Origin of the sequence: Paracoccus sp. 08, assembly GCF_024105395.1 — a bacterium.
Taxonomy (GTDB): Bacteria; Pseudomonadota; Alphaproteobacteria; order Rhodobacterales; family Rhodobacteraceae; genus Paracoccus; species Paracoccus marcusii.
In genome coordinates, this window is the sequence record NZ_WEKR01000025.1 from 1 (window position 1) to 40409 (window position 40409).

38 protein-coding genes and 1 pseudogene are annotated in these 40409 nt (G+C 69.2%); 24 read left to right on the plus strand and 15 right to left on the minus strand.

The features are described 5' to 3' along the window. Positions 1-211, plus strand: a pseudogene (locus GBO37_RS10140) (hypothetical protein); the annotation flags it as partial. Here the strand turns inward: GBO37_RS10140 and GBO37_RS10145 are convergent. The 5 genes from GBO37_RS10145 to GBO37_RS10165 form a co-directional block, all read right to left on the minus strand. Continuing rightward, positions 193-1329, minus strand: a complete 1137-nt coding sequence (locus GBO37_RS10145) for a glycosyltransferase (RefSeq protein WP_252928771.1) — start codon at positions 1327-1329, stop codon at positions 193-195. The pseudogene GBO37_RS10140 and the gene GBO37_RS10145 sit on opposite strands and share 19 nt — an antisense overlap. Positions 1330-1355: 26 nt before the next feature. After that, on the minus strand, positions 1356-2324 hold the full coding sequence (locus GBO37_RS10150; RefSeq protein WP_252928773.1) for a glycosyltransferase family 2 protein: 969 nt from the start codon (positions 2322-2324) through the stop codon (positions 1356-1358). Then, on the minus strand, positions 2236-3369 hold the full coding sequence (locus GBO37_RS10155; protein ID WP_252928775.1) for a glycosyltransferase: 1134 nt from the start codon (positions 3367-3369) through the stop codon (positions 2236-2238). Before GBO37_RS10155 ends, GBO37_RS10150 begins: the two co-directional genes overlap by 89 nt. Further along, a complete protein-coding gene (locus tag GBO37_RS10160) occupies positions 3362-5380 on the minus strand; it encodes an HAD-IIB family hydrolase (RefSeq protein ID WP_252928777.1) in 2019 nt (672 codons plus the stop codon). Before GBO37_RS10160 ends, GBO37_RS10155 begins: the two co-directional genes overlap by 8 nt. 79 nt (positions 5381-5459) lie before the next feature. Further along, complete coding sequence (locus GBO37_RS10165; RefSeq protein ID WP_252928779.1) at positions 5460-5642, minus strand: hypothetical protein; 183 nt, start codon at positions 5640-5642, stop codon at positions 5460-5462. A gap of 58 nt (positions 5643-5700) precedes the next feature. Here GBO37_RS10165 and GBO37_RS10170 point away from each other — a divergent pair, with 58 nt between their 5' ends. The 13 genes from GBO37_RS10170 to GBO37_RS10230 all read left to right on the plus strand — a co-directional run bounded on the left by GBO37_RS10170 (position 5701) and on the right by GBO37_RS10230 (position 18008). Next, positions 5701-5946, plus strand: a complete 246-nt coding sequence (locus GBO37_RS10170; protein WP_369799420.1) for a DUF2282 domain-containing protein — start codon at positions 5701-5703, stop codon at positions 5944-5946. Positions 5947-6002: 56 nt separating this feature from the next. After that, positions 6003-6848, plus strand: a complete 846-nt coding sequence (locus tag GBO37_RS10175) for a DUF692 domain-containing protein (RefSeq protein ID WP_252928781.1) — start codon at positions 6003-6005, stop codon at positions 6846-6848. Further along, positions 6838-7584 (plus strand): DUF2063 domain-containing protein, encoded by a 747-nt coding sequence (locus GBO37_RS10180; protein WP_252928783.1) that lies wholly within the window; start codon positions 6838-6840, stop codon positions 7582-7584. Before GBO37_RS10175 ends, GBO37_RS10180 begins: the two co-directional genes overlap by 11 nt. Next, a complete protein-coding gene (locus tag GBO37_RS10185) occupies positions 7581-7985 on the plus strand; it encodes a DoxX family protein (protein ID WP_127899528.1) in 405 nt (134 codons plus the stop codon). The genes GBO37_RS10180 and GBO37_RS10185 overlap by 4 nt, the downstream gene beginning before the upstream one ends. A 77-nt stretch (positions 7986-8062) precedes the next feature. Beyond that, a complete protein-coding gene (locus GBO37_RS10190) occupies positions 8063-8203 on the plus strand; it encodes a hypothetical protein (protein ID WP_164871485.1) in 141 nt (46 codons plus the stop codon). Between the two features lie 25 nt (positions 8204-8228). Continuing rightward, the gene (locus tag GBO37_RS10195; protein WP_164871486.1) at positions 8229-8606 is read left to right on the plus strand and encodes a sigma factor-like helix-turn-helix DNA-binding protein; all 378 of its coding nucleotides are present in this window, start codon (positions 8229-8231) and stop codon (positions 8604-8606) included. Then, a complete protein-coding gene (locus GBO37_RS10200; protein WP_252928785.1) occupies positions 8603-9247 on the plus strand; it encodes an NrsF family protein in 645 nt (214 codons plus the stop codon). The genes GBO37_RS10195 and GBO37_RS10200 overlap by 4 nt, the downstream gene beginning before the upstream one ends. A 1066-nt stretch (positions 9248-10313) precedes the next feature. Beyond that, a complete protein-coding gene (locus tag GBO37_RS10205) occupies positions 10314-11015 on the plus strand; it encodes a FadR/GntR family transcriptional regulator (protein ID WP_198143093.1) in 702 nt (233 codons plus the stop codon). 22 nt (positions 11016-11037) lie between these two features. After that, a complete protein-coding gene (locus GBO37_RS10210) occupies positions 11038-12546 on the plus strand; it encodes an ABC transporter substrate-binding protein (RefSeq protein ID WP_045999736.1) in 1509 nt (502 codons plus the stop codon). A gap of 54 nt (positions 12547-12600) precedes the next feature. Beyond that, positions 12601-13548: an ABC transporter permease gene (locus GBO37_RS10215; RefSeq protein WP_252928787.1), complete on the plus strand. Its 948-nt coding sequence runs from the start codon at positions 12601-12603 to the stop codon at positions 13546-13548. Next, positions 13545-14405 (plus strand): ABC transporter permease, encoded by an 861-nt coding sequence (locus GBO37_RS10220; protein WP_045999734.1) that lies wholly within the window; start codon positions 13545-13547, stop codon positions 14403-14405. The genes GBO37_RS10215 and GBO37_RS10220 overlap by 4 nt, the downstream gene beginning before the upstream one ends. 17 nt (positions 14406-14422) lie before the next feature. After that, positions 14423-16204 carry a gamma-glutamyltransferase family protein gene (locus GBO37_RS10225; RefSeq protein WP_252928789.1) on the plus strand — a complete coding sequence of 594 codons (1782 nt, stop codon included), beginning with the start codon at positions 14423-14425 and terminating at the stop codon, positions 16202-16204. Position 16205: 1 nt separating this feature from the next. Beyond that, complete coding sequence (locus tag GBO37_RS10230; protein WP_208863732.1) at positions 16206-18008, plus strand: ABC transporter ATP-binding protein; 1803 nt, start codon at positions 16206-16208, stop codon at positions 18006-18008. Here the strand turns inward: GBO37_RS10230 and GBO37_RS10235 are convergent. Together GBO37_RS10235 and GBO37_RS10240 are read right to left on the minus strand one after the other, a co-directional pair. Next, positions 18005-18571 (minus strand): pyridoxamine 5'-phosphate oxidase family protein, encoded by a 567-nt coding sequence (locus GBO37_RS10235; RefSeq protein WP_127899534.1) that lies wholly within the window; start codon positions 18569-18571, stop codon positions 18005-18007. The two genes, GBO37_RS10230 and GBO37_RS10235, sit on opposite strands and share 4 nt — an antisense overlap. Beyond that, the gene (locus GBO37_RS10240) at positions 18568-19527 is read right to left on the minus strand and encodes an acetamidase/formamidase family protein (RefSeq protein WP_252928790.1); all 960 of its coding nucleotides are present in this window, start codon (positions 19525-19527) and stop codon (positions 18568-18570) included. Before GBO37_RS10240 ends, GBO37_RS10235 begins: the two co-directional genes overlap by 4 nt. Positions 19528-19659: 132 nt before the next feature. Between GBO37_RS10240 and GBO37_RS10245 the strand changes: the two genes are divergently transcribed. Then, complete coding sequence (locus GBO37_RS10245) at positions 19660-21474, plus strand: methyl-accepting chemotaxis protein (protein ID WP_252928791.1); 1815 nt, start codon at positions 19660-19662, stop codon at positions 21472-21474. An 89-nt stretch (positions 21475-21563) separates the two neighbouring features. Next, positions 21564-22853, plus strand: a complete 1290-nt coding sequence (locus GBO37_RS10250) for a sorbosone dehydrogenase family protein (RefSeq protein ID WP_252928824.1) — start codon at positions 21564-21566, stop codon at positions 22851-22853. Between the two features lie 87 nt (positions 22854-22940). On the opposite strand, the gene GBO37_RS10255 is transcribed toward GBO37_RS10250, so the two are convergent. Beyond that, on the minus strand, positions 22941-24332 hold the full coding sequence (locus tag GBO37_RS10255; RefSeq protein WP_252928792.1) for a ferric reductase-like transmembrane domain-containing protein: 1392 nt from the start codon (positions 24330-24332) through the stop codon (positions 22941-22943). 121 nt (positions 24333-24453) lie between these two features. Between GBO37_RS10255 and GBO37_RS10260 the strand changes: the two genes are divergently transcribed. After that, positions 24454-25182 carry a cytochrome c oxidase assembly protein gene (locus GBO37_RS10260; protein ID WP_252928793.1) on the plus strand — a complete coding sequence of 243 codons (729 nt, stop codon included), beginning with the start codon at positions 24454-24456 and terminating at the stop codon, positions 25180-25182. Continuing rightward, positions 25179-25691 carry a CopD family protein gene (locus tag GBO37_RS10265; RefSeq protein WP_252928794.1) on the plus strand — a complete coding sequence of 171 codons (513 nt, stop codon included), beginning with the start codon at positions 25179-25181 and terminating at the stop codon, positions 25689-25691. The genes GBO37_RS10260 and GBO37_RS10265 overlap by 4 nt, the downstream gene beginning before the upstream one ends. A gap of 8 nt (positions 25692-25699) precedes the next feature. Here the strand turns inward: GBO37_RS10265 and GBO37_RS10270 are convergent, their stop codons facing one another. Then, positions 25700-26224, minus strand: a complete 525-nt coding sequence (locus tag GBO37_RS10270; RefSeq protein ID WP_045983237.1) for a DUF2231 domain-containing protein — start codon at positions 26222-26224, stop codon at positions 25700-25702. Between the two features lie 51 nt (positions 26225-26275). Between GBO37_RS10270 and coxB the strand changes: the two genes are divergently transcribed. From coxB to GBO37_RS10285, 3 genes are read left to right on the plus strand one after another with little or no spacing between them, the layout of a single operon-like run. Continuing rightward, positions 26276-26932: a cytochrome c oxidase subunit II gene (gene coxB / locus GBO37_RS10275; RefSeq protein WP_252928795.1), complete on the plus strand. Its 657-nt coding sequence runs from the start codon at positions 26276-26278 to the stop codon at positions 26930-26932. A gap of 47 nt (positions 26933-26979) precedes the next feature. Then, positions 26980-29493, plus strand: coding sequence for a cbb3-type cytochrome c oxidase subunit I (locus GBO37_RS10280; protein ID WP_371927550.1), 2514 nt, complete (start codon positions 26980-26982; stop codon positions 29491-29493). Beyond that, positions 29490-29798 (plus strand): hypothetical protein, encoded by a 309-nt coding sequence (locus GBO37_RS10285; RefSeq protein WP_045983238.1) that lies wholly within the window; start codon positions 29490-29492, stop codon positions 29796-29798. Before GBO37_RS10280 ends, GBO37_RS10285 begins: the two co-directional genes overlap by 4 nt. On the opposite strand, the gene GBO37_RS10290 is transcribed toward GBO37_RS10285, so the two are convergent. The 6 genes from GBO37_RS10290 to GBO37_RS10315 form a co-directional block, all read right to left on the minus strand. After that, entirely contained in the window at positions 29795-30919 is a 1125-nt protein-coding gene (locus GBO37_RS10290) for a zinc-binding dehydrogenase (RefSeq protein ID WP_252928797.1), read from the minus strand. The genes GBO37_RS10285 and GBO37_RS10290 overlap by 4 nt on opposite strands. A 66-nt stretch (positions 30920-30985) precedes the next feature. Then, positions 30986-31792, minus strand: a complete 807-nt coding sequence (cysW, locus tag GBO37_RS10295) for a sulfate ABC transporter permease subunit CysW (protein ID WP_252928798.1) — start codon at positions 31790-31792, stop codon at positions 30986-30988. Then, entirely contained in the window at positions 31789-32643 is an 855-nt protein-coding gene (gene cysT, locus GBO37_RS10300) for a sulfate ABC transporter permease subunit CysT (RefSeq protein ID WP_252928800.1), read from the minus strand. Before cysT ends, cysW begins: the two co-directional genes overlap by 4 nt. Then, entirely contained in the window at positions 32640-33632 is a 993-nt protein-coding gene (locus GBO37_RS10305) for a sulfate ABC transporter substrate-binding protein (RefSeq protein ID WP_252928802.1), read from the minus strand. Before GBO37_RS10305 ends, cysT begins: the two co-directional genes overlap by 4 nt. Further along, positions 33632-34693, minus strand: a complete 1062-nt coding sequence (locus GBO37_RS10310; protein WP_252928805.1) for a sulfate/molybdate ABC transporter ATP-binding protein — start codon at positions 34691-34693, stop codon at positions 33632-33634. Before GBO37_RS10310 ends, GBO37_RS10305 begins: the two co-directional genes overlap by 1 nt. 198 nt (positions 34694-34891) lie before the next feature. Then, positions 34892-35665, minus strand: coding sequence for an SIP domain-containing protein (locus GBO37_RS10315; RefSeq protein ID WP_252928807.1), 774 nt, complete (start codon positions 35663-35665; stop codon positions 34892-34894). A 124-nt stretch (positions 35666-35789) separates the two neighbouring features. Here GBO37_RS10315 and GBO37_RS10320 point away from each other — a divergent pair, with 124 nt between their 5' ends. The 3 genes from GBO37_RS10320 to GBO37_RS10330 all read left to right on the plus strand — a co-directional run. After that, positions 35790-37880 carry a TonB-dependent siderophore receptor gene (locus GBO37_RS10320; RefSeq protein ID WP_252928809.1) on the plus strand — a complete coding sequence of 697 codons (2091 nt, stop codon included), beginning with the start codon at positions 35790-35792 and terminating at the stop codon, positions 37878-37880. Beyond that, entirely contained in the window at positions 37874-38761 is an 888-nt protein-coding gene (locus tag GBO37_RS10325) for an ABC transporter substrate-binding protein (protein WP_252928811.1), read from the plus strand. The genes GBO37_RS10320 and GBO37_RS10325 overlap by 7 nt, the downstream gene beginning before the upstream one ends. Before the next feature lie 4 nt (positions 38762-38765). Continuing rightward, positions 38766-40409, plus strand: a 1644-nt coding sequence (locus tag GBO37_RS10330; protein ID WP_371927546.1) for an iron ABC transporter permease, incomplete at its 3' end; no start/stop codon positions are given.

Here is a 40409-nt window from a genome sequence, read left to right on the forward strand (position 1 = left end):
GCTGCGCACGGCTGACGGCCATGTGCTGGGCGCCCTGTGCCTGATGGACCGCGAACCGCGCCAGATCGAGGATGCGGAACTGGACCTGCTGGACAAGATCGCCGCCGATGTCGTGGCGGTGATGACCGACCAGGATGCCGTTCCGACTGAACCGCGGCGCGAGGAACCGCCCGCCCCCCGCGGCGTCCTGGGTCAGCGCATCCCGGACTGAAGCGCCGGTTCGGCCCCGCGCCCCGCCAGCGACAGCGGCAGTTCGATGGGCAGAAAATCGACCGGTGGCGCGGGATCGTGCCGCCGGTCGATCGCCTCGACATACAGCGCCTGCAGCGTGTCGATCATGCGGTCCAACCCAAAGTGGCCGGCCACATGCCGACGCGGCACGTCACGAGGGATCTGCATCGCCTCGATCAGCGCGCGGTCCAGCCCGGCTCCATCGGGGGCGGCGAACCGCCCGGCCGGGCCCAGCACCTCATGGACCGCGCCCATCGCGACGGCGGCCACGGGCGTTCCGCAGGCCATTGCCTCGATCGCGGTCAGGCCGAAGGGCTCGTCCCATTGCGGCGTGAACAGCAGTGCCGATGCACGACCGTATTCCGCGGCCAGATCCGGTCCAGCCAGGTGCCCGCCAAAGCGGATGTTCCCCGACAGTTGCGGCCGGACCTGCGCGTCAAAGTAATCGCCATCCTCAATGCTGCCAAAGATCGTCAGGGCGACGCCCGCGCGGCGCGCGGCGGTGATCGCCAGATGGGGTGCCTTGTTCGGCGTGACGCGTCCCGCCCAGACCGCCTGCCCATTACCCTGCGGCGAATAGGGCCATTGCGCCAGATCGATGCCGTTCGGCACCACCCGCGCCGATGCGGGCGGGCCTTCGGGGAAATAGGCCGCCAGATGCCTGCGCGAACATCCTGTCGTCACATGCCACGGGGCCACGCTGTCGCGCACGGCCCGGCGCAGCGCGTCAAAGGGCGGCACGTGCAGCGAGGTGACCATCGGCACACGCGTCGCCCGCGCAAAGCGCGGCGGAAACCGATGAAGCGTGTTATTGTGGATGACGTCGAAATCCATGTCCGCCAGCGTGGCCAGGCTGGCGGCATGGTGACTGTCCAGATGGGCGTTCAGCGGTTCGGTGCCGTGATATTGGTGCCACGGATAATCACGGTCGTAATGCTGCGCCATCAGGGGCAGCAACGGCACGTCCACCCGGCTGTCGCCCGCCGCGACCAGGGTCGCCTCATGCCCCCGCGCCCGCAGAGCGTGGACAAGGTGGTGGGCATGACCCTCCATGCCGCCCATGAACGGGGCCGCGATGGGGTGACGGCAATGTGCCATCACCGCGATCCGCAACGGGCGGCCGGTCATTCGGCGGCGGGCATCAACAGGGCGCTTTGTTCGCGGGCGACCCGTTCGGTCGTCATGCGGTCGTCTTCGGCCAGCCGGTGCAGGTGGTCGATGACACGACGGGAATTGGCATAGGGCATGTGCCCCTGCTGTTCGCACAGGGCGAATTCCGTCGGGCCGGGTTCGCGCAGCAGCTGCAACCCCTCGGGCGCGTTGCGGATCAGGCCTATCAGCTGGAACGCATACAGCCAATGCTCCATCGTGCGGTGACCCCATTTGCGGGCAAAGACCTCGGTGTTGCGCAGGACAGAGTGCAGGTGATGAACCGGGGGCATGCAATGCGGATGGTACTGATGATAGACGCGGCCCCCCGCGATCCACCAGATCGGAGCGCCGCCGTCCGACCAGGCGCGGCCGAAATCGGTATCCTCGCCGCCATATCCGGTAAAGCTCTCGTCGAAACGCGGGCCGTCCAGCCAATCCTGGCGCCACATCGCAAAGTTCAGCGACCAGAAGCATCGGTAGTCGGCACAGGCCGCCACCCCGGAGGCCGGGGGGCCCTGGCGGTCGGAATGCTTGACGGCCATGTCGGCGAAGCGGTCGAAATCCAGCCCCCCGTCGGTGCCGCCCTGGGGCAGGTACATCACCTCGCCCATGAACAGGCCGCGACGGTCCGCCATGCGGTCTAGATAGCCGCTGATGAAATCGGGCGCCGGGATGCAGTCGACATCGACAAAGACCAGCATGTCGCCCGTCGCCGCGTCGGCCACCGCATTGCGGGCCGCCGACAGCGGCAGTTCGGGCGCCGTCACGCGGATCTGGCGGATGGGAAAGTCGGTCCGGGGCAGGTCGGTATAGTCGGCGTCCTGCATCACGCCGATGATCAGTTCCGACGGCTTATGCTGCTGGGCCTGAAAGCCTGCGACGACATTGCGCAAATGGGCCTCCCGGCCCGCAGCGATGGTCAGGGCGGAAACGTGGATCATGCAGGGGCTCCTTCGGGGATGCGTGTCGGGGGGGCGGCGGACCACAGGTCGCGCGCCAGGGTTTCCAGCCATCGGGCCGTGTCGGCCGCGGGATCGGCGGGCGGGCCAGGGCTTCGGCCTTCAGGCGCTGTTCGTCGAAATAGCGCCATTCCGGCACCACGATCCACGGCCGCGCGGCGGCCAGAACCTGCGCGCAGGTGGTGTTGCCCGTCGACGAGATCACCAGATCCGCCGCCGCCACATGGGTCGCCGGGTCGTCGACCCAGCCCCGGTGGGACAGGTTGCCGCCCTGCGTCGCATGCCAGTCGGGCTGGGTTGCGCCGATGGTCATCCAGTGCCAATCGGGAAAGGCCCGTGCGGCCACACCCATCGGCGCCTGCGCGAATCCGGTGCCGCCGGCACCGGACACCAACAGCGCCACGGGGCGGTCGGGGTCCAGCCCCAAAGCCCGCCGGGCCGCCGCCCGGTCGGGGGGCGTGATCGCGGCAATGCCCAGGCCGGGGGCATAATGGATGCGGTCCGAAAAGGGCTGCCAATCCGGCTGTGCCAGGGCAGCAGAGAACGGCGCCAGAAGGCCCACGGCCCCTGAATAGGCGGCTTGGTGTCCCTGATCGCCGCGGTCGCCATGCTGCAGGATCTTGACATGGGGGACCGAACAGATGCGCGACAGCTGTGCGATCTCGGCGCTGACATCGCAGATCATAAGCGCGGGATCATCGCTGGTGAACCAGCCCGCGATCCGGCCCATCGCCTGACGGATGCCCGGCCAGCCCAGGGGCGCGCAGTGCAGCGTGTCGGGCGTGGGCACGTGGTCCATGTCGCATTCGGCGCCGGTCCGTTCGAACAGCGACGGGATGGTGACGATGCGCGCCTGTGCCGTCAGCGGCGGAAAGATGTCGTCCCGGGCGCAGAAGATCGTGACCGGCCGATCGGTGGGAAGCGCATTGACGATGGCCGCGCAGCGTTCCGCGTGACCCCGCCCCTGGTGGTGGACGAAATAGCCGAAGGGCCGCTTTGCCGTGTCGTCGGGGACCAGGTCACGCATGCTGCGCCTGCCGTGCCAACCCAAGCTGCGCCAGACCGTCGATGACCCCGGCGGCGTGGTGATAGCGGCTTTGATAGATGCCCCGACCGCGCAGATGGGCCAGTTCGGCATAGGCGTTCGACGGCAGGATCGACGCCCCGCTGGCCGCCAGCATGTCGGCGTCGTTGCCGCTGTCGCCCGCGGCGATGCAGTGGCGCAAGTCAAGGCCGCGGCGCGTGGCCTCGAACCGCAGGGCGGCGGCCTTGCCGGCCGCCTGCGGCAGCACGTCGATGAACTCTCCGTGCGAGGCGATGACGCGTGCCGCCAACCCGGCGCGCGCCAGATCGCGTTCGATCCCCGCGGCCTGCGCGGCGGTACCCAGCAGCGACAGCTTCCACCGCCGCTGCTCATAGCCTGCCTGCCAGACGGGGGCGCGGGCCTGCAGCACGGCCTGCACCGCATCGCGGTCCCAGTCCGCATCCAGCAGCGCGGCATAGTCGGCGCAGGGGTGCAGCCGGTCGCCCGCGCCCCACCGCCAGATCTCGGACCCGACCGAGGTGATGAACAGGTCGGGCCGCGGCAGGGCCCAATCGGCCAGCACCCGACGCGCCTGCGACACAGACCGCCCGGTGGCGACGGCGAACAGCAACCCGTCGTCGCGCTGCGCGTGCCAATCGACGAACCGTGCGGCGGCCACCGGGCAGCCGGTCAGCGTGCCGTCGATGTCACTGGCCAGGATGCGGCGCACCGCGCGACGCGGCAGGGGGGCGGCGCGCTGCAGGTTCCGGCAGATCGCCACCGACCGTCGCGCCCAGTCCCGCCAGTCAAAGGCCTCCAGCGCGCGGGCCTGCGCGCGGATCGCGCCCTGCGGGTCGTCCATCATGCGCAGGCAGGCCGCGGCGACCTGCCCCGCGTCGCCGGGATCGACCAGCGCGCCGTGACCCAGCTGTGCCACGATGTCCACGGGGCCGCCGTTCCGGGTCGCAACCACGGGGACGCCGGCCTGCGCCGCCTCGACCAGGGTCAATCCGAAGGGTTCGTGCAGCGCCGGGTTCACGAAGACGCCTCCCTGCGCTGCCCGCGCGTACAGCGCCCGCAGCTGACCCGCATCATGGCGCGGCGGCAGGGCGACCTTGCCCCATAGGCCATGGCGGTCGATCCGGTCGAACAGTCCGCGCAGCACCTGCGCCTGTTCGGCGGGCCCGCCATCGATGCCATCGCGCAGCCCGGCCAGGATCACCAGGTTGGCGCGGTCCTGCAGCTCGGGCGATGCGGCGTAGGCATCGACCAGCCCGGCCAGGTTCTTCTTGGCCACAGGACGGGCCACCGCCAGAACGATGGGACGATCCGGCCTGCGCAGGAACGGCGCCAGCAGCGCATCGGCCGCCGCGGTGCCCGCATCGGGCAGCAGCGTCACGCCGGGGGACACGCAATGGCTGCGCCCCTCGGCCGCCTTGCCATAGGGGCGCAGCTGGCGCTCGGCCTCGTCGCGCGAGGACACGATGATCGCGGCGGCGCCCTCGACGGCCGACCGCTCGGCCGCGATCCGGTCGCGCAGATCGGGACGGCTGGCGGCGGCAGGGTCCTTCTGCAGGGCCAGGGAATGGGGGGTATAGATCCAGGGAATGCCGAACCGTTTCTGCGCCGTCCGGGCCAGGCGCGCGGCGTCGGCGAAATGCGCGTGGATCACGTCGGGCTTCTGCGACATCCCGCCAAGCATCCCGCAGAATGCCTCAGCCAGGGCGGGCAGCTCCGCCTCCAGGGCCTCCTTGGCCAGATAGGCGCGATTGGCGGTCGACAGGCGCAGGATTCGGCAGCCGGGCGCGACCTCCTCCACCGCCTGCGCGTGGATGGGATCCATGCCGTCGAACGTACGGGTGACGATGTCGACCGACGCCACCTGCGGCAGCGCCGCCTGTGCCATGGCAGCACCCAGGACATAGGCGATGTGGCCGCCGGTATCCTCGGTCACGCCATAGCGCACGGGGGCAGCCTTCAGGCAGCCGCCCAAGGCAAGGTGAAGAATGTGCATGATTGCACCTTTCGGCAAACTGACTGCAGACCGTGCAATGCGGCCATTGCACAGCGAACAACGTCACGCCGCCGCGGGTTCACCGGAAAGCGACCAAGTAAAGAAAGATGAACTCTTCCCTCCCCGGCGGTGCCTTGCCTATGGGCAGCATGTCGGTGCGAAAAAAAGCACCGTGGCGCTGTAACGCGCGCCCCACCCGCCGCGATCTGATCTGCATGAAGGCGGGCTGACGCGCCTTCGACATCAGAACGGAGATGATCATGACCGCATTCACGACCCGCCTTTCGCTTGGCGCCTCGCTGGCCTGTGCGCTTGGTGCGATGGCCGCCACCCCCGTCATGGCGCAGGAGATGGAGAAATGCTTCGGCGTCGCCTTGGCCGGGCAGAACGACTGCGCCGCGGGGCCGGGCACGACCTGCGCCGGCACCTCGACCGTCGACTATCAGGGGAACGCCTGGACGCTGGTCCCTGCCGGCACCTGCACCACGATGGAGCTGCCCGCGCAGGCCGACGGCACCGCCCGCATGGGCATGCTGGAGGAACAGATGCGCGACCTGCCCGCCTGATCCGACACGGACCGCGCGGGGATCGTCCCGCGCGGCCATTCCCAAAGGGTGATGCCATGTCCCGCCTTCCCGCCACCCCCGGCGTCGGTTTCAAGCCCCAGCATTTCGCGGAGATCCGCCAGGACGCCCGCCCGGTCGGCTTCTTCGAGGTCCATGCCGAGAACTATCTGGGCGCGGGCGGCCTGCCCCACGCGCAGCTGACCGCGCTGCGTGCCGATTTCCCGCTGTCGCTGCACGGTGTGGGCCTGTCGATCGGCAGCCCGCATGGGCTGGACCGGGATCACCTGGCGCGGCTGCGCGCGCTGTGCGACCGGTATCAGCCGGACAGCTTTTCCGAACACCTGGCATGGTCCAGCCACGGGGCCGAATACCTGAACGACCTGCTGCCCCTGCCCTACACGCCCCAGACCCTGGCGCTGATCATCGATCATGTCGACCAGGTCCAGACCGCGCTGGCGCGTCCCATCCTGCTGGAGAACCCCGCCACCTACCTGCTGTTCCAGCAGTCCGAGATCCCCGAAACCCAGTTCCTGCAGGCCATCGCCCAGGCCACCGGCTGCGGGCTGCTGCTGGACGTCAACAACCTCTATGTCTCGGCGGTGAACCATCGGCGCGATCCCTGGGTATGGCTGGACGCCTTTCCTCTGGACCTGGTGCAGGAGATCCACCTGGGCGGCCATGCGACCGAGGACCTGCCCTCGGGCCCGCTGCTGATCGACGATCACGGCAGTGCCGTCGCCGACCCGGTCTGGGCGCTTTATGCAGAGGCCATCGCGCGCCATGGCCCGCTGCCGACGCTGGTCGAATGGGACAACGACCTGCCCGACTGGCCGATCCTCGCGGCCGAGGCCGCGCGGGCCGACGCCATCCTGCGCCATGCGGGGCTGGCCCATGCCGTCTGAGCACGCCCATTTCACCACCGCCTTCGACGTCGCGCTGCGCGGCGGGCCGCTGCCCCCCGGCGTGACCGGCCCCGAGGCCGAGCGCCGTTTCGCCGTCTATCGCAACAATGTGGCGGTAGGCCTGTCCGCCGCGCTGGCACAGCGTTTTCCCGTCATCCGCCGGCTGGTCGGGGCCGACTATTTCGCCGCGCTGGCCGCAAGCTTCGTCGCGACCGACCGCCCCCGGTCGCCGGTGATGGCCGAATGGGGCGCGGGGTTCGCGGCCTTTCTGGCCGAGTTCCCGCCGCTGGCCGCTTGGCCCTGGATGGCCGACGTCGCGCGGATCGAACATGCCCGTGGGCTGGCCTTTCACGCGGCCGACGCCGTCCCGGTCCGCCCCGACCGCCTGACCCGCGCGGACCCGGACTTGCTGAGGCTGGGCCTGCACCCGTCGGTCATCGTGCTGCCGCTGCACCATGCGGGCGTCGCGGTCTGGGCGATGAACCAGCCCGGCGCCACCCCCGGCCCTGTCCCCGCGGGACCCCAGATCGCGCTGATCCTGCGCGATCCGTCCTGGGGCGTTCCGGTCACCGCGATCAGCCCCGCCGACGCCGCGATGATCGCGGCCCTGACTGCGGGAACGCTGACGCAGGCCGCCCGGGCCGCCCGGGCGGTGCAGGCTGACCACGACCCTCAACCGCTGCTGCTGCACCTGATGCGGGCCGGCAGCCTGACCGACCAGGAGACCGTGCCATGACTCCCATCCTGACCGACCTTGCCGGGCTGGCCCTGCGCGTGTTTCCGGCGGCGGTCTTCTGGCAGTCGGGCCGCACCAAGGTCGACGGCCTGTCCATCAAGGACGGCACCTGGTTCCTGTTCGAACACGAATACGCCCTGCCCGTGATCCCGTCGGACTGGGCAGCGGTGGCCGCGACCCTGGCCGAACACCTGCTGCCGGTGCTGCTGATCCTGGGGCTGATGACGCGGCTGTCGGCGCTGGCGCTTCTGGCGATGACGGCGACGATCCAGATCTTCGTCTATCCCTCGGCCTGGATGACGCACGGGCTGTGGGCCGCCGCCTTCCTGGCGCTGATCGCGCATGGACCGGGGCGGTGGTCGCTGGACCACGTCCTGCAGACCCGCCGGGTGCCGGCATGATCGCCGTTCCCGCCATCGTGCCTTGCGGGGTGGGCATCCCTGCGGCTAGCCTGAGGACAGGCGCGCGGAGGCGGGGCATGCAGCAGGACGGCACCGAATGGGCGGCACTTCTGGCGGCGGCGCAGGCCGGCGACAGCCGCGCCATGGCCCGGTTCCTGACCCAGGTCACGCCGCTGATCCGCGCCGTGGTGCGAGCCCGCGGGCAGCCTGCCCCGTGACCTGCACGAGGATGTCGTCCAGGAGGTGCTGCTGGCCATTCACCTGAAACGCGACAGCTGGCAGCCGGACACGCCCCTGCGTCCCTGGCTGTACGCGGTCACCCGCTACAAGGTGATCGACGCGTTCCGCAGGCGGGGCAGCCGCGTCCACCTGCCCATCCACGACTTTGCCGAGATCATGGCCGACAGCCGCACCGACGACCCCACCGCCGCCCGCGACCTGGGGGTGCTGCTGGCGCGCATCGACGCGCGGTCCGCAGGCATCGTCCGCGCCATAGGCATCGAGGGGGACAGTGCCGACGACGTCGCTGCCCGCCTTGGCATGACCGACAGCGCGGTCCGGGTCGCCCTGCACCGCGCCATGAAGAAGCTGTCCGCCATCGGACTGGGAACACGCGAATGACACAACCCTCCTCGACCGAGGCGCTGATTGCGCGACTGGCGGCCGAACCCCTGCCCTCGACCCGGTTCTCTCCGGCGCGGATGATCGCCACGATGGCCGGGACGGCGCTGCTGGGCCTTGCGCTGCAGATGGCGCTGTCCGGGCCGCGCCCCGATCTGGCCGCATCGCTGGCCGCGCCGGTAACCCTGGCCAAGCCGCTGCTGCCGCTGATGGTGCTGATGCTGGCCTGGCCCATGGCGGTGCGGCTGGCACGGCCCGGCGCGCGTATCGGGCTGTGGCCCCTGGCGGTCCCCGCCGCCTTGGCGCTGGCCCTGGCGGTCTGGGCCCTAGTCGCGACGCCCGTCGACCGAATGGCCCATGACTGGCTGGGCCATTCGGCCGATACCTGCGTGCCCGCGGTGCTGGCCCTGTCGGCGGCGCCCCTGTTTGCAGGCGTGCGGCTGATGCGTCGCGGCGCCAGCACGCATCCCGTCCTGGCCGGCGCGCTGATCGGACTTGCGGCAGGCGCCGGTGCGGCGACCGGCTATGCCCTGTCCTGCACCGAGGATTCGCCCCTGTTCTATGTCTTCTGGTACGGCGCGGCGATCGTGCTGGCATCCGTGGCCGGGGCCGTGGCGGGTCACAAGCTGCTGCGCTGGTGATCCAGGTTATCCACAATTTCCGGGGACAGTTCCGGGGGTAACCGTAAAAAATCGCTTCGTTGCAGGACCTTGACCGCTGCACCTGTCACGCCACCAAGTAGCGGCACAGTGGTACCAACCTATGCAAGTGCCCTGAGGAATCTCCGTTCGCACCCAACGCTACGTGCCGACGTTGCCCACCAATCGCCGCGTTCATGGTCGCAAGTCCGAAGGTGAGAGTGCCGCAGCAGGATGGCCAATAACGGTTGCGCCGCGGGTTTGCATAACAATGGTCTTTGAGGGGGTGAGATTGGTGACACCCGGCATCCGATGGTTGCCTAGTGGACTGCACGGGTTCGTCGCGGGCCGCGGGCCGTCGAGATGCATGTTTGAACCGTTTGGCGAACCGACTGCGGCGGCCACGCACCGTCCCCGCCCTTCTGATGACGTTACACTGCGTTCCTCCGTAATTCGCATTGCGCTGCGATTGTCACTCGGCAGGCAGGCGCTTTTCGTATGCGTCCTGCGCGACCTCTGACGCAAATAAATCGCTTGGCCGCCGGAGATCGACGCCAGGGTTGGTCGGACGATGCCAGCAGGGCATTTGCATCCGCGCGGACGTGCGAGATCATCCAGCACATGACGCCTGCATGCCGAACATTCAGGGTCAACGTCTTGGTTAACGTGATGGCGCGGGGACAAGTCACAACGACGCCACGCTCTATCCTTGGGGAGAAGCCCATCGCACCTGATTCCCGGACGTCAGGACGTCCAGACAGGCAGGTCGGCGGATTCGTCTCATCATAAGGTTGCATTTTAACGGAACGCTTAAACTTCGGGCAGTCGACGTCATTGATGGGGCACGGGCAAACCATTGCACTGTAATGGTTCGCATTTCTGACCCATCAAACAAAGGCGCGGGGACAGGTATCCGCTGAGCAGCCCCTGAATCACAGTCGATCACGCGTCATCGCGCTTGCGTGACGGCAGATTTGTGACAGCATGAACCAATAACGGATTGGTTCGCTTCATGGACATGCCTGATCTTCCCTTTGCCGATGACGGTCCCGCCAGGGGTCAGGGAAACATGACCTCTGCCTATGCGCTGGAACAGCTGCGCGCTTGGGTGGACGATCCGGGTCATCCGAACGGCACCCGCCTGCCGACCGAACGGCAGCTGTCCGAGCAGATGGGCATCGGCCGCCGCGCGATCCGCCGCGCGTTGGAGGTGCTGGAGGCCGAGGGCCGCATCACCCGCCGCCAGGGCGCAGGAACCTTCGTCGGTGGTCAGATCGACAGCGCCGCCCCCGCGACCGATTTTTTCGAGATCATGGAGGTGCGCCTGCGCCTGGAGCCGCAGCTGGCGGCCCTTGCCGCGCTGCGCGCAAAGCCGGTCCAGATCGCCCGCATGCACGAATTGTCGGACCGCATCGCGCAATGCGTCGACGCCGACGAGGGAGAGCTGTGGGACGGCACCCTGCACCGCCAGATCGCCGAGGCCGCCGGCAATGCGCTGTTCCTGTCGCTGTTCGACGTGGTCAACCGAATCCGCCAGGACCCCGCCTGGCAGGCGGTGCGCGAACGCGCGCGGGGCGGCCTGGCCGGTCACGCGCTGCCCGTGGCCCAGCACCGCGCCATCGTCGACGCCATCGCCGCCCGCGACCCGCAGGCGGCCGCCGAACAGATGCGCCTGCATCTGTTGATGCTTCAGGAAAAGCTGATCCGCCTTGGATCGGCCGACCTGCCCGCAACCGATACCGGAAGGCCGGACCAACCGGCCCATGCTTGACCCCCATCAGGAAGGACACCCCATGACCCGCCATCTGCTGACCGCCACCGCGCTTGCCGCGCTGCTGACCGCCCTGCCCGCCGCCGCACAGGAGATGCGCATCGGCCTGGGCGACGACGCGGACATCCTGGACCCCGACCAGTCGCGCACCTTCGTGGGCCGCATCGTCTATGCGGGCCTGTGCGACAAGCTGGTCGACCTGGACGCCGACGCGCAGATCATCCCGATGCTGGCGACGGACTGGACCTATTCCGACGACGGACTGCAGCTGGTCATGAACCTGCGCGACGACGTGGTGTTCCACGACGGCACCGCCTTCGATGCCGATGCGGTGGTGGCCAACATCACCCGGTCGATGACCCTGCCGGAATCGCGGCGCAAGTCCGAGCTGTCCTCGGTCGCCTCGGTCGAGGCGACGGGACCGCTGCAGGTGACCTTCACGCTGACCGCGCCGGACGCGTCGCTGATCGCGCAGCTGTCGGACCGGGCGGGAATGATGATCTCTCCGACCGCGGCCGAGGCGGCAGGCGCCGATTTCGGCCAGAACCCGGTCTGTTCGGGTCCGTTCAAGTTCGTCGAACGCATCCAGCAGGACCGTATCGTGCTGGAGAAGTTCGCGGATTACTATGACGCGGACCGCATCAAGATCGAACGCGTCACCTATCGCCCAATTCCCGACACCACCGTGCGCCTGGCCAACCTGCAGTCCGGAGAGCTGGACATGGTCGAACGGATCGCCGCCACCGACGTGGGCACCGTCAACCAGACCGACGGGCTGAGCCTGCAGGAGGTCGTGGGCCTGGGCTACATGGCGATCTATGCCAACATCGGCAACGGCGACCGCGCCCTGACCCCGATGGGAGAGGACGCGCGCGTCCGCCAGGCCTTCTCGCTGGCCATCGACCGCGAGGCGCTGAACCAGGTCGTGTTCGACGGCACGGCGCGCGCGGGCAACCAGCCCTTCCCGCCGACCTCGCAATGGTACAACCAGGATCTGCCCGTTCCCGCCCGCGACGTCGAGGCCGCCAAGGCCCTGCTGGCCGAGGCCGGACAGGAGCGCGTCGCGGTCGAGATCCAGCATGCCAACAACCCCGTCGTCACCCAGATGATGCAGGTCGTCCAGGCGATGGTGGCCGAGGCGGGCTTTGACGTCACCCTGCGTGCGACCGAATTCGCGACGCTTCTGTCGGAGCAGACGGCGGGCAACTTTCAGCTGTCGCGGTCGGACTGGTCGGGGCGTCCCGACCCGGACGGCAACCTGCACCAGTTCGTCACCTGCGAGGGCGGGATCAACGACCCGAAATACTGCAACCCCGAGGTCGACCGCCTGCTGAACGAGGCGCGCGCCGTCACCGACCCCGCCGCCCGCAAGGCGCTGTACGACGAGGCCGGCGTGATCCTGAACCAGGACCTGCCTGTGATCTATCTGGGCCACCAGACCTACATCTTTGCGCTGGACGACAAGGTCCAAGGCTTCAAGGCGCTGCCCGACGGCATGATCCGCCTGCAGGACGTCACCCTGGCCGAGTGACCATGACCGGGGGCGCGCCCGACGCGCCCCCGCACCGATGGTGAAAGGACCCCCATGCTGATCTATATCGCCAAGCGGCTGATGGTCGCCCTGCCGACGCTGCTGATCGTGTCGATGCTGGTCTTCGGGCTGCAGATGCTGCTGCCCGGCGATCCCGTCCTGGCCATGGCCGGAGAGGAGCGCGACCCCGAGACCCTGGCCCGCATCCGCGAACAGCTGCACCTGGACGACCCCGTGCCGGTCCAGTACCTGCGCTGGCTAGGGGGCGTGGTGACGGGCGATCTGGGCACCTCGCTGCGGACCGGGGAACCCGTGTCGCAGCTGATCATGCAGAAGCTGCCGGTGACCATCCAGCTGGCGGTCATGTCGATGATCTTCGCGATGCTGATCGGCATTCCCGCAGGCATCATCGCGGCGGTGCGCAAGGGCAGCGTGACCGACTGGCTGGCCAATTTCGTGGCGTTGTCGGGTCTGTCCATCCCGAACTTCTGGCTGGGGATCATGCTGATCCTGCTGGTATCGGTGAACCTGGGCTGGCTGCCGGCATCGGGATATGAATCGATCTTCGTCGATCCGGTCCGCTCGCTGCAGACGATGATCATGCCGGCCTTCGTGCTGGGTACGGGGCTGGCCGCGACGCTGATGCGCCACACCCGGTCATCCATGCTGGGCGTGCTGTCGGCGGACTATATCCGCACGGCGCGGGCCAAGGGCCTGACCGGCCGCCAGGTGGTGCTGAAGCACAGCTTCAGGAACGCGCTTTTGCCGGTCATCACGCTGACCGCGCTGCTGTTCGGCGAATTGCTGGCGGGCGCGGTGCTGACCGAACAGATCTTCACCATTCCGGGTTTCGGCAAGCTGATCGTCGATGCGGTGTTCAACCGCGACTATGCCGTGGTGCAGGGGGTCGTGCTGTGCACCGCCGTCGGTTTCCTGCTGATGAACCTGGTCGCGGACGTGCTGTCCGTGATGCTGAACCCCCGGATGAGGGCCGCTCTATGACCGCCATCGACATGCCCGCCCCCCGCGCCAAAAGCCGCTTCTGGCGCAAGTTCCGGCGCAACCGCGCGGCCCTGGTCGGCGGCATCATCGTGGCCTTCTTCGTCCTTCTGGCCTTGGCCGCGCCGATCCTGCCCATCGCCGACCCGCTGGCCACCAGCTGGACCGCGATCCGGCTGCCGCCGTCCGCCGAATACTGGCTGGGCTCGGACGAGATCGGCCGCGACATCCTGTCCCGGATGATCTGGGGCGCGCAGGCGTCGCTGATGGCGGGGGTGATCTCTGTGGCGATCGCCGTCGTCACCGGCGTGCCTATCGGGCTGATCGCGGGCTATTTCGGCGGCTGGACCGACACGATCATCTCTCGCTTCACCGATGCGCTGTTGGCGATGCCCTTCCTGATCATGGCGATCGCCCTGGCCGCCTTCCTGGGGCCCAGCCTGACCAATGCGATGATCGCCATCGGCCTGTCGGCCATGCCGATCTTCATTCGCCTGACGCGCGCGCAGGTCATGTCCGTCAAGACCGAGGATTACGTCGAGGGCGCCCGTGCCATCGGCCTGGGTCACATGGCGATCATGGGCCGCTACATCCTGCCGAACATCGTGCCGCCGATCATCGTGCAGGCCACGCTGACCATCGCCACCGCCATCATCGCCGAGGCCTCGCTGTCCTTCCTGGGCCTTGGCCAGCAGGCCCCCGCGCCCAGCTGGGGGTCGATGCTGAACGTGGCCAAGAACTTCCTGACGCAGGCGCCCTGGATGGCCTGGTGGCCGGGGGCCGCGATCTTTCTGGTCGTCATCGGCTTCAACCTGATCGGCGACGGCCTGCGCGATGCGCTGGACCCGCGCGAACACTGACATTGCAAGGAGTCGTCATGACCCAATTCACCACCCGCCCCGAGATCACCGGCACCTTCGGCGTCGTCACCTCGACCCATTGGATCGCGACCGCCGTGGGCATGGCGATCCTGGAAAAGGGCGGCAATGCGTTCGACGCCGCCGTCGCGACGGGCTTTGTCCTTCAGATCGTCGAGCCGCATCTGAACGGCCCGGCGGGTGATCTGCCCGCGATCATCCATTCCGCCAAGACCGGCAAGACCCAAGTGATCTGCGCCCAAGGCCCCGCCCCCGCCCGCGCCACCATCGAGCATTACCGGTCCGAGGGGATCGACCTGATCCCCGGCAACGGCCTTCTGGCAACGGTCATCCCCGGCGCCTTCGACGGCTGGATGCTGATGCTGCAGGAGCATGGCACGATGAGCGTGGCCGAGGTTCTGGCCCCCGCCATCCACTATGCCAGCCACGGCCATCCGATGCTGCCGCGCGTGGCCGACAGCATCGCGGGCTTGGCCGAATTCTTCGCAGCCGAATGGCCCACCTCGCACGCGACCTGGCTGCCCGGCGGGCAGGCCCCGCAGGCGGGCGCGCTGTTCAAGAACGAGGCGCTGGCAGACACTTACAGTCGAATCGTCGAAGCCTCCGAGGGCGCGCCCACGCGCGAGGCGGGGGTGCAGGCCGCCCGCGACGCCTTCTATCGCGGCTTCGTGGCCGAGGCGATCGACCGGTTCTGCAAGGAAACCGAGGTGATGGACGGCAGCGGTGCCAAGCATCGCGGCGTGCTCAGCGCCGACGACATGGCGGGCTATGCCGCCACGACCGAGGAGCCGGCCTGGGCCGACTATCACGGCTGGTCCATCGCCAAGACCGGTCCCTGGGGCCAGGGGCCGGTGCTGCTGCAGGGACTGAAAATCCTGGAGGGCATCGACATCGCCGCGATGGACCCGAACGGACCCGATTTCGTCCATACCGTCATCGAGACGATGAAGCTCTCCTATGCCGACCGCGAGGTCTATTACGGCGACCCCCTGATGCACGACGTGCCGATGGAGGCGCTGCTGTCGGACGCCTATGCCGCGGACCGTCGCGCGCTGATCGGGGACCGCGCGTCGCTGGACCTGCGCCCCGGCACCGTGCCGGGGTTCGAGGATCAACGCGCCCGCACCCTGTCGCTGCTGGACGGCCTGGGCAAGGGCGCGGTCTATGAGCCGACCATGGCGCATCTGTCGGAAAAGCGCGGCGATACCGTGCATATCGACGTGATCGACCGGTGGGGCAACATGGTGTCCACCACGCCCTCGGGCGGCTGGCTGCAATCCTCGCCGATCATCCCGGAGCTGGGCTTCTGCCTGAACAGCCGGGCGCAGATGTTCTGGCTGCAGCCCGGCCTGCCCACGTCCCTGGCGCCGGGACGGCGGCCGCGCACCACGCTGACGCCATCGCTGGCCTTGCGCGACGGGGTGCCGCATCTGTCCTTCGGCACGCCCGGCGGCGACCAGCAGGACCAGTGGCAGCTGGTCTTCTTCGTGCGCCATGTCCATTTCGAGCCGAACCTGCAGGCGGCCATCGACGCGCCGCTGTTCCATTCGACGCATTTCCCGGCCTCGTTCCACCCGCGCACCGCGGCACCGGGCGGCATGCTGATCGAGGATCGCGTGGGCCAGGCCACCATCGACGAGCTGCGCCGGCGCGGCCATGACGTGACCGTCACCGGCCCTTGGGACATCGGCCGCCTGACCGCGGCCAGCCGCGATGCGCAGGGCCTTCTGCGCGCGGCCGCGACGCCGCGGCTGATGCAGGCCTATGCGGCGGGGCGGTAGGATGACGGATCCCATCCTCAGCCTGCGCGGCCTGTCGGTCTCCTTCCCCACCGACGACGGGATGAAGGAGGTCGTGCGCAACATCAGCTTCGACGTGGCACCCGGAGAGACCGTGGCCATCGTCGGCGAAAGCGGATCGGGCAAAAGCGTCACGTCGCTGGCGATCATGGGCCTGCTGGACAAGCGCGCGCGCGTCACCGGACAGGTCCTCTTGGGCGGGCGCGACCTGACGCGCCTCTCCGAACAGGAGATGCGCCGGGTCCGCGGCAACGACATCGCGATGATCTTTCAGGAACCGATGTCCTCGCTGAACCCGGTCTTTCCGGTGGGCGACCAGATCGCGGAGTTGCTGATCCGCCATGGCCAGGTGCCCCGCGACCAGGTCGGGGCCGAGGTGCTGCGCCTGATGGACCGCGTGCGCATCCCCAATGCGGCGGCGCGCATCAGGGACTATCCGCATCAGTTTTCCGGCGGCATGCGCCAGCGGGTGATGATCGCGATGGCCCTGGCCGCGCGCCCGCGCCTGCTGATCGCCGATGAGCCGACGACGGCGCTGGACGTGACCATCCAGGGCCAGATCCTGGACCTGATCAAGGAGATCCAGGAGGAGCAGGGCATGGCCGTCCTGTTCATCACCCATGACATGGGCGTGGTCGCCGAGATCGCCGACCGCACCGTGGTCATGTTCCGCGGCGATCACGTCGAGACCGGCACTACCGCGGGCCTGTTCCAGGATGCGGGCCACCCCTATACCCGCGCGCTGCTGGCCGCGGTGCCGCGGCTTGGGCAGATGGCGGGCCAGCGCTGGCCGCTGCGCTTTCCCAAGGTCGACATGGCCAGCGGCGCGATCGCGGCCCAGCCCGCGGTGGTCGACACCGTGGACCGCAGCGCGACACCGGTCCTGTCGGTCCGGAACCTGGTGACGCGCTTTGCCGCGGGGTCGGACCTTCTTGGCCGCCCGACGGGCAAGGTCCACGCGGTCGAGGATCTGAGCTTCGATCTATGGCAGGGAGAGACGCTGTCGCTGGTGGGCGAATCCGGCTGCGGGAAATCGACCACGGGTCGGTCGATCCTGCGGCTGGTGCAACCGGAATCGGGGCAGGTGACGCTGGACGGGTTCGATGTGCTCAAGGCCGGCCCGGCCGATCTGCGCCGAATGCGTCGGTCGGGGCAGATGATCTTTCAGGACCCGTTCTCCAGCCTGAACCCGCGCATGACGGTGGGCCAGACCGTGGCAGAGCCGATCCTGGCGCACAAGCTGGCCGGCCGGGCCGAGGCGCGCGACCGCGCCGCCGAACTGCTGGCCCAGGTCGGCCTGGACGGGTCCATGCTGGACCGCTATCCGCACGAATTCAGCGGCGGGCAGCGCCAGCGCGTGGCGATCGCGCGCGTTCTAGGCCTGAACCCCAAGGTGATCGTGGCCGATGAGAGCGTGTCCGCGCTGGACGTGTCGATCAAGGCGCAGGTCTGCAACCTGCTGATGGACCTGCAGGAGCGTCTGAGCATCGCCTATCTGTTCATCAGCCACGACATGGCGGTGGTCGAACGCGTCAGCCACCGCGTCGCGGTGATGTATCTGGGCGAGATCGTCGAGATCGGCCCGCGCGAGGCGATCTTTGCCGACCCGCAGCATCCCTACACGAAGAAGCTGATCGCCGCCGTGCCGGTCCCGGACCCCGCGCGCCGGGGCCTGCGCCGCGCTATGCAGGTCGATGAGCTGAAAAGCCCCGTCCGCCCGATGGGGTTCGAACCGCCCAAGCGCGACTGGCGCCAGGTGTCGGATCGCCATTTCGTGATGGTCTAGGGCGCCAGCCACTGTCCGCGCCAGCTCGTCTCGCGCGTGTATCGCGCGCGGCGGTGCTGCGGGCCCAGATGCACCGCGTCGATGGCCAGCACCGTCAGGCGCACCAACGCGAAACAGGCGGCGTCTGGACGTTTCGCATAGGCCAGCGCATCGTCGATGGGCGTGCCGGGCGGCGGCTGAGAGCCATAGCTCTGTCGCGACGGGTCGGGCACGCGCGCCCAGTCCTGCGCGACCGCCGCGCCCGTCAGGATGGCGGCACGCGCCTCGATCCGGGTCTGCAGATGCGCGCCAGCGTCCCAGACATGCAGTGCCGCCATCGGGTTGACGCGCAGATCACCCACCTTCGCGGACAGAAGGTCGGTGTGAACCTCCAGCACGGCTTCGTCGGGGTCGGCCCCGCGCAGCACGACCGTGCGCGCCTGCGGCATGCCGCCCGGCGTGACGGTGGCCAGCACCGGGTGGCGGGCGGGCGCATGGCGGTCGGCCACGCCGCGGTGCAACCGCAGCCAGACCTGGTCGTGCAGGCTGTCCAGCCCCGCGGCCCAGGGATGCAGGTCGGTCATTCGAAGACCGAGCGCGGGAAATAGAACGACACGACCCAGTTCGGCATGTCGACGATCTCCGAGATCCGCAGATCGCCGCAGGTGGACACCAGCATGTAGGCCTCGACCGCGGGCATGCCGTGGCGCGCGCACAGCAGATCGACCATCTGTTCGACCGCCTGCCGCGCGCCGGTCATCAGGTCGGGGCCGATGCCGGTCGTGACCTCGTACCCCTTGGCGTCCAGGTGCGGCGTGACCGGTCCTGGCGTGGTGAACCGCGGCATCGCCAAGTTCGTGCCCTTGACCAGGTCCAGCGTCAGCGTGACGTCCATCGGGCTTTCGATGGCGGTGCCGCAGACCTCTCCGTCGCCCTGCGCGGCATGGGTGTCGCCCACCGAGAACAGCGCGCCCGCCACCTCGACCGGCAGATACAGTTCGGCCCCGCGCGACAGGTCGCGGATGTCCAGATTGCCGCCCGTGCGCCGCGGCGGGACGATGGAATGGGCACCCGGCTCTGCCAAGGCCACGCCGATTGTCCCGGCAAAGGGCTTCAGCCCGACCCGGCCGTGACTGCCCCAAAGCGCCGGCGCCAGCGTCGCCGCATCATAGCGCCACAGCGTCAGGGCGGGGTCGGGGAACTGGTCCGCCAGCAGACCGAACCCCGGAATGTTCGCGGTCCAGCCCCAACCCTGCCCGTCCTGCGCCTGCGGGGCGAAATCGACCAGCGTGATCTTCAGCGCGTCGCCGGGTTCGGCCCCGTCGACATGGATCGGCCCGTTGACCGGGTTGATGCGCCCGAAATCCAGCGTGGCGATGTCGTCCGCGGTGCTGGACAGGTTCAGCTGCCCGCCCGACGCCTCCATGCAGGCAAAGCGGATCGTCGATCCCGGCGCCACGGTCTGGACCGGGGCGATCGCGTTGTCCCAGCCCAGGTGATGCTGCGCCGCATGGATGGTATAGTTGCACTGTCTGCACATCGTCTGGTCCCCCGTGTCGGTCTACCGCCACTGTCGGCGTAATTCGCACGACGTGCAATTCCCTGCCGGCGTCAACGATCCGTTCATGTGTCGCCGCTATGTCTTGTCGGATCATACCGGGAAGGCCGCTGCATGACCTTTGGAATCTCACGTAAACTGACCCTGCTGACCGGGGTTGCCGTCGCGCTCAGCATCCTTGCGATGTCGCTGCAGCTGTCCTCGCTGCATCACCTTCTGTGGAAGGACCGCAAGGAGCTGATCGCGACCCAGGTCGAAAGCACGGTCAGCATACTGACCCATTTCGCAGCCCAGGCCCAGTCCGGCGCGATGACCCTGGACGAGGCCCAGCACCGCGCCAAGGAGGCCGCCCGCGCCATCCGCTATGGCGACGACGACTATGTCTTCATCTACGACCCACAGGGTCTGCGGGTCATGCACCCCGATACCGAACGCGAGGGCACGAATGCGTGGGAGGCCACCGATGCCAACGGCAAGCTGCACATCCGCGAGATGATCGTGACCGCGCGCGAGGGGGGCGGCTTTACCGAGTATTTCGTCGCGCGCCTGTCGGGGGGCGATCCGCTGCCCAAGCTGTCCTATTCCACGCTGTTCGCGCCTTGGGGCTGGACGGTCGGCGCGGGTCTTTACGTGGACGACATCACCGCCGACTTCATGGCCGAGATGCGGCGCAGCGGGCTGTGGTCGGGGCTGCTGCTTCTGGCGCTGATCGCCTGCGCCATCCCGCTGTCGCGCAGCATCAGCAAGCCCATCAAGGCGCTGACCGCGATGATGGGGCGCCTGGCCCAGGGCCAGACCGACGACACCGTCCCCGGCGCCGCCCGCAGGGACGAGATCGGCGCCATGGCCCGCGCGGTCGAGACGTTCCGCGCCGCCACCATCGACCGCGACCGCCTGGCGCGCGACGCCGATGCCGTGAACGCGCGGCAGGCCGAAATGGTCGAACAGACCAACCTGCGCGCCGCCCAGCTGCAGCATTTCGTGGGGGCGATCAGCACCGGCTTCGACCGGCTAAGCCGAGGCGATCTGACGGTGCGCATCACCGACCCGGTCGCGCCCGAGTTCGATGCAGTCAAGGATCAGTTCAACACCTCACTCGGTCAGCTGGACGAGGCCCTGGGGCTGGTGGTCGACGGTGTGGCCGTCATCCGCGGCGGCCTGGCCGAGATCAGCGCCGCCGCCCATGACCTGGCGCACCGCACCGAACAGCAGGCCGCCAACCTTGAGGAGACCGTGGCCGCCCTGAACGAGGTGTCGCGCGGCGTCGATCAGGCGGCCGAGGGCGTGTCCACCGCCCAGACCAGCGCCGAGACCGCGCAGCGCAACGCGCAAGGCGGCGGAGAGATCGTCCAGAAGGCCGTGGGTGCCGTGGGCGAGATCGAGGAATCGACCCGCCAGATCGGCACCATCATCACCGTCATCGACGAGATCGCGTTCCAGACCAACCTGCTGGCGTTGAACGCGGGTATCGAGGCCGCGCGCGCCGGAGAGGCCGGGCGTGGTTTTGCCGTCGTCGCCCACGAGGTCCGCGCCCTGGCCCACAAGACCGCCGAGGCCGCGCATCAGATCAAGGACCTGATCGGCGCCTCGACCGTCCATGTCCGCGAGGGGGCGGGCCTGGTGCGCAGCTCGGGCGCATCGCTGGTCACGATCGTCGAGGAGGTGTCGGCGGTGCGCACGATCATCACCATGATCGCCTCCAGCGCGCGCGAACAGTCGCAAAGCCTGCGCGCGCTGTCGGCGGGGGCCGACCAGATGGACAAGGTCACCCAGCAGAACGCCGCCATGGTCGAGGAGACGACCGCCGCCGCCCGCGCGCTTGAGGAGCAGACCGATCAGCTGGCAAGCAAGGCGCGCCAGTTCCGCACCACGCCTCAGCAGGCCCTGCGTCCCGCAGCCGTCGAACCCCGACGTACCGCGGGCTGGTAGGGCATCGCCGCCGGGGTTGCGACACCATCAGCGTTTGACGCCCCGGCAGGGGTCGCTAAGGTGCGGCTTCGACAGCAAGGGGGCGGATGATGGATTTTCTGGCACGGGCGACGGCGGTCGTGGGCGGCACGATGGTGGCAATCAGGCGGTTCGGCGCGCCCAAGGTTCAGGCGGTCGGCACCGCACCGACCATTCCTGACGCCAAGCGGCAGGGGATCATGACGCTGAAGATGCCCACCGCCAAGGGCTGGGCGCCGGGCCATGTCCCCGACACGGCACCGGGTCTGGAGGTCAACGCCTTCGCCTCGGGGTTGGACCATCCCCGCTGGATCGAGGTGCTGCCGAACGGCGACGTGCTGGTGGCCGAATCCAAGGAGCAGCCCAATCCGCCCAAGACGCTGATGGACCACGCGGCCCAGGCCACCATGCGCCGCGCCCGCGCCATCGGCACCAGCGCGAACCGCATCACGCTGTGGCGCGATACCGACGGCGACGGCGTGGCCGAGACACGCGAGGTTTTCCTGGAGCGGCAGAACCAGCCCTTCGGCATGGCACTGGTGGGTGACACCTTCTATGTCGGCAACACGGACGGAATCGTGGCCTTCCCCTATCAGGAGGGCCAGACGACGATCACCGCGGCGGGACGCAGGCTGGTCACGTTCAAGCCGAACGGCCACTGGACGCGCAGCCTGATCGTGTCGCCCGACGGAACCAGTCTTTATGCCGGCGTCGGATCGCTGAGCAACATCGGCGATCAGGGCATGGAAGCCGAGGAGGGCCGCGCCGCCATCTGGCGTCTGGACCTGGAGACCGAACAGGCCGGCATCTTCGCCTCGGGGCTGCGCAACGCGGTCGGCATGGCGTGGGAGCCGTCGACAGGCACCCTGTGGACGGTGGTCAACGAACGCGACGGCCTGGGCGACGAGACGCCGCCCGATTACCTGACATCCGTGCGCGAGGGCGGGTTCTATGGCTGGCCCTACTGCTATTGGGGCCAGACCGTCGACGACCGCGTGCCGCAGGATCCGGCGCTGGTCGCCCGCGCCATCACGCCGGACTATGCCCTGGGCGGGCATACCGCCTCCCTGGGTCTGTGCTGGATGCCCGCGGGCACCCTGCCCGGCTTTCCCGACGGAATGGTCATCGGCCAGCACGGGTCGTGGAACCGCTCGACCCTCAGCGGGTACCGGGTGATCTTCGTGCCGTTCGCAGGCGGCAAGCCGTCGGGCCCGCCGCGCGACATCCTGTCAGGCTTCCTGTCGGATGACGAAAAGACCGCCTATGGCCGTCCCGTGGGCGTCGCCATCGGCGCTGACGGAAAGTCGCTTCTGGTGGCCGACGACGTGGGCGACATCATCTGGCGCGTCACCGCCGCCTGACGTCAGGCTGGCCATGACGATGGCGCTAGCCACCGTCACGGCGATCAGCAGGATGGCCAACGCCAAGGCAAGACGCGGGCGCATCGGTCACACCATCTCGAAGATTTCGGCGTGGATCGCGGACAGGGGCGTGCCTCTGCCCGCCAGCCCCGCACGAATTGCCGAAAGCATCGGCGCAGGCCCGCACATCATGTGCGGCCAGTGACGCGTCCGGTCGGGCAGCACCTGGTCCAGCATCGCGGCGTCGATCCGCCCCTTGACCGCCGCGTGGCCGCCCGTGTCCCAGGGTTCGGGCGGCTCCTCGATCACATGGGTCACGCGCAGGTCGATGTCCTGGGCGATGCGGGCCAGCTGATCGCGGAACGGCACGTCGTCCCAGTCCTTGTTCGCATAAAGCAGGTGGATGGTGCGCGGATCGCGGCGGGCTTGCAGCGCGTGAAGGTTGGCCAGGATGGGCGTGATGCCCACGCCCCCCGCGATCATCACGAACCCTTCGGCATCGGACTCGCGGTCGATGGTGAAGACGCCATAGGGCCCGTCGATCCAGGCCACACTGCCCACCGGCGTCTGCGACAGGCGGCGGCTGTCGTCCCCCAGGGGCTTGATCGAGAAGCTGATGTCCGGCCCCTTGTCCGGCGCTGTCGAGATCGAGAACGGATGTTCGCGCAGCGAATAGGGCGTGCCGCCGACGGCCAGCCATGCGAACTGTCCCGGCCGCCAGTTGCGCAACGCACGCCCCTCGGGGCGCAGGACCAGGGTGCGGATGCCGTCGCCCTCGTCGCGGTTCTCGATCACGCGCCACGGGTTGCGCGACTGTCGCCAGGGGCGCAGCACGCGCGTGTAGGCGATCAACCCGACCCAAGCCAGCGTGATTGCCAGCCACAGCCCCCGCGTCCCGTCGGCCCCGGTGAAATGCCCCGCCCCCAGCACATGCCAGATCGCCGCCGCAAAGCCGGTCAGCGCCAGACCGACATGCAGGTACCGCCACCACAGATAGTCCAGCCGCAGCCACTTGCGGAATTCCGACGTGATCACCATCGCCCCGAAGCAGACCAGCGCAACCCGACCCGCCGTCATGTAGGGATCGGCCTTCAGCGGGTTCAGGACGCCCATGTCGTCCTTGTGCCAGATGTACATCATCGCGAAATGCCCCAGCATCAGCGCCACCGCCCCCCAGCTGAGGAACCGGTGAAAGACCGGGATGATGTCGGCACCGAACGGACGCAGCAACGGCTTCAGCCGTCCGGTCAACGCAAATTGCAGCCCGACCAGCGCCAGCGCCCCGAAGCCAAGCCCAAAGGCCATCGTCTGCGTGAAGGCCGCATCCCGTGGTGGATCGCCGGCCAGGATCACCGCAAAGGGCAGGATCAGGGCCGCCAGCGCCAGCATGATCCAGACCGCGGCCTGCAACCGCACAGCCCCTGTGCGGTCGCCGGGGCGGATATGCGCGTCGGGATTCTGGCTTGGGGCGACGGTCATGGGGGGCCAACGCGACCGCTTGCACGCAGTTCCGAATGCTTGCATGGAACCCGGGGCGCAGGCCATTGTTGGGGAACGACATTGCGCGCGCCCGCCCGCGATCCGCAACCAAGGAGAGACGATGACACAGGCGCTGATGCCCTATTGTGGCCCGGCACCGGCGCCGGACCAGCTGTGGTCCAGCTGGAACCTCGACCCTTGGGTGCTGATCGGCATCGCGGCACTGGCGCTGGTCCTGGCGCGCAAGGTGGTGCCTGACCGTCGCGGCCCCGCGGCCCTGGCGGTGGGGGCGCTGGTCGTGGCGTTCGTGTCGCCCCTTTGTGCGCTGACGGTGGCGCTGTTCTCGGCGCGAGCGGCGCATCATCTGGTGCTGATCACGCTGGCCGCGCCGGCGCTGGCCGTGGCGCTGCCGCTGGTGCCGCGACTGCCGGCCGGGCTGTCGCTGGCCGCGGTCAGCGCGGCGATGATCGCGTGGCACCTGCCCGGGGTCTATGACGCCATCTGGGCGTCGGACACGCTGTATTGGGTGATGCAGGCGGCAATGCTGCTTCCGGCCTGGGCGTTCTGGTCGGCGGTCCTGGCCCCCGGTTTCGGAGCCGAGGAAGCGATGCGCCGCGCCGTGCTGATCGGCGGGCTGGCCGGCATCATGGGCTTTCTGGGCGCGATCCTGACCTTTGCCCCCGACATCCTGTATTTCCCGCATGTGGGCGGCGCGATGGCCTGGGGCATGTCGCCCCTGGCGGACCAGCAGTTGGCGGGCCTGATCATGTGGGTGCCGGGCTTTGTCCCCGTGGCGGCCATCGCGGGTCGCATGGTCTGGCATGCCTGGCGGCGGGGGTTCGCCGCATGATGGTCGCGGGGCTGAAGTACCTGCACCTGGCGGCCATGCTGTGCTGGTGCGCATCGCTGGTGGCGCTGCCGCTGCTTCTGCATTTCTATGGCCAGATCTGGCGCGGCAAGGCCGACAGCAGCCAGACCCAGGCCCGCTATGCCGAATTCCGGCTGATCACGCATTTCGGCTATGTCGGCTTTGGGACGCCGGCGGCGGTCATCGCCATCGCGGCCGGGACCGGCCTGATCTTTGCCGATCAGGTGTTCGACCTGTGGTTCGTGGCCAAGCTGACGCTGGTCGCGGGCATGGCGCTGGTCCATGCCTGGATCGGTCACCTGATCCTGACATCGGGGGAACATCGCGGGCTGCAGAACATGCCGTCGGCCCTGTGGGCGCTGGTGTTGGGGCTGCCCCTGATAATGGGCGTGCTGTGGCTGGTGCTGGCCAAGCCGGACTTGGCCTGGGTCGCGGACTGGATGCCCGATTTCATGCTGGCCCCCCGCGGTCAGTCGGTGGCCCGACCATGACGGCCCGCCTAGCCGCCCGCCCCGTCGCTTTTCGTGCCGATCTGATAATCGAAGACCAGCTTGCCTCCATGCCAGCCGGTGATCCCGGTCATGGCCGCCGTCAGCGCCGACAGCAGGATGCCCCAGGGCAGCACCACGTCCTGCGGATCGGGCAGGCGGAACCCCCAGTTCAGTCCCAGCAGGGACAACAGCATCACCGCGAGGATGAAATGCGTCCAGCTTGCCGCCCGGATGCGGATGCCGGGCACCATCAGCAACTCGATCGTGCCGGTGATCCCGGCCAGGACCCCCAGGCCGAAGGCTGCCCCGGTCGCCCAAAGCGCGACCCGCGGCCAGAATTCGTCGGCGGTCAGCCAGTACATCGCGTCGGCCCCGAAGGTGGAGAAGGCCAGTGCAATGGGAAAGGCCACCATCATCGCGTGCAGCGGGTGGCCGGAAAGGGCGATCTTGGTCTCGGTGTCGTTGAAGGCGACATGTTCCTCGATCGGGTCGGCAAGGCGGCGTCGCTGTTTCCAGGTGCGTCTCTGGCGCATGGGCACTCTCGTTGGGTCAGGGGCTTCTGGCACAAGGCATTGGCTGGGGCCGTGGTTCCGCTGCTGGCCGCATGCGGCGGCGGGCACAGCACGCTGAGTCCCGCGGGCCCCGCGGCGCGCGACATCGCGCTGTTGTGGTGGATCATGCTGGTGGGCTCGGCGCTGATCTGCGTCCTGGTCTTCGGTCTGCTGGTCCTGGCGGTGCGCAACAACGGCGCGCGGCGGTCGGAACGGACGTGGATCTGGGGCTGGGGCCTCGGGTTCTCGATGTCGGTTCTGGTCGTCCTCCTGGGGTTTTCGCTGTGGCTGGGAGAGGGGATGCTGGCGCGCGCCGACGACGTCCCCCGCGTCCAAGCCCATGCCGCGCAATGGGAATGGCGGTTCGACCAGCCCGGCCCCGACGGCGCCATCGTGCAGACCCGCGATACGCTCTATGTGCCGGCGGGACAGGATTTCGACGTGGTCATCACCGCCCAGGACGTCATCCACAGCTTCTGGGTGCCGCAACTGGGCGGCAAGATGGACGCCATCCCGGGCCACCAGAACATCCACCGCCTGCGCGCCGACCAGCCCGGCACCTACGAGGGCCTGTGCGCCGAATTCTGCGGCACCGGGCACAGCTTCATGCGTTTCACCGTCGTGGCCTATGACCCGAACGGCCCGATGCCCGACATGTCGGGCGCCCTGATCCCGGAGACCCGCCCATGACCGATCCGCAGCCGCAGGGCGGCCGGACCATCGCCCCGATGGACCCGATGTTCGACCCCGCCAGCGACGTGGCCCCCAACGCGCCGCAGCGCGCGCTGGCCCTGCACCGTCAGCTGGACCGCACCTGGTCGGACGAGCCGGGATGGCGGGGGTTCTTCACCTCGGTCAACCACGGCACGATCGGCCTGCGCTTCATGGCGACGTCCTTCGTGTTCTTCGCCATCGGCGGCGTTCTGGCGATGCTGATCCGCGCGCAGCTGGCGACCCGCGACGGCGCCTTCCTGGATGTCGAGCTGTACAACCAGATCTTCACGATGCACGGCAGCATCATGATGTTCCTGTTCGCCATCCCCATGCTGGAGGGGCTGGCCCTGTGGCTGCTGCCCAAGATCCTGGGCGCACGCGACATGGCGTTCCCCCGGCTGTCGGCCCTGGGCTACTGGTGCTATCTGTTCGGGGGCACGGTGATCGTGCTGTCGCTGGTGGCGGGCGTGGCCCCCGATGGCGGGTGGTTCATGTACGTGCCGCTTGCCGACAGCACCCACACCCCGGGCATCAACGCCGATGTCTGGCTGTTGGGCGTCACCTTCGTCGAGATCAGCGCCATGGCCGCCGCGGTCGAGATCACCGTGACCATCCTGCGCTGCCGCGCGGCGCATATGCCGCTGACCCGGATGCCGCTGATGGGCTGGTACCTCCTGGGCACGGCGGTGATGATGCTGGTGGGCTTTCCGCCGCTGATCCTGGGGTCGATCCTGCTGGAGGTGCAGCGCGCCTTCGACTGGCCGTTCTTCGACATCGCGCGGGGCGGCGACCCTCTGCTGTGGCAGCACCTGTTCTGGCTGTTCGGCCACCCCGAGGTCTATATCATCTTCCTGCCCGCCGCGGGCGCGCTGTCCACGATCATCCCGATCATGTCGCGCACCACGATCCTGGGATACGGTGCGATCGTCGCGGCCATCGCGGGGCTGGTGTTCCTGTCCTTCGGCCTGTGGGTCCACCACATGTTCACGGTGGGCATCCCGCACATGGCGCTGGCCTTCTTCAGCGCGGCATCGGCGCTGGTGGCGGTTCCCACGGCGATCCAGGTTTTTGCCTGGATCGGCACTCTGTGGGACGGCAAGGTTAGCTTCCGCCTGCCCATGCTGTACGTCATGGGGTTCTTTTTGACCTTCGTCTTGGGCGGGCTGACCGGCGTGATGCTGGCCATGGTGCCGTTCAACTGGCAAGCGCATGACACCGCCTTCGTCACCGCGCACCTTCATTACGTGCTGGTCGGCGGCTTCGTCTTTCCGATGCTGGCCGCGGTCAGCTACTGGATGCCGCTGATCTGCGGGCGCTGGCGGGTGCGGGGCCTGGGAGAATCGGCGTTCTGGCTGATCCTGATCGGATTTCACGGCACGTTCTTCCTGATGCACCTGACAGGCCTTCTGGGCATGCCGCGCCGCGTCGCGGTCTATCCCAACAACCCCGAATGGGAATGGCTGAACCTGATCTCGTCGATCTTCGGCATGATCATGTCGGCGGGCTTTGCGCTGTTCGCCTTCGACGTGGTGATGCAGTGGCTGTTCGGGCGGCGCAGCTGGCGCAACCCCTGGGGCGCGCCCACGCTGGACTGGGCGATGCCCGTGCCCGCCCCGTCCTACAACTTCGCCTCGCTGCCCGGCCCGCGCCAGCCCGATTCCTCGGCCCTGCTGCCCCTGGCGCGGGGCGAGGGGTTGCTGCCCGGCGCGCCGCGCGACCTGCGAGAGACACTGGCCCTGGACGCCGGCAGCGGTCGGCCCGACCACGTCGCCGTCCTGGCCAAAAGCACCATGCTGCCGCTGTTCACCTCTGCCGCCATCGGCAGCTTCTTCGGGGCGGTGCTGGCCGGGCTCTACTGGCTGGCGCCCGTGGGCATCGTGCTGACCCTGATCGCGGCATGGAAATGGGGCGACATCATGGGATCTACGACCGATCATCCCGACGTTCGGGTGGCACCGGGCCTGACCCTGCCGCTGCATTGGCAGACGCGCAACACGCTGGCCCGAACGGGGACGGTGGCGCTGCTTCTGGCGGACGGGACGCTGTACGCATCGTTGCTGTTCGGGGTGGGCTTCCTGACGGTGGTGGCCCCCGCATGGCCGGCCCCGGCCAGTGGCCTGTCGACCCTGCCGATGGCGGTCACGGCGGCGCTGGCCCTGGCGGCGATGGCGGTCGGCCTGATCGCCGCCCACCGGGCCGAGGCGCTGCGCGACCGGGCGGCGGGCACCACATGGTCCGGGATCGGACTGGCCGCCTGCCTGGTCGCGCTGGTGGCATTGGCGGGGCTGGCCCTGGGGCTGGATGACCCGCGCCGTCACGCGCGCGATGCGTTGCGCGCGGTGATCCTGGGCTTTGCGGTGTTCCACGGCGTCGTCACGGCGATGCTGGCCCTGCGCAGCCTGGCCGATGCCCGCGGGGGCCGCACCAGCTGGGCCCGCCGCGGCGCCGCGCCGATCTGGCAGCTGTTCCAGTCTTTCTGGCTGGGCACCTCGGCCGTGTCGCTGACCTTGGTCGCCGCGCAGGAGGTGCTGTCATGAACTGGCTGTGGCGCGCCCTGGCCGGGCCGATCCTGTGGGCAGCGATGTTCCTGCTGGTCTATGCGCTGCACGGCGCGGGCTGCAACCTGGGCTGGACGGACCGCCCCGCCCCCATCGCCGACTGGCACCACATGGCGATGTGGCTGGCATGGGGGGCGGGGTTGATCCTGCACCTGGTGCTGATCCGGGTCATGCCCGCGGGCCGGGGACGCCCGCGGCAGTTGATCACCATGGGGGCCTGGATCGGGTTCGTCTCGACCCTGGTGACACTGTTCCCGGTGATCGCGACCTCGACCTGCGCCTAGGGGCGCGGGCCGGTGATCAGGTACTTGGCCCCCGTGGCCTTGCGGACATAGGCACGGGCCGCATCCGGCGACAGTGCCTCACGCAGGGTCAGGCGTTCGGAATAATGGCTGGCAAAGGTCGTGGTCATTTCCGCCGCGACTCGCTCGCGCATCATCTGGGTGATCGCCTTGTCGGTGCGGCGCAGCATGTGGAACAGCAGCCAGCCGCCGATGCGCCAGCTGAACCCGAATCCGCGGCGCAGCACCGTCGGCCCCGTGTCCAGCGCGCCATAGACATAGACCTGCTTCATCACGTCCGACCCGTACCGGTCATAGCTGTCCATCTTGCGCGCGGCCACAGCCTCCATCGCGTTCAGGATGATGCTGGTCATCTCTCCGCCGCCGATGGCGTCGAAGGCCAGCGTCGCGCCGGTGGCCTCGATCGCCTGTTCCAGATCGGCGCGAAAGCTGTCGCTGCTGCTGTCGACGACATGGACCGCGCCCAGATCGCGCAGCAGCCGGACCTGGTCCTGACTGCGCACGATATTGACCAGGCCGATCCCGTCATCCTTGCAGATGCGCACCAGCATCTGGCCCAGGTTCGACGCGGCAGGCGCATGGACGATGGCGCTGTGCCCCTCGGCTCGCATCGTCTCGACAAAGCCGAGCGCGGTCAGCGGGTTCACGAACAGCGACGCGCCCTGTTCCGCGGTCGCGCCGTCGGGCAGCACGATGCAGGCCTCCAGCCCGATCAGGCGCAGGTCCGCATACATCGCCCCCCCGATCATCGCCACGCGCTTGCCCACCAGATGGGACAGGTCGGGGCCGGCGGCGATGACGGTGCCCGCGCCTTCGTTGCCCACGGGCAGCGACTGGCCGATGCGGGCCTTCATCGCGGGCATCGCGGCGGGGGGAACCGTGGCGGTCAGGACCGGGGCGTCGGGGGTGCCCCCTGCGGTCAGGCTATCCATGTCGGCGGGCCCGAACAGCAGCCCCAGGTCCGACGGGTTGATCGGCGCCGCCTCGATCCGCACCAGCAGCTGGCCGGGACCGGGGTCGGGATGGGTGACGGGCTCCAGATGCACCCGCAGCGTTCCGTCCGGCGTGATCGTCGATCTCAGTTCCTGGCCGTGATGGGTCATGATGTCCTCGGCTGATGCGTTGGACCCCACGCTATGCCCGGCGCCCCGCGGGGGCAAGCGGGGCCCTCAGCCGCGCCGCCCCTCCAGGACCGCCTTGAGGACCAGCGCGACCAGCGACAGCAGGGTCAGGGTCGAGGCCGCCGCAAAGGCGCCCACCGCGTTCAGGTCGTTGAACAGCAGCTCGATATGCAGGGGCAGCGTGTTGGTCTGGCCGCGGATGTTGCCAGACACCACGGACACGCCCCCGAATTCGCCCACCGCGCGCGCCGTGCACAGGACCGCACCGTACAGCAGCGCCCACCTGATGTTGGGCAGGGTCACGCGGCGGAACACCTGCCAGCCCGACGCGCCAAGCGTCACCGCGGCCTGTTCCTGATCGGTTCCCTGCGCCTGCATCAGGGGCAGCACCTCGCGCGCGACAAAGGGTGCGGTCACGAACAGCGTCACCAGCACGATGCCGGGCAGCGCGAACATGACCTGCAGGTCGACCTCGCGCAGCCACGGCCCCAGCAGCCCCTGGCGGCCATAGAGCAGCAGATAGCAGATCCCCGCGATGATCGGAGAGATCGAGAACGGGATCTCGATCATGGTGACCAGAATGCCGCGCCCCCAGAAGCGGTGCTTGGCCACCGCCCATGCGGCGGCAATGCCGAAGGCGATGTTGATCGGCACCACGATCAGCGCGACCAGGCTGGTCAGCCAGATGGCGTGCAGCGTGTCGGGATGCAGGATGTTCTGGGCATAGACCCGCCAGCCTTCGGAAAAGGCGCGGGCAAAGATGAAGACCAGCGGCGCCACCACGATTAGCAGCGTCAGCACCACGGCCGTTGCCACCAGCAGGCGGCCCGACCGGGCGGGACGACGGGGCGTCATCGGGTGGCCTCGCGGTGGCGGGCGGCCCAGGATTGCAGGATGTTCGACACGACCAGCAGCAGCAGCGCAAAGCCCAGCAGGACCAGCGCGATGGCCGCCGCGCCGTTATAGTCGAACTCCTCCAGCCGGATGAAGGCCAGGAGCGCCGCGATCTCGGTCTGTCCGGGCAGGTTGCCGGCGATGAAGACGATCGCGCCGAACTCGCCCAGGGACCGGGCAAACGCGGTCGTGCAGCCGGCCAGCCAGGCGGGCAGGATCGCCGGAAAGACCACGCGGGTGAAGGACTGCCACGGCGTCGCGCCCAGGGTTTCGGCGGCCTGTTCCAACGCCGGGTCCAGATCCTCCAGCACCGGCTGGACCGTGCGCACCACGAAGGGGATCGAGGTGAAGGCCATCGCCAGCGCGATACCCAGCACCGTATAGACCACCGGCACGCCCAGGGGGTGCAGCACCTGCCCGAACCAGCCGTTGGCAGAAAACAGCGCCGTTAGCGACAGCCCCGCCACCGCGGTGGGCAGCGCGAAGGGCACGTCCATCAGCGCGTCCAGGATGCGCTTTCCCGGAAAGTCGTGGCGTACCAGCACCCAGGCCATCAGCAGGCCATAGACCGCGTTGAAGGCCGTGGCGATGGCCGCCGCCGTCAGGGTGACGCGGAATGCGGCCAGCGCCCGGTCGCTGCTGACGATGGCCCAGAAACCCGCGGGCCCGATTTGCGCGCCCTTCAGGATCAGCGCCGCGATGGGGATCAGGACGATCAGCACCAGGTACAGCAGCGTCGTGCCCAAGCTGAGCGTAAAGCCGGGCAGGACGCGCTTGGCGCGGATCGGGGCCGTGGCCGTGGCCGTGGTCATCGGTTCACGAAGACCTGGTCCAGGATCGCGCCGTCGGCCAAGTGCTGCTCGCGCACGCGGTCCCATCCGCCAAAGACGTCGTCCACGGTAACCAGTTCCACCGGGGCCTGGGTGTCGGCGACTTCCGCGGCGACGGTCTCATCAGTGACGCGGTAATAGTTGTTGGCCAGGATGCGCTGCGCCTCGGGGGTGTAGAGCCAGTCCAGATAGGCGGTGGCCAGATCGGTCGTGCCGTTGTCCTCGGCATTCTCGGCGACCACGGCCACGGGGAAGGCCGCGAAGAGGCTCATTGAGGGCGTCACGCGTTCGAAGCCCTGCGCCTCGTACTGCTCGGCGATCTGGCCGGTCTCGGCCTCGAAGGTCACCAGCACGTCGCCGATGCCGCGTTCGGCAAAGGTCTGGGTGGCCGCGCGCCCGCCCGTGTCAAAGACCGGCACATTGTCAAAGACGGCGCGCACGAATTCCTGCGCCGCCGCCTGGTCGCCGCCGTTCTGCGCCAGCGCATAGGCATAGGCAGCCAGATAGGTATAGCGCGCATTGCCGCTGGTCTTGGGGTTGGGGAACACGGGCGCCACGTCGTCGCGGGCCAGGTCGTCCCAATCCTCGATCCCCTTGGGGTTGCCCTCGCGCACCAGGAAGGCGGGCAGCGAGTAATAGGGCGACGCCCCGTTGGGCAGCGCGTCGCGCCAGTCCTGGGGCAGCAGGCCGCCCTCGGCCAGCACGTCCACGTCGGTCTCCTGGTTGAAGGTCACGACATCGGCGGGCAGCCCCTCCAGGATGGCGCGGGCCTGGCGCGACGATCCGCCATGCGACATGTCGATGGTCAGGCTGCGCCCGGTATCGGCCTGCCACTTCTCGGCAAAGACGGGGTTCAGCGCCTCGAACAGCTCGCGCGCGATGTCATAGCTGACGTTCAGCAGCTTGTCCTGTGCAAGGGCGGGGCCGGACAGGGTCAGGGCCAGGGCGGTGGCGATCAGGGGCAGTCTCATCAGGCGGTTTCCTTCTCAATCGGGGCATCGGCAAAGATCGTGGCAGCTTGGGCCGCCAACGTGACGGGGACACCGCGGCTCAGCGTCGGGGCACCGCGGCGGGGCATCTGGATTTCGGCCTCGGTCCCGTCGGCATGGACGACGCTCAGGCGCAGCTCGGCACCGGTGCTGGCCAAGGTCTGGACGCGCCACGGCCCGTCGGCGTCCGGCGCGACGCGCAGGTCGGCGGGGCGCGCGAACAGCTGCGCCGGGCCGTCGCGCAGCGCGACCTGCGGCAGCGCGGACAGATCCAGCCCCGGCCCCTTCGCGCGGCCCCCCGTGACGGTGACGGGCAGCTGGACCGTAGCTCCCATGAAGCGCGCGACGAAGGGGGTGGCCGGGGCGTCGTGGATGGCGTCGGCATGGCCGATCTGCTCGATCCGGCCCTCGCCCATGACCACCACGCGGTCGGCCAGTTCGAAGGCCTCCTCCTGGTCGTGGGTCACGAAGATGGTCGTCGATCCGGTCGCCTCGTGCACGCCGCGCAGCCAGCGGCGCAGGTCGCGACGGATCGCGGCGTCCAGCGCGCCGAAGGGCTCGTCCAGAAGCAGCACCCGCGGCTTGATCGCCAGCGCGCGGCCAAGCGCCACCCGCTGACGCTGACCGCCCGACAGCTGCCCCGGAAAGCGGTCGGCCAGGTGGTCGATCTGCAGAAACGCCATCAGCTCGTCCGCGCGGGCGGCGATCTGGGCGCGGGTCGGGCGCTGACCGCGCGGCAGGACGGACAGGCCAAAGCCGATATTGTCGCGCACCGTCATGTGGGGGAACAGGGCGTAATGCTGAAAGACGAAGCCGATGCGTCTGTCGCGGGCGGCCAGCGCCAGCCAGTCCTGCCCCTCGACCCGCAGCTGCCCGGCATCGGGCCATTCCAGCCCGGCGATGATCTTCAGAAGCGTGGTCTTGCCCGATCCGGACGGGCCCAGCAGCGCCAGAAGCTCTCCGGGTTCGACCGACAGATCGATGCCGCGCAGGACATCGGTCCGGTCGAACCGCTTGGTCAGTCCTGCAATCTCGATCGACATCGGCGCACCCCCTGGCTGTCCCTGCCAGCTAGGCCGCGGCGGGGCACCGGGCAAGGGGCCGCGGCCCCGCCCGCGGGCCACCGATGCGGGCCGCCGTTCCGTCCGGTGCGCGACCTGCGAAACGCCCGGTCGCGGGTCGCGCCGGACGACGCGACAGCGTTCCGCGCCGCGCCCGTCCGGGCATACCTGCGTTCTTTTTCAGGCTTCTGCGCGCGACCAATAGGCGGCAGCGGTGAACTGGGTCTTGGTCAGGCCGCGGGCCAGCAGGTGGCTGCGCGCGGCGCGGGCGCGCGCCGCGTCGGCCGCGAACCAGACATGCCCGCCCGCGGGGTCCGGCATCGCCACAAGCGCGGCCATCAGGTCGTCGCAGCGCGTGACCCGCGGATCATCCGCCAGTGCGCCTAGGTCGGCCGCGTCACAGCACAGGACGGCGCTGGCCGTGCCGCGCGTCTCGGCCAGCATGCGGGTGATGGCCCCGTCGGGCCAGACGGTGCGTCCGCTGGCGGCCACGCGCGGCCAGATGGCCGCCCGCCCCGCCGGCGGCAGCAGCAGGCGAAAGTGATAACCGCCCTGCGCGAACTGCCCGGCCTGCGGTCCCGCCAGCCGCACGCGCAGGAACCCCGGCACGGGGCGCGACACCCCCGCCACCCGCAGCAGCGCAAGCCCCGGTGCCAGCGCGCCCGCATCGACATCGTCCCACGCGACCTCGACCCCCGCCTCGGCCAGGATCTCGGTCGCGCTGTCGCGCAGGATGCCGACCAGCCGGTCCTCGGGCGCCAGAAGGTCGATGCGCAACGCGTCGGCCTGGCGCGTCAGGCGCAGCTCGGCCCCCCAGATCAGCAGGCTGAGACCCGCCTCGTCCTCGACCAGCGGGGCCTCCCACATCGCGGCCCGCGCCTTCAGCGCCGCGACCGCGGCCCCGCTGGCACGGGGGATCAGGCCTGTTCCGTGATGACTACGCAGATGCGACATGGGCAGGGTCCGTGGCTGGAAAGTCAAAAAGTCGGAAATATGAATTCGACAGCCGGATTGGCAGATTGACGAATCTGACAGAAAAGATCAGATACGCCCAAACGTGTCAATCCAGCAGGCCATCATGTCCGTAGAGCCCCGTATCTTCCTTCTGGCCGGTGCCAGCCTTCTTGCCCTGTCGTCCGGCGTGGCCTGGTCCCAGCAGGCCGCGGAGCCGATCCTGCTGGACGAGATCGTGCTGACAGCGTCTTCGGACGCGTCCGTCCAGGCGGACGGCTATGTCGGCGGACAGGCGCAGGTCGCCACGAAATCGAACACCCCCGTGGCCGAGACGCAGCAGTCGATCTCGGTCGTGACCAGCCAGCAGATCGAGGATCAGGGCGCGCAGACCTTGGGCCAGGCGCTGAACTACACCGCGGGCGTCGTGGGCCAGCCCTTCGGCGCGGACCCCCGTTTCGACAGCCCCACCGTGCGCGGCTTCGAAGCGCGCGGTTCGCAATACGTCAACGGCCTGCGCCAGTTGCGCGATTTCGGATCGCCTGCCTTCGAGGTCTATGGCCTGCAGCAGGTCGAGGTTCTTAAGGGCCCGAATTCGTCCCTTTACGGGGCCGGGTCGCCCGCCGGGATCATCAACCAGGTTCAGAAGCGCGCACAGGATTTCGATTTTTCGGAAGCGGGTCTGGGATATGACAGCAATGACAGCGCGCAGACCTTCTTCGACCTGAACCGCGTGGCAAGCCCGACCCTGTCCTGGCGCCTGACCGGCATCCTGCGCGACAGCAAGACGCAGATCCGCGAACTGACCAATGAACGCGGCTATCTGGGCGCGGCGCTGCGTTATGCGCCCGACGACGCGACGACCGTGGACGTGATCGCATCCTATACCAAAGACGCGCCCATCTCGCCCCCCGGCGTACCCTTTGCGCTGACGCAGACCGGCGACGGCAAGGCCCTGCGCGACACCTATTTCGGAGAACCGGGCTTCGACGACAGCGACCGCGATATGGCGAACCTGGGCATCGAGATCAGCCACCAGCTGGACAACGGCTGGACCCTGTCGCAGGGCTTCCGGGCCGAACGGTTCGACTGGACCTATACCGGACATTATGTCAGCGGCCTGACCGACGACGGCCTGTCGGTCACGCGGGGCGCGAACTTTCAGGACGAATCCACGACAGGCCTGAACCTGGACACCCGCCTGTCGAACAGCATCACCACCGGCAGCGTGACCCATGACCTGCTCTTGGGGTTGGACATCCGGCAGTACGATGCCGACACGACAACGCAGTTCTTCTTCGGCCAGCCCATCGACGTTTCCGACCCGGTCTATGGCGGGCTGCCTGCGACGCCGGCCTGGTACACCAGCATCTCCGACATCAGCCAAAAGCAGGTCGGCCTCTATGCCCAGGACGAGATCACCGTCGGCAACTGGCGCGGCAGCCTGGCCATCCGTCAGGATTGGACCGAACAGACGGGGACGAAGTTCACGAACTTTGACGGCGACACCCCCATCGACCAGTCAGACAGCGCGACCACGGGCCGGGTTGGCCTTGGCTATGTCCTTGCGAACGGCGTAATGCCCTATGCCAGCTATTCGACCTCGTTCGACCCGACCATTGGCATCGACGACACCACCGGAGAGACGCTGGACCCGACCGAGGGCAAGCAGTGGGAAGTTGGGGTCAAGTATCAGCCCGCGGGCTTTGACGGGCTGTTCAGCGCCACCGTCTATGACCTGACCCAACAGAACCTGGTGCGCAACCTGGGCCAGGGGCGCCGCCGCCAGGTGGGCGAGGTGCGCTCCAAGGGGTTGGAGCTGGAGGCCACCGCCGCGCTGAGCGCCGCATGGGACCTGCGCGCCAGCTATGCCTTCAACGAGACCGAACAGAAGGGCGGCCCAGAGGACGGGCTGGAAATGCCCAACGCGCCGCGCCATCTGGCCAGCCTGTGGCTGGACCGCGATTTCGGGAACGGGCTGCGCGCCGGGGGCGGCATCCGCCATATCGGCGAACGCAAGGGCGATTTCGGGAACACGTTCGACCTGGACAGCGTCACCCTGGTCGATCTGGCCGCGACCTATACCCGCGGCAACATCGAGGCCAGCGTGACACTGAACAACGTCACCGACGAGGTCTATCTCGCCAATTGCGGCTCCTTCGGCTGCTACTACGGCGAAGGGCGCAGCGTCGCCGCCAAGGTCGCCTACAGGTGGTAGGGCGCGGGGCCATATCGCCCCGGCCCGACCGCCGCGCCGTCCTGACCGCCGCCGGCATCCTGCTGGCGGCGGGCCTGCCTTTGCGCGCGGGCAGTGCCCCGCGCCTGGCCGCGATTGACTGGGCGATGCTGGAGACCGCGACCGCCCTGGGCCATATGCCGGTCGCCGCGGCCGAGCTGATCCGCTTTCGCGCCGATGTGGGCGTCCCCGCCATCCCCGACACGGTCACCGACCTGGGCCTGCGCGGCGCGCCGAACTTCGAACTGCTGCAGCTGGTCCGCCCGACGCTGATCCTCAGCTCTCCCTACTACACCCGCTATCAGGCGCGGATGGAGGCGATCGCCCCGGTCCTGTCCCTGCCCTTCTACCTGCCCGGACAGGCGCCGCTGCCCAAGGCGCTGGACGCGCTGGACGCGCTTGCGCGGCAGATCGGCGATCCTGCCGCGGGCGGTCGGGCGCGGGCACGGGCCGACGCGCATCTGGACCGGCTGGCCGCGCGGGTCGCGCGCCATGCCCACCGGCCGCTGGCGCTGGTCGATATCGGCGATGCGCGCCACCTGCGCGCCTTCGGCTTTGACAGCCTCTTCGGCAGCACCCTGACCCGCGTCGGCCTGCGCAACGCCTGGTCCGAGGCGACGGCCTTCAGCTTCCTGGCCCCGGTTCCCCTCGAACGCCTGGCCGACATGCCCGACGCGCGGCTGGTCATCGCCGGCCCCATCCCGCCGCAGGCGCAAGGCGCGCTGTCCCGCAGCCGGCTGTGGCAGGCCCTGCCGCAGGTGGCGCAGGGCCGCGTGCACCACCTGCCGCGGATGAACGCCTTTGGCGGGGTGCCCGCCGCGCTGCGTTTTGGCGACCTGCTGGCCCGCGCGCTGGAGGCCTGAGGCGATGACGACCCGGACCCTTGCGCCCTGCGCGGCGCTGATCGCCCTTGCGCTGTGGCTGATGGCTGCGCGCACGCTGCCCCTGCACGCCCTGCCCTGGGATCCGCAGGCGATGAGCCTGGATCAGATCCGCATGGCCTATGGCCTGATGCCGCGCGGGGTCATCGCGCTGCTGGCGGGGGCGATGCTGGGCCTCTCGGGGGCGATCCTGCAGGTGGTGCTGCGCAACCCGGTGGCCGACCCTACGACGCTTGGCATCAGCGCGGGCGCGCAGCTGGCACTGGTCCTGGCCACGATCCTGTCCCCGACCCTGCTGGAGGGCGGGCGCTGGCCCGTCGCCATGGCGGGCGCGGGCGCGGCGGCGGCGCTGGTGCTGGCCATCGGCGCGCGGCGCGGCTTTCAGCCGGTGACGATGGTCATCGCGGGCATGCTGGTCGGGCTGACCGCCAGTGCGGTTGCGGGGGCGGTCACGCTGGCGCAGGGACAGTACCTGCTGTCGCTGGTCATCTGGAACGGCGGCTCGCTGGTCCAGCAGGACTGGTCGGGGGTCGACGCGCTGGCCGGGGTGCTGGCCTTGGGTGGCCTGGCCGCAGCAATGCTGGCCCGTCCGCTGCGCCTGCTGTCCTTGGGGGCCGAGGGCGCGCAGGGCTTGGGCCTGAACGTCGCCGCGATGCGGCTGGCGGCGGTGGCCGTCGCGGTCGTTCTGGCCGCGGCCGTGTCGGCGGAACTGGGGCTGATCGGCTTTGTCGGGCTTGCAGCGCCCGCCCTGGCGCGCAGCTTGGGGGTGCGGACCATCCCCGGCCTGTTGGCCTGGTCGCCGGTCCTGGGCGCGCTGATCCTGTCGATCTGCGACGGGCTGGTGCTGGCCCTGGCGGGCCTGGGGGCCGAGATGTTTCCCACCGGCGCGCTGACCGGGCTGGTCGGCGGGCCGCTGCTGATCTGGCTGCTGCCGCGGCTGCGCGGCACGTCGCCGCCCGGCGCGGAATCGGGCGACCGCCCTGCCCCGCGGCTGGCCCGTCCGGGGCCGCTGCTGGCGGCGATGGCGGCGGCCCTGATCCTGGCGGGGCTGGTCCTGTTGTGGRTCGGGCGGGTGCCGGGGGGCTGGGCGGTGCTGGACCGCGCGAACCTGGCGGCGTTTCTGCCCATGCGCCTGCCCCGCCTGCTGGCCGCGGCGGCGTCGGGGGCGGCGCTGGCGCTGGCCGGGGCTATCCTGCAGCGGCTGACCGCGAACCCCCTGGCCTCGCCCGAGGTGCTTGGCGTGTCGGGCGGCGCCTCGCTTGGCTATGCGGCGGTGGTCTTTGGCCTGGCCGCCCCCGGCGCGCTGGCGCTGGCGCTTGGGACGATGGCGGGGGGCGCGCTGGCGCTGGCGGTGCTGGTGGCCTTCACCGCGCGCCGCGACATGCCGGCGGAACGCGTGCTGCTGGCGGGCATCGCGGTGTCGGCCCTGGCCTCGGCCGTGCTGTCGGCGATGATGGCCGTGGGCGACGCACGGGCCTGGGCGATCCTGTCCTGGCTGTCGGGATCTGCGGCCGCCGTGCCGATGGTGGGCGCCGTCGCGCTGGCGGGCCTGGCCGTGGCCGTCTCGCTGGCCGCGCTGGCCCTGCGCCGCTGGCTGGCGCTGCTGCCGCTTGGGGCGGGGGTCGCGCGC

What these genes read in the sequence shown, in the direction of transcription:
- GBO37_RS10145 (WP_252928771.1), bottom strand. Translation starts at nt 1,329, where the DNA reads ATGGCACATTGCCGTCACCCCATCGCGGCCCCGTTCATGGGCGGCATG.
- GBO37_RS10150 (WP_252928773.1), bottom strand. Translation starts at nt 2,324, where the DNA reads ATGATCCACGTTTCCGCCCTGACCATCGCTGCGGGCCGGGAGGCCCAT.
- GBO37_RS10155 (WP_252928775.1), bottom strand. Translation starts at nt 3,369, where the DNA reads ATGCGTGACCTGGTCCCCGACGACACGGCAAAGCGGCCCTTCGGCTAT.
- GBO37_RS10160 (WP_252928777.1), bottom strand. Translation starts at nt 5,380, where the DNA reads ATGCACATTCTTCACCTTGCCTTGGGCGGCTGCCTGAAGGCTGCCCCC.
- GBO37_RS10165 (WP_252928779.1), bottom strand. Translation starts at nt 5,642, where the DNA reads ATGATCATCTCCGTTCTGATGTCGAAGGCGCGTCAGCCCGCCTTCATG.
- GBO37_RS10170 (WP_369799420.1), top strand. Translation starts at nt 5,701, where the DNA reads ATGGCCGCCACCCCCGTCATGGCGCAGGAGATGGAGAAATGCTTCGGC.
- GBO37_RS10175 (WP_252928781.1), top strand. Translation starts at nt 6,003, where the DNA reads ATGTCCCGCCTTCCCGCCACCCCCGGCGTCGGTTTCAAGCCCCAGCAT.
- GBO37_RS10180 (WP_252928783.1), top strand. Translation starts at nt 6,838, where the DNA reads ATGCCGTCTGAGCACGCCCATTTCACCACCGCCTTCGACGTCGCGCTG.
- GBO37_RS10185 (WP_127899528.1), top strand. Translation starts at nt 7,581, where the DNA reads ATGACTCCCATCCTGACCGACCTTGCCGGGCTGGCCCTGCGCGTGTTT.
- GBO37_RS10190 (WP_164871485.1), top strand. Translation starts at nt 8,063, where the DNA reads ATGCAGCAGGACGGCACCGAATGGGCGGCACTTCTGGCGGCGGCGCAG.
- GBO37_RS10200 (WP_252928785.1), top strand. Translation starts at nt 8,603, where the DNA reads ATGACACAACCCTCCTCGACCGAGGCGCTGATTGCGCGACTGGCGGCC.
- GBO37_RS10205 (WP_198143093.1), top strand. Translation starts at nt 10,314, where the DNA reads ATGACCTCTGCCTATGCGCTGGAACAGCTGCGCGCTTGGGTGGACGAT.
- GBO37_RS10210 (WP_045999736.1), top strand. Translation starts at nt 11,038, where the DNA reads ATGACCCGCCATCTGCTGACCGCCACCGCGCTTGCCGCGCTGCTGACC.
- GBO37_RS10215 (WP_252928787.1), top strand. Translation starts at nt 12,601, where the DNA reads ATGCTGATCTATATCGCCAAGCGGCTGATGGTCGCCCTGCCGACGCTG.
- GBO37_RS10220 (WP_045999734.1), top strand. Translation starts at nt 13,545, where the DNA reads ATGACCGCCATCGACATGCCCGCCCCCCGCGCCAAAAGCCGCTTCTGG.
- GBO37_RS10225 (WP_252928789.1), top strand. Translation starts at nt 14,423, where the DNA reads ATGACCCAATTCACCACCCGCCCCGAGATCACCGGCACCTTCGGCGTC.
- GBO37_RS10230 (WP_208863732.1), top strand. Translation starts at nt 16,206, where the DNA reads ATGACGGATCCCATCCTCAGCCTGCGCGGCCTGTCGGTCTCCTTCCCC.
- GBO37_RS10235 (WP_127899534.1), bottom strand. Translation starts at nt 18,571, where the DNA reads ATGACCGACCTGCATCCCTGGGCCGCGGGGCTGGACAGCCTGCACGAC.
- GBO37_RS10240 (WP_252928790.1), bottom strand. Translation starts at nt 19,527, where the DNA reads ATGTGCAGACAGTGCAACTATACCATCCATGCGGCGCAGCATCACCTG.
- GBO37_RS10245 (WP_252928791.1), top strand. Translation starts at nt 19,660, where the DNA reads ATGACCTTTGGAATCTCACGTAAACTGACCCTGCTGACCGGGGTTGCC.
- GBO37_RS10250 (WP_252928824.1), top strand. Translation starts at nt 21,564, where the DNA reads ATGGATTTTCTGGCACGGGCGACGGCGGTCGTGGGCGGCACGATGGTG.
- GBO37_RS10255 (WP_252928792.1), bottom strand. Translation starts at nt 24,332, where the DNA reads ATGACCGTCGCCCCAAGCCAGAATCCCGACGCGCATATCCGCCCCGGC.
- GBO37_RS10260 (WP_252928793.1), top strand. Translation starts at nt 24,454, where the DNA reads ATGACACAGGCGCTGATGCCCTATTGTGGCCCGGCACCGGCGCCGGAC.
- GBO37_RS10265 (WP_252928794.1), top strand. Translation starts at nt 25,179, where the DNA reads ATGATGGTCGCGGGGCTGAAGTACCTGCACCTGGCGGCCATGCTGTGC.
- GBO37_RS10270 (WP_045983237.1), bottom strand. Translation starts at nt 26,224, where the DNA reads ATGCGCCAGAGACGCACCTGGAAACAGCGACGCCGCCTTGCCGACCCG.
- GBO37_RS10280 (WP_371927550.1), top strand. Translation starts at nt 26,980, where the DNA reads ATGTTCGACCCCGCCAGCGACGTGGCCCCCAACGCGCCGCAGCGCGCG.
- GBO37_RS10285 (WP_045983238.1), top strand. Translation starts at nt 29,490, where the DNA reads ATGAACTGGCTGTGGCGCGCCCTGGCCGGGCCGATCCTGTGGGCAGCG.
- GBO37_RS10290 (WP_252928797.1), bottom strand. Translation starts at nt 30,919, where the DNA reads ATGACCCATCACGGCCAGGAACTGAGATCGACGATCACGCCGGACGGA.
- cysW (WP_252928798.1), bottom strand. Translation starts at nt 31,792, where the DNA reads ATGACGCCCCGTCGTCCCGCCCGGTCGGGCCGCCTGCTGGTGGCAACG.
- cysT (WP_252928800.1), bottom strand. Translation starts at nt 32,643, where the DNA reads ATGACCACGGCCACGGCCACGGCCCCGATCCGCGCCAAGCGCGTCCTG.
- GBO37_RS10305 (WP_252928802.1), bottom strand. Translation starts at nt 33,632, where the DNA reads ATGAGACTGCCCCTGATCGCCACCGCCCTGGCCCTGACCCTGTCCGGC.
- GBO37_RS10310 (WP_252928805.1), bottom strand. Translation starts at nt 34,693, where the DNA reads ATGTCGATCGAGATTGCAGGACTGACCAAGCGGTTCGACCGGACCGAT.
- GBO37_RS10315 (WP_252928807.1), bottom strand. Translation starts at nt 35,665, where the DNA reads ATGTCGCATCTGCGTAGTCATCACGGAACAGGCCTGATCCCCCGTGCC.
- GBO37_RS10320 (WP_252928809.1), top strand. Translation starts at nt 35,790, where the DNA reads ATGTCCGTAGAGCCCCGTATCTTCCTTCTGGCCGGTGCCAGCCTTCTT.